The sequence below is a fragment of the Curtobacterium sp. VKM Ac-1376 genome, assembly GCF_015351025.1.
Taxonomy (GTDB): domain Bacteria; phylum Actinomycetota; class Actinomycetes; order Actinomycetales; family Microbacteriaceae; genus Curtobacterium.
The window spans coordinates 113,554-168,979 of the sequence record NZ_JADKRV010000001.1 but is presented as its reverse complement, the minus strand read 5'-3'; the positions used below and the strand labels follow the sequence as shown (position 1 = coordinate 168,979).

At 70.6% G+C, this 55,426-nt stretch carries 57 protein-coding genes, 1 tRNA gene and 5 pseudogenes (2 of these 63 running past the window's edge); 28 read left to right on the top strand and 35 right to left on the bottom strand.

The genetic code is table 11. The features are described 5' to 3' along the window. From ITJ56_RS00800 to ITJ56_RS00790, 3 genes are all read left to right on the top strand, one after another. On the top strand, positions 1-23 hold the end of the coding sequence (locus ITJ56_RS00800; RefSeq protein ID WP_194626501.1) for a response regulator. The gene continues 676 nt to the left of window position 1, outside the view; 23 of the gene's 699 nt are visible here — the last part of the coding sequence; its start codon lies off the left edge, out of view; it ends in the stop codon at positions 21-23. A gap of 334 nt (positions 24-357) precedes the next feature. Then, positions 358-1,239: an ABC transporter ATP-binding protein gene (locus ITJ56_RS00795; protein WP_194626499.1), complete on the top strand. Its 882-nt coding sequence runs from the start codon at positions 358-360 to the stop codon at positions 1,237-1,239. After that, positions 1,236-2,312 carry an ABC transporter permease gene (locus tag ITJ56_RS00790; protein ID WP_194626497.1) on the top strand — a complete coding sequence of 359 codons (1,077 nt, stop codon included), beginning with the start codon at positions 1,236-1,238 and terminating at the stop codon, positions 2,310-2,312. The genes ITJ56_RS00795 and ITJ56_RS00790 overlap by 4 nt, the downstream gene beginning before the upstream one ends. Before the next feature lie 79 nt (positions 2,313-2,391). Here the strand turns inward: ITJ56_RS00790 and ITJ56_RS00785 are convergent, their stop codons facing one another. The 3 genes from ITJ56_RS00785 to ITJ56_RS00775 form a co-directional block, all read right to left on the bottom strand. Beyond that, a complete protein-coding gene (locus ITJ56_RS00785) occupies positions 2,392-2,622 on the bottom strand; it encodes a helix-turn-helix domain-containing protein (RefSeq protein ID WP_194626495.1) in 231 nt (76 codons plus the stop codon). Beyond that, the gene (locus ITJ56_RS00780) at positions 2,622-3,233 is read right to left on the bottom strand and encodes a hypothetical protein (RefSeq protein WP_194626493.1); all 612 of its coding nucleotides are present in this window, start codon (positions 3,231-3,233) and stop codon (positions 2,622-2,624) included. The genes ITJ56_RS00785 and ITJ56_RS00780 overlap by 1 nt, the downstream gene beginning before the upstream one ends. A gap of 78 nt (positions 3,234-3,311) precedes the next feature. After that, on the bottom strand, positions 3,312-4,343 hold the full coding sequence (locus ITJ56_RS00775; protein ID WP_194626491.1) for a YeiH family protein: 1,032 nt from the start codon (positions 4,341-4,343) through the stop codon (positions 3,312-3,314). Here ITJ56_RS00775 and ITJ56_RS00770 point away from each other — a divergent pair. The 4 genes and pseudogenes from ITJ56_RS00770 to ITJ56_RS18180 all read left to right on the top strand — a co-directional run. Beyond that, entirely contained in the window at positions 4,338-4,616 is a 279-nt protein-coding gene (locus tag ITJ56_RS00770; RefSeq protein WP_228517002.1) for an alpha/beta hydrolase, read from the top strand. The two genes, ITJ56_RS00775 and ITJ56_RS00770, sit on opposite strands and share 6 nt — an antisense overlap. Before the next feature lie 111 nt (positions 4,617-4,727). After that, positions 4,728-5,108: a hypothetical protein gene (locus ITJ56_RS00765; protein ID WP_194626487.1), complete on the top strand. Its 381-nt coding sequence runs from the start codon at positions 4,728-4,730 to the stop codon at positions 5,106-5,108. Between the two features lie 53 nt (positions 5,109-5,161). After that, a pseudogene (locus ITJ56_RS18185) lies at positions 5,162-5,257 on the top strand (DivIVA domain-containing protein); the annotation flags it as partial. After that, positions 5,255-5,416 (top strand): annotated as a pseudogene (locus ITJ56_RS18180) (DivIVA domain-containing protein); the annotation flags it as partial. The pseudogenes ITJ56_RS18185 and ITJ56_RS18180, both read left to right, overlap by 3 nt. Before the next feature lie 106 nt (positions 5,417-5,522). Here ITJ56_RS18180 and ITJ56_RS00755 read toward each other — a convergent pair. Next, the gene (locus ITJ56_RS00755; protein ID WP_194626485.1) at positions 5,523-5,693 is read right to left on the bottom strand and encodes a hypothetical protein; all 171 of its coding nucleotides are present in this window, start codon (positions 5,691-5,693) and stop codon (positions 5,523-5,525) included. Positions 5,694-5,854: 161 nt separating this feature from the next. Between ITJ56_RS00755 and ITJ56_RS00750 the strand changes: the two genes are divergently transcribed. The 4 genes from ITJ56_RS00750 (at position 5,855) to ITJ56_RS00735 (ending at position 8,503) form a co-directional block, all read left to right on the top strand. Then, positions 5,855-6,625: a LamB/YcsF family protein gene (locus ITJ56_RS00750; protein ID WP_194626483.1), complete on the top strand. Its 771-nt coding sequence runs from the start codon at positions 5,855-5,857 to the stop codon at positions 6,623-6,625. Continuing rightward, a complete protein-coding gene (locus ITJ56_RS00745; RefSeq protein ID WP_194626481.1) occupies positions 6,622-7,254 on the top strand; it encodes a 5-oxoprolinase subunit B family protein in 633 nt (210 codons plus the stop codon). The genes ITJ56_RS00750 and ITJ56_RS00745 overlap by 4 nt, the downstream gene beginning before the upstream one ends. After that, positions 7,251-8,135 carry a biotin-dependent carboxyltransferase family protein gene (locus ITJ56_RS00740; RefSeq protein ID WP_194626479.1) on the top strand — a complete coding sequence of 295 codons (885 nt, stop codon included), beginning with the start codon at positions 7,251-7,253 and terminating at the stop codon, positions 8,133-8,135. Before ITJ56_RS00745 ends, ITJ56_RS00740 begins: the two co-directional genes overlap by 4 nt. A 65-nt stretch (positions 8,136-8,200) precedes the next feature. Then, the gene (locus tag ITJ56_RS00735) at positions 8,201-8,503 is read left to right on the top strand and encodes a putative quinol monooxygenase (RefSeq protein ID WP_194626477.1); all 303 of its coding nucleotides are present in this window, start codon (positions 8,201-8,203) and stop codon (positions 8,501-8,503) included. Between the two features lie 39 nt (positions 8,504-8,542). Here ITJ56_RS00735 and ITJ56_RS00730 read toward each other — a convergent pair whose 3' ends face one another. The 4 genes from ITJ56_RS00730 to ITJ56_RS00715 all read right to left on the bottom strand — a co-directional run bounded on the left by ITJ56_RS00730 (position 8,543) and on the right by ITJ56_RS00715 (position 11,615). Further along, positions 8,543-8,725: a hypothetical protein gene (locus ITJ56_RS00730; RefSeq protein ID WP_194626475.1), complete on the bottom strand. Its 183-nt coding sequence runs from the start codon at positions 8,723-8,725 to the stop codon at positions 8,543-8,545. 61 nt (positions 8,726-8,786) lie between these two features. Continuing rightward, positions 8,787-9,842, bottom strand: coding sequence for a DUF2891 family protein (locus ITJ56_RS00725; RefSeq protein WP_194626473.1), 1,056 nt, complete (start codon positions 9,840-9,842; stop codon positions 8,787-8,789). After that, positions 9,829-10,911 (bottom strand): DUF979 domain-containing protein, encoded by a 1,083-nt coding sequence (locus tag ITJ56_RS00720; protein WP_194626472.1) that lies wholly within the window; start codon positions 10,909-10,911, stop codon positions 9,829-9,831. Before ITJ56_RS00720 ends, ITJ56_RS00725 begins: the two co-directional genes overlap by 14 nt. Beyond that, positions 10,908-11,615 carry a DUF969 domain-containing protein gene (locus tag ITJ56_RS00715; RefSeq protein WP_194626471.1) on the bottom strand — a complete coding sequence of 236 codons (708 nt, stop codon included), beginning with the start codon at positions 11,613-11,615 and terminating at the stop codon, positions 10,908-10,910. Before ITJ56_RS00715 ends, ITJ56_RS00720 begins: the two co-directional genes overlap by 4 nt. Positions 11,616-11,712: 97 nt before the next feature. On the opposite strand from ITJ56_RS00715, the gene ITJ56_RS00710 reads away from it, so the two are divergent. Together ITJ56_RS00710 and ITJ56_RS00705 are read left to right on the top strand one after the other, a co-directional pair. Further along, the gene (locus ITJ56_RS00710) at positions 11,713-12,357 is read left to right on the top strand and encodes a GntR family transcriptional regulator (RefSeq protein WP_194626470.1); all 645 of its coding nucleotides are present in this window, start codon (positions 11,713-11,715) and stop codon (positions 12,355-12,357) included. A 182-nt stretch (positions 12,358-12,539) separates the two neighbouring features. Continuing rightward, on the top strand, positions 12,540-13,997 hold the full coding sequence (locus ITJ56_RS00705) for an MFS transporter (RefSeq protein WP_323749676.1): 1,458 nt from the start codon (positions 12,540-12,542) through the stop codon (positions 13,995-13,997). Between the two features lie 28 nt (positions 13,998-14,025). Here ITJ56_RS00705 and ITJ56_RS00700 read toward each other — a convergent pair whose 3' ends face one another. Then, positions 14,026-14,598, bottom strand: coding sequence for a TetR family transcriptional regulator (locus ITJ56_RS00700; RefSeq protein WP_194626469.1), 573 nt, complete (start codon positions 14,596-14,598; stop codon positions 14,026-14,028). 397 nt (positions 14,599-14,995) lie between these two features. On the opposite strand from ITJ56_RS00700, the gene ITJ56_RS00695 reads away from it, so the two are divergent. After that, positions 14,996-16,462, top strand: a complete 1,467-nt coding sequence (locus ITJ56_RS00695) for an SDR family NAD(P)-dependent oxidoreductase (RefSeq protein ID WP_194626468.1) — start codon at positions 14,996-14,998, stop codon at positions 16,460-16,462. A 429-nt stretch (positions 16,463-16,891) separates the two neighbouring features. Here the strand turns inward: ITJ56_RS00695 and ITJ56_RS19080 are convergent. The 5 genes and pseudogenes from ITJ56_RS19080 to ITJ56_RS00675 all read right to left on the bottom strand — a co-directional run. Then, a pseudogene (locus ITJ56_RS19080) lies at positions 16,892-17,074 on the bottom strand (cupin domain-containing protein); the annotation flags it as partial. 44 nt (positions 17,075-17,118) lie between these two features. Continuing rightward, positions 17,119-17,376 carry a hypothetical protein gene (locus tag ITJ56_RS18175; protein ID WP_228516886.1) on the bottom strand — a complete coding sequence of 86 codons (258 nt, stop codon included), beginning with the start codon at positions 17,374-17,376 and terminating at the stop codon, positions 17,119-17,121. Positions 17,377-17,568: 192 nt separating this feature from the next. Next, complete coding sequence (locus ITJ56_RS00685) at positions 17,569-18,405, bottom strand: alpha/beta fold hydrolase (protein WP_194626467.1); 837 nt, start codon at positions 18,403-18,405, stop codon at positions 17,569-17,571. Positions 18,406-18,548: 143 nt separating this feature from the next. Further along, positions 18,549-19,100, bottom strand: a complete 552-nt coding sequence (locus ITJ56_RS00680) for a GNAT family N-acetyltransferase (RefSeq protein WP_194626465.1) — start codon at positions 19,098-19,100, stop codon at positions 18,549-18,551. 340 nt (positions 19,101-19,440) lie between these two features. After that, entirely contained in the window at positions 19,441-20,382 is a 942-nt protein-coding gene (locus ITJ56_RS00675; RefSeq protein WP_194626463.1) for a LysR family transcriptional regulator, read from the bottom strand. 120 nt (positions 20,383-20,502) lie between these two features. Here ITJ56_RS00675 and ITJ56_RS00670 point away from each other — a divergent pair, with 120 nt between their 5' ends. Beyond that, complete coding sequence (locus ITJ56_RS00670) at positions 20,503-21,459, top strand: putative oxygenase MesX (RefSeq protein ID WP_194627410.1); 957 nt, start codon at positions 20,503-20,505, stop codon at positions 21,457-21,459. Positions 21,460-21,496: 37 nt separating this feature from the next. Next, positions 21,497-22,546 (top strand): methionine synthase, encoded by a 1,050-nt coding sequence (locus tag ITJ56_RS00665; protein WP_194626461.1) that lies wholly within the window; start codon positions 21,497-21,499, stop codon positions 22,544-22,546. A gap of 632 nt (positions 22,547-23,178) precedes the next feature. Here ITJ56_RS00665 and ITJ56_RS00660 read toward each other — a convergent pair. Continuing rightward, complete coding sequence (locus tag ITJ56_RS00660; protein WP_194626459.1) at positions 23,179-24,024, bottom strand: serine hydrolase domain-containing protein; 846 nt, start codon at positions 24,022-24,024, stop codon at positions 23,179-23,181. Positions 24,025-24,171: 147 nt separating this feature from the next. Continuing rightward, positions 24,172-24,411 carry a hypothetical protein gene (locus ITJ56_RS00655; RefSeq protein WP_194626457.1) on the bottom strand — a complete coding sequence of 80 codons (240 nt, stop codon included), beginning with the start codon at positions 24,409-24,411 and terminating at the stop codon, positions 24,172-24,174. Positions 24,412-24,578: 167 nt separating this feature from the next. On the opposite strand from ITJ56_RS00655, the gene ITJ56_RS00650 reads away from it, so the two are divergent. Both ITJ56_RS00650 and ITJ56_RS00645 read left to right on the top strand, forming a co-directional pair. Beyond that, on the top strand, positions 24,579-24,932 hold the full coding sequence (locus ITJ56_RS00650) for an SdpI family protein (protein ID WP_194626455.1): 354 nt from the start codon (positions 24,579-24,581) through the stop codon (positions 24,930-24,932). Next, positions 24,929-25,558, top strand: a pseudogene (locus tag ITJ56_RS00645) (methionine synthase); the annotation flags it as partial. The gene ITJ56_RS00650 and the pseudogene ITJ56_RS00645, both read left to right, overlap by 4 nt. Before the next feature lie 129 nt (positions 25,559-25,687). Here ITJ56_RS00645 and ITJ56_RS00640 read toward each other — a convergent pair. From ITJ56_RS00640 to ITJ56_RS18170, 3 genes are all read right to left on the bottom strand, one after another. Next, positions 25,688-26,086, bottom strand: a complete 399-nt coding sequence (locus ITJ56_RS00640) for a hypothetical protein (RefSeq protein ID WP_194626453.1) — start codon at positions 26,084-26,086, stop codon at positions 25,688-25,690. A gap of 145 nt (positions 26,087-26,231) precedes the next feature. Next, positions 26,232-26,924: an alpha/beta hydrolase gene (locus tag ITJ56_RS00635; RefSeq protein ID WP_323749704.1), complete on the bottom strand. Its 693-nt coding sequence runs from the start codon at positions 26,922-26,924 to the stop codon at positions 26,232-26,234. Beyond that, positions 26,891-28,117: a hypothetical protein gene (locus ITJ56_RS18170; RefSeq protein WP_228517104.1), complete on the bottom strand. Its 1,227-nt coding sequence runs from the start codon at positions 28,115-28,117 to the stop codon at positions 26,891-26,893. The genes ITJ56_RS00635 and ITJ56_RS18170 overlap by 34 nt, the downstream gene beginning before the upstream one ends. A gap of 504 nt (positions 28,118-28,621) precedes the next feature. Here ITJ56_RS18170 and ITJ56_RS00630 point away from each other — a divergent pair. From ITJ56_RS00630 to ITJ56_RS00620, 3 genes and pseudogenes are all read left to right on the top strand, one after another. Further along, positions 28,622-29,533 carry a CPBP family intramembrane glutamic endopeptidase gene (locus ITJ56_RS00630; RefSeq protein WP_194626449.1) on the top strand — a complete coding sequence of 304 codons (912 nt, stop codon included), beginning with the start codon at positions 28,622-28,624 and terminating at the stop codon, positions 29,531-29,533. Positions 29,534-29,658: 125 nt separating this feature from the next. Then, positions 29,659-30,084: a hypothetical protein gene (locus ITJ56_RS00625; RefSeq protein WP_194626447.1), complete on the top strand. Its 426-nt coding sequence runs from the start codon at positions 29,659-29,661 to the stop codon at positions 30,082-30,084. A 533-nt stretch (positions 30,085-30,617) separates the two neighbouring features. Further along, positions 30,618-31,854, top strand: a pseudogene (locus tag ITJ56_RS00620) (acyl-CoA dehydrogenase family protein). 127 nt (positions 31,855-31,981) lie between these two features. Here the strand turns inward: ITJ56_RS00620 and ITJ56_RS00615 are convergent. From ITJ56_RS00615 to ITJ56_RS00605, 3 genes are all read right to left on the bottom strand, one after another. Beyond that, positions 31,982-33,343: a PhoH family protein gene (locus tag ITJ56_RS00615; protein ID WP_194626445.1), complete on the bottom strand. Its 1,362-nt coding sequence runs from the start codon at positions 33,341-33,343 to the stop codon at positions 31,982-31,984. A gap of 365 nt (positions 33,344-33,708) precedes the next feature. Then, positions 33,709-34,818 (bottom strand): aminotransferase class V-fold PLP-dependent enzyme, encoded by a 1,110-nt coding sequence (locus ITJ56_RS00610; RefSeq protein ID WP_194626443.1) that lies wholly within the window; start codon positions 34,816-34,818, stop codon positions 33,709-33,711. Positions 34,819-34,928: 110 nt separating this feature from the next. After that, positions 34,929-35,714: an isoprenyl transferase gene (locus ITJ56_RS00605; protein ID WP_194626441.1), complete on the bottom strand. Its 786-nt coding sequence runs from the start codon at positions 35,712-35,714 to the stop codon at positions 34,929-34,931. A 95-nt stretch (positions 35,715-35,809) separates the two neighbouring features. On the opposite strand from ITJ56_RS00605, the gene trhA reads away from it, so the two are divergent. Further along, positions 35,810-36,517, top strand: a complete 708-nt coding sequence (gene trhA / locus ITJ56_RS00600) for a PAQR family membrane homeostasis protein TrhA (RefSeq protein ID WP_194626439.1) — start codon at positions 35,810-35,812, stop codon at positions 36,515-36,517. A gap of 178 nt (positions 36,518-36,695) precedes the next feature. On the opposite strand, the gene ITJ56_RS00595 is transcribed toward trhA, so the two are convergent. Together ITJ56_RS00595 and mca are read right to left on the bottom strand one after the other, a co-directional pair. Continuing rightward, positions 36,696-37,046, bottom strand: coding sequence for a hypothetical protein (locus tag ITJ56_RS00595; protein ID WP_194626432.1), 351 nt, complete (start codon positions 37,044-37,046; stop codon positions 36,696-36,698). Then, the gene (gene mca / locus ITJ56_RS00590; protein WP_194626430.1) at positions 37,043-37,933 is read right to left on the bottom strand and encodes a mycothiol conjugate amidase Mca; all 891 of its coding nucleotides are present in this window, start codon (positions 37,931-37,933) and stop codon (positions 37,043-37,045) included. Before mca ends, ITJ56_RS00595 begins: the two co-directional genes overlap by 4 nt. 19 nt (positions 37,934-37,952) lie before the next feature. Between mca and ITJ56_RS00585 the strand changes: the two genes are divergently transcribed. Further along, the gene (locus tag ITJ56_RS00585) at positions 37,953-38,459 is read left to right on the top strand and encodes a DUF4307 domain-containing protein (RefSeq protein WP_194626428.1); all 507 of its coding nucleotides are present in this window, start codon (positions 37,953-37,955) and stop codon (positions 38,457-38,459) included. A gap of 71 nt (positions 38,460-38,530) precedes the next feature. Continuing rightward, the gene (gene greA, locus ITJ56_RS00580; RefSeq protein WP_194626426.1) at positions 38,531-39,019 is read left to right on the top strand and encodes a transcription elongation factor GreA; all 489 of its coding nucleotides are present in this window, start codon (positions 38,531-38,533) and stop codon (positions 39,017-39,019) included. Between the two features lie 132 nt (positions 39,020-39,151). Here greA and ilvA read toward each other — a convergent pair whose 3' ends face one another. Both ilvA and ITJ56_RS00570 read right to left on the bottom strand, forming a co-directional pair. Beyond that, positions 39,152-40,411, bottom strand: coding sequence for a threonine ammonia-lyase (gene ilvA / locus ITJ56_RS00575; protein WP_194626424.1), 1,260 nt, complete (start codon positions 40,409-40,411; stop codon positions 39,152-39,154). Positions 40,412-40,473: 62 nt separating this feature from the next. Beyond that, positions 40,474-41,718, bottom strand: coding sequence for an AI-2E family transporter (locus ITJ56_RS00570; protein WP_194626423.1), 1,245 nt, complete (start codon positions 41,716-41,718; stop codon positions 40,474-40,476). A 92-nt stretch (positions 41,719-41,810) separates the two neighbouring features. On the opposite strand from ITJ56_RS00570, the gene ITJ56_RS00565 reads away from it, so the two are divergent. Continuing rightward, the gene (locus tag ITJ56_RS00565) at positions 41,811-43,091 is read left to right on the top strand and encodes a winged helix-turn-helix domain-containing protein (protein ID WP_194626421.1); all 1,281 of its coding nucleotides are present in this window, start codon (positions 41,811-41,813) and stop codon (positions 43,089-43,091) included. Between the two features lie 117 nt (positions 43,092-43,208). Here ITJ56_RS00565 and ITJ56_RS00560 read toward each other — a convergent pair whose 3' ends face one another. After that, complete coding sequence (locus ITJ56_RS00560; RefSeq protein ID WP_194626419.1) at positions 43,209-43,790, bottom strand: LemA family protein; 582 nt, start codon at positions 43,788-43,790, stop codon at positions 43,209-43,211. 217 nt (positions 43,791-44,007) lie between these two features. On the opposite strand from ITJ56_RS00560, the gene ITJ56_RS00555 reads away from it, so the two are divergent. Both ITJ56_RS00555 and ITJ56_RS00550 read left to right on the top strand, forming a co-directional pair. Next, positions 44,008-46,350 carry an Ig-like domain-containing protein gene (locus ITJ56_RS00555; RefSeq protein ID WP_194626417.1) on the top strand — a complete coding sequence of 781 codons (2,343 nt, stop codon included), beginning with the start codon at positions 44,008-44,010 and terminating at the stop codon, positions 46,348-46,350. A gap of 177 nt (positions 46,351-46,527) precedes the next feature. Next, positions 46,528-47,064, top strand: coding sequence for an AMP-binding enzyme (locus tag ITJ56_RS00550; RefSeq protein WP_228516883.1), 537 nt, complete (start codon positions 46,528-46,530; stop codon positions 47,062-47,064). 52 nt (positions 47,065-47,116) lie between these two features. On the opposite strand, the gene ITJ56_RS00545 is transcribed toward ITJ56_RS00550, so the two are convergent. From ITJ56_RS00545 to ITJ56_RS00510, 8 genes are all read right to left on the bottom strand, one after another. Further along, a complete protein-coding gene (locus ITJ56_RS00545; protein ID WP_194626415.1) occupies positions 47,117-48,457 on the bottom strand; it encodes a threonine/serine exporter family protein in 1,341 nt (446 codons plus the stop codon). Positions 48,458-48,528: 71 nt separating this feature from the next. After that, positions 48,529-48,602 (bottom strand) — tRNA-Leu (locus ITJ56_RS00540). A 71-nt stretch (positions 48,603-48,673) separates the two neighbouring features. Further along, on the bottom strand, positions 48,674-50,149 hold the full coding sequence (locus ITJ56_RS00535; protein ID WP_194626413.1) for an NAD(P)/FAD-dependent oxidoreductase: 1,476 nt from the start codon (positions 50,147-50,149) through the stop codon (positions 48,674-48,676). A gap of 40 nt (positions 50,150-50,189) precedes the next feature. Next, complete coding sequence (locus tag ITJ56_RS00530) at positions 50,190-50,738, bottom strand: DUF501 domain-containing protein (RefSeq protein WP_194626411.1); 549 nt, start codon at positions 50,736-50,738, stop codon at positions 50,190-50,192. Positions 50,739-50,808: 70 nt separating this feature from the next. Further along, the gene (locus tag ITJ56_RS00525) at positions 50,809-51,342 is read right to left on the bottom strand and encodes an FtsB family cell division protein (protein ID WP_194626409.1); all 534 of its coding nucleotides are present in this window, start codon (positions 51,340-51,342) and stop codon (positions 50,809-50,811) included. 292 nt (positions 51,343-51,634) lie between these two features. After that, entirely contained in the window at positions 51,635-52,918 is a 1,284-nt protein-coding gene (eno, locus tag ITJ56_RS00520; protein ID WP_194626407.1) for a phosphopyruvate hydratase, read from the bottom strand. A gap of 107 nt (positions 52,919-53,025) precedes the next feature. Continuing rightward, a complete protein-coding gene (gene hisS, locus ITJ56_RS00515) occupies positions 53,026-54,270 on the bottom strand; it encodes a histidine--tRNA ligase (RefSeq protein WP_194626405.1) in 1,245 nt (414 codons plus the stop codon). A 320-nt stretch (positions 54,271-54,590) separates the two neighbouring features. Then, entirely contained in the window at positions 54,591-55,292 is a 702-nt protein-coding gene (locus ITJ56_RS00510) for a MazG family protein (protein ID WP_194626403.1), read from the bottom strand. 90 nt (positions 55,293-55,382) lie between these two features. Here ITJ56_RS00510 and nhaA point away from each other — a divergent pair, with 90 nt between their 5' ends. After that, on the top strand, positions 55,383-55,426 hold the 5' end (the start) of the coding sequence (nhaA, locus tag ITJ56_RS00505; protein WP_194626401.1) for a Na+/H+ antiporter NhaA. It continues 1,135 nt past the right edge of the window; 44 of the gene's 1,179 nt are visible here — the first part of the coding sequence; it begins with the start codon at positions 55,383-55,385; its stop codon lies beyond the right edge, outside the window.

Genomic DNA, 55,426 nt, shown 5'->3' with positions numbered 1-55,426 from the left:
TCGAGCACGGCGTCGCCGGCTGACCGAGCCGAGCAGAACCCGCACGAGCCGAACAAGCGCGCACCGTGCCGACCCGCACCCACCCCGCACCCACCCCGCACCGTGCAGGGTCGCTCAACCCGTGCGGCGTTGATCGCACCGTGCGCCGCCAGAACGACGCACCGAGCAACCAAACCCGCACCAGCCCGACAAGGCCGCACCGTGCCGACCCGGCCCGCCGGGCCGACGCGCGTTCCTCCCCCACGCGGTGGAGCCGCCCACCCGCGCAAGTCCCGCCTGGCGGCGGAGGCGAGTCGGGCCTCCCGGCCAATAGCGTCGGGCGCAGCGACGACCAGCGTCGCGACGAAGGGGAACGACATGCTCACCATCGAAGGGGTGACCAAGCACTTCGGTGACCGCCGGGTGCTCGACGACGTGGGTTTCACGGTCGGCAGCGGCCGCCTGACCGGGTTCGTCGGCGGCAACGGTGCCGGCAAGACGACCACCATGCGGATCATGCTCGGCGTCCTGCAGGCCGACGCGGGAACCGTGTCGATCGACGGTGCCCAGGTCCGCCCCGCCGACCGCCGCCGCTTCGGCTACATGCCCGAGGAACGCGGCCTGTACCCGAAGATGCCGGTCGCCGAGCAGATCACCTACCTGGCCCGGCTGCACGGGGTCGACAAGCGCACGGCGACGACCCGCACGGGCGAACTGCTCGAGCGCCTCGAGCTCGGCCAGCACGCCGACGACGCCGTCGAGAAGCTCTCGCTCGGCAACCAGCAGCGCGTGCAGATCGCCGCGGCGCTCGCCCACGACCCCGAGGTCCTGGTGCTCGACGAGCCGTTCTCGGGCCTCGACCCGATGGCCGTCGACACGGTGCTCGGCGTCCTGCGCGAGACCGCGGGTCGCGGGGTCCCGGTCCTCTTCTCCAGCCACCAGCTCGACGTGGTCGAGCGGCTCTGCGACGACGTCGTGGTCATCGCCGGCGGCACGATCCGCGCCGCCGGGCCGCAGGAAGAGCTCCGCAAGCAGGCCGGCCCAGCCGCCTGGGAGCTGCTGGTCGACGGTGACGTCGCCTGGCTCCGCGACGAGCCGGGGGTCGCCGTCCGCGAGTTCGACGGCGGGTACGCGGTCTTCGAGGCCGACGCCGCCACCGCCCAGCGCGTGCTGCAGCGCGCCGTGCAGCACGGCACGGTCGGGTCGTTCGCGCCGCGGGTGCCGCGACTCAGCGAGGTCTTCCGCGAGGTCATCCGATGAACAGCTCCTTCGTGCAGGCCGTCCGGCTCGTCTCCGCACGCGAGATCCAGGCCCGCATCCGCAGCAAGGCCTTCGTGGTGTCGGCACTCATCCTGATCGGCATGGTCGTCGCCTCGATCGTCGTCGGCGGGATCGTGAGCAAGACCACGGCGGACGACACCACCCCGGTCGCGGTGGTCGACGGGGTCTCACTGCCGACCACGAGTGGGCTCGACGTCACGAAGTCGGCCTCGGTCGACGACGCCGAACGGCTCATGACGAAGGGCGACGTCGACGCCGCGATCGTGCCGTCGGACGACCCGCTCGGCTACAAGGTCGTCGGACTCGACGAGGCCCCGTCCGAGGTCGTCTCGGCGTTGAGCGTCACACCACGCATCGAGCTGCTCGACCCGGACGCACTCCCGGGTGGGCTGGTCTACCTCATCGCCATCGCGTTCGGCGTCGTGTACTTCGCGTCGGCGGTGACGTTCGGCCAGTCGATCGCCCAGAGCGTGGTCGAGGAGAAGTCGACACGGGTGGTGGAGATCCTGATGTCCGCGATCCCGGCCAGGGCCCTGCTCGCCGGCAAGGTGCTGGGCAACAGCATCATGGCGTTCGCGCAGATCGTCGCGGTGGCCGTCGCCGCCATCGTCACGTTGGCGGTGACCGGGCAGGACAACATGTTCGCGATGCTCGGCCCGAGCATCCTGTGGTTCATCGGTTTCTTCGCGATCGGGTTCGTGCTCCTGGCGTCGCTGTTCGCCGCGGCGGCCGTGCTCGTCTCCCGCCAGGAGGACGTCGGCAGCGTCACCACCCCGGTGATGATGCTCGTGATGATCCCGTACTTCCTGATCATCGTCGCGTACGACAACCCGACGATCCTCGGCATCATGTCGTACGTGCCGTTCAGCGCCCCGATCGGCATGCCCATGCGGATCTTCCTCGGTACGGCCGAGTGGTGGGAGCCGATCCTGTCGCTCGTCATCGTCGCCGCGTCGGTCGTCGCGGTCGTGCTCATCGGCGCTCGCGTGTACGAGAACGCCCTGCTCCGCACCGGCAGCCGCGTGAAGCTGTCGGAGGCGCTGCGCGGCTGACGCCGCAGACCCGGCAGACCCAGACGGGAGGCCCGTCCCGCGTGAGCAGACCCGCTCACGTCGGGCGGGCCTCCCGTCGTCAGTCCGCGCGCACCGAGAAGACGTCGCCCGGCTGGCAGCCGAGCACCTCGCAGAGTCGCGTGAGGGTCGAGAACCGGATGGCACGAGCCCGATGGTTCTTGAGCACCGACAGGTTGACGACGGTCACACCGACCCGGTCGGCGAGCTCCGTGAGGGTCATCCCCCGCGCAGCCAGCAGGTCGTCGAGGTGGCAGACGACCGCGTGGCCGTCCTCCTGCTCCGGCGGCATCAGACCAGCCCGGCCTGGTCGCGCACCATCCGCTGCGAGGCGGTGAGCGCGAACCGGAAGCAGACGACGACGAGCAGGCCGAGGTACACCGGCAGGAACTGGTGGTCCACCACCGGTGTGGGCAGGTACCCGTCCCAGCCGAGGCCCGACACCACCCAGTTCCACCCCATGCGGCGGACGAACGACGGCAGGAACCCGGCGACCAGTACCGCGCCGGCGAGCCAGTCGAGGATCCGCGTGGTCGACCGGTCGAAGAGTCCGCCGCGCGAGATCTTCCAGGCCACCGCCGCGACCAGGGCGATGAGGGCGCTGACGAGCACGACCTCCAGGGCGTCGCCGACGCGGATGTACCCGATCGCACCACCCGGCACGTCGGCGATCGGCGCCCGGAGCACGAGCTGGTCGGACGTCACCGTCGCACCACCCGGAGGCTGCGGGACGGCACTGGTCTCGCGGATCCGGATCGGCACCGCCACCGTGCCCGAGGTGATCGAGTGGACGAGCAGGTCGACGTACCGCCACACCACGATCGCGATGCCGATCGCGCACGCGACGACGTAGGCCAGGTAGGAGTTCCGCCCGCGGGGCGGTTCGTAGACGGGTGTGGTCATGGCTTCTTCCCCTGTCGAGCGTCGATACCATCGAAATTCGATGCAACGATAAACGATAGGCCGGGTGCCGGCAAGCCCCTACAGCAGGCCGATCGCCGCCTGCATGCCGAGGCTCGTCCCCGCCACCAGGACCCAGAGCGCGATGCCGAGCAGCATCGGCCGGAAGCCCGCACGGCGGAGCGCCGCGAAGTCCGTCGAGCAGCCGATCGCGGCGAGCGCCACCGTGATGAGGAACGAGGCAGCCGTCGCGAACCCCGGCGCCACGGACGCGGGCAGGACCCCGACCGTCCGGAGCAGCACCACCACGAGGAACCCGATCAGGAACCACGGCACCAACCGGAACACACGGAACCCGCGACCCGGCCCCGAGGCGGGGGCGAGCTGCTCGCGGGAGGCGCGGCGGGCCTCCAGTCCGGCCAGCCCGATGACGATCGGGATGATCATCAGGGTGCGCACGAGCTTCACGACGACCGCGGTGTCGGTCGCCTGGCGGCCGTAGACGGTCGCCGTGGCGACGACGGACGACGTGTCGTTCACGGCGGTGCCCGCGAAGACGCCGAAGGCGTGCTGACTGAGGCCGAGGGCGTGTCCGAGCAGCGGGAAGGCGAAGACCGCGGCGATGTTGCAGAGGAAGATCGTCGACATCGCGTAGGCGACATCGGCGCTGACCGCGCCGATGACGGGTGTCACGGCGGCGATCGCCGAGGCGCCGCAGATCCCGGTCCCGACGCCGATCAGGGTGCGGAGTGCTCCCGAGACCCGCAGCAGTCGGCCGATCCCCCACGCGGCCACCAGGCAGACGACGAGCGTCGCGAGCATCACCGGCAGGGTCTCACCGCCGATGCGCAGGACCTCGCCGATGGACAGCTGCGCCCCGAGCAGGACGACCGCGAACTGCAAGACCCGGCTGGACGAGAACTTCACGCCGGGTGCCAGGGCTGCGAGCGTGCCGCCGGTGCGACGCCGGATGAGCCAGCCCACCACGGCGCCGATCAGGACGGCCGGGACAGGGCCACCGACGACGGGGACGATCCGGCCGACGAGGGTGGCGACGATGCCGACCGCGACGGCGACGGCGACACCGGGGGCGGCGGCACGAGCGGACTGCATGGGACCAGCATCGCGTACCGGCGGTCAGCGCGGTGGACAGCGGCGATCGGCGAGCTCGACAGGTTCCCCCGCGCCCTGGTGGTCGACGCCGAGCGGGACGTGATGCGCGCCTCGGACGAACGCTTCGCGAACGAGCTCGAGGCTGCGGGCGTCGAGGTCGAACGACACGTCCTGCCGGACAGCCGCCACGCGTTCCTCAACCGACCGGGCAGCCCGGACTCCGACCGGGCGCTCGACCTGGTCACGGCATGGATCGGGCAGTCCATCCACTGAACGCTCACCCCCTGCGAAGGACGGACATTCCGGGGACGGCACACGGGGCCGGACGTACTCTGGAATCGGAAGCAACGGCGGTTCCGAATCCCCTCCGCCACGCTGCCTGTCGTGGCATTTCACCACCGCGACGAAGAGTCCCCCATCGTGACCGAACACCTCATCGAGTACGTCGCCCGTGACCGCACGGGCATCACAGCCGTCGTGACGACCACCAGCGTCGTCGACGTCGACACCGTCATCGAGCACATCCGCGCCGGGCACGCCGGCTACTACGTCGCCGCGGACTCGTGGAAACGGACGCCCGTCCGGAGCATGTCCTTCATCGGCGGGGCGTACCTGTTCGCGAACTGGGACGGCTCGAAGCGCAACATGCTGCACGACCTTGCGTACCGGCCGCCCACTCGCTCGATCGAGACGACCCACGAGCCGGAGTCGTGGTTCTCGCGGTTCCTCGACGCGCTGTTCGGCAAGCGGACGCCGCAGCACTGAGCCCCGGCAGCCTGCCCGTGGGAGCATGGCCCGGCCAGCAGAAGGGGGAGAACATGCTCGCACGAGAAGTGTCCGACGCGCGGTTCCGGCCGACCCGGTGGCGCGAGGGCTACGACCAGAACGAGGTCGACGCGTTCCTCGACCGGATCCGGGCGACGCTCGCCGGGTACGAGCATGGACACCCCGTCGATCCGCTCACACCGGACGACGTGGCGGCCGTGCGCTTCCAACCGACGAAGTTCCGCGAGGGCTACGCCCAGGACCAGGTGGACGACTTCCTCGACGAGGTCGTCGTCGCACTGCGGAAGCACGCGTCTCGCTGAACGCCCCGCAGACGCAGACGCAGAACGACACTCCCGTTGTCGTACGACGACGGGGGTGTCGTTCTGCGTCAGCCCGAGGGCGGCGAACCGTCTACTGCTCGCCGTCTTCTTCCGGGTTGAAGTGCGAGCCGTCGCCCGTGTGGCCGGCAGCCAGGCCGTCGGGGTTGTTGGGGATGGTGCTGTCGTCGCCGAGGCCGCCCGGCTTCTCGGTGCCCTCCGGGTCGTTCGCCGGGGTGCCGTGGGTGTTGTCGCTGTCGGTCATGATCTGCTCCAATGGAGTGGTCGATCCGGAGGCGGTGCCCCCGGTGGCGCTGAGGACTCGGACAGTACGTGCCGCCCCTCGGAACCAGCCGTCCAGCACAGGTGACATGAACCGGCACGCTCGGTAGATTGTTCAACAACCCGCGAGGACAGGGAGCACCCGTGACGACGATCGACCTGAACAGCGACCTCGGCGAGGGCTTCGGCGCCTGGGCCATGGGCGACGACGCCGCGATGCTCGACGTGGTCTCGAGCGCCAACATCGCCTGCGGCTTCCACGCCGGCGACCCGAGGATCATGCTCGCGACCGCCAGCGCCGCTGCCGAACGCGGCGTCGCGATCGGGGCCCACGTGGCCTACCGCGACCTCATCGGGTTCGGCCGCAGACCCGTACACGTGTCGCCCGACGAGCTGTACGCCGACGTCGTGCACCAGCTCGGTGCGATGGCCGCCACCGCCCGCGTGGCCGGGACCACCGTCACGTACGTCAAGCCGCACGGCGCCCTGTACAACACCGCCTGCGCCGACCCGGTGCAGGCGGAAGCGGTCGTCCGGGCAGTCGCTGACGTCGACCCGACGCTCGCGGTGCTCGCGCTGCCCGGGTCGGAACTGCTGCAGGCCGCCGACCGGCACGGCCTCCGCCCCGTCGCGGAATCGTTCGCCGACCGCGCCTACGAGCCCGACGGCTCCCTGGTGCCACGCAGCAAGCCCGGGTCGGTCCTGCACGATCCCGACGAGGTCGCGGCCCGCGTGCTCCGCATGGCCACCGACGGCGTCGCGACCGCGGTCGACGGCTCCGACATCGCGGTGCGCGCCGACTCGGTCTGCGTCCACGGCGACTCCCCCGACGCCGTCGCGATGGCGCGCGCGATCCGCGCCCTCCTGACCGAACATGGTGTCGCGATCGCGCCGTTCGCGCCGCTCGCGTCGTGACCGGTCCCGACGTCCGCCCGGCGGGCGGCAGAGCGCTCCTCGCCACGTTCGGCTCGCTCGCCGACGTCGTCGCCTTCCGCGCCGGGCTCGCGGACGCCGCACTGCCCGGCCTGACCGAGGTCGTCTCCGGCGCCCGGACCCTGCTGCTCCGCTACGACCGGGAGGTGACCGACTCGTCCCGGTTGCAGGCTGGGCTCGAACGGGTGCAGGCGGTGTCCAGCACCGCCGACACGAGCGACTCCGACCCGCTCGTCATCGCCGTCACCTACGACGGCGAGGACCTCGACACCGTCACCGGCCTGACCGGCATGACCTGCGACGAGCTGGTGGCCTGGCACACCGGGCAGCTCTGGACGAGCGCGTTCTGCGGCTTCGCCCCCGGCTTCAGCTACCTCACCGGCACCGAGCGCTCCCTCGACCTGCCCCGCCGCAGCACCGCCCGCACGGCCGTCCCGAGCGGCGCGGTCGCCCTGGCGGGCGAGTTCAGTGCCGTCTACCCGCGAACGTCTCCGGGCGGGTGGCAGCTCATCGGCCGGACCGAGGTGCCCATGTGGTCGCTCGAACGCACTCCCCCGGCGCTGGCACCGGCCGGCACCCTCGTGCGCTTCGTCGAGGCGGGTGCGGCGTGACCGCCCTGACCGTGCTGCAGGTCGGCTACGGCGCGACGACGCAGGACCTCGGGCGTCCGGGCTTCAGCGACATGGGCCTCGGCGCGGCGGGCGCCGCCGACCGCGGGTCCGCGGCGCTCGCGAACCGGCTGGTCGGCAACCGTCCCGATGCGGCCGTCCTGGAGGCCCTGCTCGGCTCCGTCACGCTCCGCGCGGACGCGTACGTGGTCGCGGCGACCGCGGGCGCGGCCTGCCCGGTCGAGATCGAGCGGGCGGACGGCCGGGTCCGCGGCGCAGCGTCGCACGAGGTCCTGCTCCTGGCCCCGGGAGACACCCTCCGCATCGGCACGGCGACCGTGGGGCTCCGCGCCTACGTCGCCGTGCTCGGCGGGTTCGCGGTGGAACCCGTGCTCGGCAGTCGCTCGTGGGACTCCCTCGCACGCCTCGGCCCGCCGCCGCTGTCGGCCGGTGACATCCTGCCCGTCGGGGATGCCCGGGTCTCGTGGCCGATCGTCGACGCGGTCCCCCAACCCGCGCCCCGGTGGCCGGACGAACCCGTGGTGCTCGACGTCGTGCCCGGCCCCCGCGACGACTGGTTCACTCCGGAGTGGCGTCCCACCCTGGCGGGCCAGGACTTCCGGGTCAGCGCGGACAGCGACCGTGTGGGGGTGCGCACCACCGCCCGGACGCCCCTCGCCCGTGCCGTCACGAAGGAACTGCCGAGCGAGGGCGTCGAGACCGGGTCACTGCAGGTCCCGCCGGAGGGCTTCCCGGTGCTGTTCCTCGCCGACCACCCGGTGACCGGCGGCTACCCGGTCGTCGCGGTCCTGACGCCGGAGTCCGTCGACCGCGCCGCGCAGCTCAGGCCGGGCGACCCGATCCGGTTCCGTGTCGTCGCTTGATCGGTCTCGGAACAACCCGGCACGGTCCAGGGTTGGCTTGGACACTGCCGACGAAAGGTGCACCCATGTCGATCACCGTCCTGCTCGAGGTCCAGTTCCAGAGCGACGCCCCCGCCGATGCCGTCGAGGCGGCGATCCGCGAGACGCTCGAACAGACCGCGTCGTTCCACGGCCTCGAGTCGCTCGAGGTCCTGGTGGACGACGACGACCCGACGCGGATGGTCGTGGTGGAGTCGTGGACGACCGCTGCTGACCACGACACCTACGTGGCGTGGCGCGCGACCCCGGAGGGCGCGGCAGCCATCGGCCCGCTCCTGGCAGCCTCGCCGATCACCCGCACCTTTGCGCGGACCGTCCCGCTCGACTGAGCCCACGCCGATCGAGCGGCACGACGACGGCGCGATCGCTCAGAGCGCGTCGTCGTCCGTGTCGAGCGGCACCGGTCGGTCGTCGTCCGGGAGCACTTCGTCGTCCCCGTCGTCGACCACCGGCAGGTCATCGGGGTCGAGCACGGTCGGCTCCGGTTCGTAGTCGGTCTCCTGCGCCTCGCGGAAGTCGTCGAGGCTCTCGTCGTCCTTCGGATCGCTCATGGCCCGACCGTACCTCCGGATCCTCGACGTGTCCGCAACAGGTGCGACGAACCGAGCAGGGTCAGCGGGCGGCGTGCTCCCGGGCCTCCATGGCATCCCAGGCGAAGCTGGCGAGCCAGTGCGTGGAGTAGTACTCCTCGCCGACGCTCGCCGCGAGCCCCGAGGAGAGCAGGCGGTCCGAGGCATCGTCCAGCAGGTCCGCGAGCACGGTGTCGTCCGGGCCTTCGGCACGCAGCGCGTCCGCGATGCGTCGAGCCGACCCCGCGCGTGACAGGTCGAGTCCGAACAGGTGCACCTGCTGCGGGTCGTTCTCGTCCCGCACGACCGTCGACGTCAGGATCGCGTCGCCCGCCCGGACCTCGGCGAAGAAGGCCCGGGCCCACACGGCGAACTCCGGAGCCGACAGCACGGCTCGCATCAGGTCGGCCTCGGCCAGGCCCGCGGACAGGAAGTCGTGCCCGCTGCGCTCCCACACGAACGGCCACCCCGCGTCGTCGCCGAACCAGTCCCTCGCCGCGCCCTCGATCGTCGCCGCGAGTTCCGCGCGTCCGAGCGAGCGTGCGGCCTCGAGCACGAGCAGCAGCCCGAACGCCGAGTTCGAGTGCACGCCGTGCCGCACCGGGTGCGCGGCACCCGCGACCCACCGCGTGACGAGGTCGTCCAGTACGTCGATGACGGGTGCGAACCCGGGCGCCAGTGCACGGACGGCCGGGGACTCGGACGCCGAGACCTCGGCGGCGAGCTTCGCGAGCCAGGCCCAACCGTAGGGGCGCTCGTAGTGCGGGGTGTCGCGCAGGTACGCCGCCTCGGTCGCCAGGTGATCCGTCGTGAGGTGCGCCTGCAGGATCGAGGTGAGCCGCGCCTCCAGGTCGGTGGGCAGACCGTGCGCGACCAGTCGGGCCGCCAACCAGTGCATGTGCACCGACGAGTGCCAGTCGTACGACGTGGCGAAGGCGGGGTGGAGCTCGACGGGCAGGGCCCGGTCGTCCGGCCCGGAGGTCGCGTGGTGCGCTGCGTAGGGGTACTCGCGGGTGGTGTTGTCCGCCGCGACGGCCGCGAAGCGGTCGGCCCAGGCAGCCCGGGTCAGGTCGAGCGGGGCAGCGTCAGAATGCGACAAGGTACATGACTCCCATGTTGACGACGAGCAGGATGGCGGCGGTCGGGATCTGCGCCTTGATGGGGCCGTACTTGTCCCGCATCTCGAGCAGGGCGGCCGGCACCAGGTTGAAGTTCGCGGCCATCGGCGTGACGAGCGTGCCGCAGAAGCCGGCGAGCATGCCGATGGCGAAGATCGCGGCCGGGTTGCCGTCGAAGCCCTGCACCAGGACGGGCCAGCCGATCGCAGCGGTCATGATCGGGAAGGCGGCGAAGGCGTTGCCCATGATGATCGTGAACAGCGCCATGCCGAGGCAGTAGATCACCACTGCGGCGAGCAGTGAGCCGTCGGGCAGGACCGACTTGATGATCGTGCCGACCGCGTCGCCGACACCGGCCTGGGTGAAGACGATGCCGAGCGTCGAGAGCATCTGCGGCAGCAGCGCCGCCCAGCCGATCGCCTGCAGGAGCCGGCCGCCCTCGCGGATCGGCGTCGCGACCTTCGGCGGGCGCAGGACGAACACGGCGACGACCACGGCGAGCACGGAACCGATGCCGAGGCCGGTCAGGGTCGCACTGCCCTCGGCGAGCAGGGGTTCGCCGCCGATCGAGACGAGCGGGCCGAGCGTGGCGACGAGCACGGCGACGACCGGCACCACCAGCGCGGGGATGAAGAGCCGGTTGCCGAACTTCGTGGCGAACGCGGCGCGCTCGTCGGGGCTCGTCGTGGCGAGCACGCTCGTGCTGCCACTGCCGGCGTTCGTGATCTTCTGCGTCACGCCGGTCGGCTCCGCGGGGCCGGTCTCGGCGCCGGTGCCGGCGCCCGGGATGCTCGCGACGCGGGTCCGACTCGTGGTCCCGGTGAACCCGAGTCCGGCGAGCGCGACCATCACGAGGACGGCGATGCCGAGGCTCCAGGCCGGAACGGTCCCCGCGGCGACGAAGGTGCCGGCGAAGAAGGACAGCCCGAGGATGCCCCAGAACGCCGCGTTGCCGAGGCGCTTCGCGTGTGCCGTGTCGGTGACGATCAGGACGGCCACGGCGATGAAGAACGCGCCGATGAGCCAGTAGAGCCATTCGCTGGTGATCACGCCGCTGCCCCCAGGGTCGGGGCGTCGGCACGGGCGTCCGCCGCCATCTTGTCGAGTCTGCGATCGAACAGCAGCAGCCGTCCGCCGTGCACGATCAGTGCCGCGATGCCGGTGGGGATCGCCCACAGTGCCAGGTCGATCGGTTCGAGCGAGAGCCCGTACGTCGCGTCGACGAACGTGGTGATGAGCAGGATCGAACCGACGGCGACGAACACGTCCTCGCCGAAGAACACCCCGACCGTGTCGGACGACGCCGAGTACCCCTTGATCTTCTCGCGCATCCGCTCGTCGATCCGCCCGTACTTCTTGATCGCCGCGCCCTCGGCCATCGGGTAGACCAACGGACGCACCGTCTGCGCCGGGCCGCCGATGCTGGTCAGCCCGACCGCCGCCGTGACCTGCCGGATGATCAGGTACCCGCCGAGCAGACGACCCGTCGTCAGCTTGTCGAGCTTCGCGATGAGGCGCTTGGCCTGGTCCTGCAGGCCGTAGCGCTCGATCAGACCGATGACCGGCAGGACGAGCGCGAAGGTCGTGACGGATCGGCTGGACGCGAACCCGTTGCCGAACGCGTCGAGGATGCCGACGGGACCGATCCCGCCGATGGCCGCGGTGACGATCCCCGCGACGGTGACGACGAGCAACGCGTTGATGCGCAGCGCGAAGCCGACGATGACGACGGCGACGCCGATGAGGACGAACATGCGGGACAGTCTGGACTGCATTGTTCAACAATCGCAAGGGGGTGTTCTGCTCTGTAACACGGCCTTCACAATCGGCTCCCGTGCCAGGATCGATGGCATGACCCGAACCGTCGGTGGTGCTGACTCCACGGCCGAACGGCTGCGCACCATGATCGCGTCGGGTGACTTCTCCCCCGGAGCCCAGCTGTCCGAGGAACGGTTGAGCGACCAGCTCGGGGTGTCGCGCAACACGCTGCGCGAGGCCTTCCGGTTGCTCGCACGCGACCGGCTCGTCGAGCACGTCTTCAACCGCGGGGTGTTCGTCCGACGGCTCTCCGCAGCCGACGTCGCCGATCTCTACGCGGCTCGGCGGGTGCTCGAGGAGGCAGCGGTGCGGGCATGCACCCCGGGGTCAGCGGCCCTCGCCGCCGCCGCCGCCGCGGTCGCTGGCGCCCGAGCCGCTGCGGCGGCGGGCGACTGGGGTGCCGTCGGCACGGCCGACATCCGCTTCCACGCCGAGCTCGTTCGCGCAGTGCCGAGCGAGCGGATCCACGTGCTGATGGACGGACTGCTCGCCGAGATGCGCCTCGCGTTCCTGACGGCCGACGATCCGGCGTCGTTCCACGCGGGGTTCGTCGAGCGGAACGACGCGATCGTGTCCGCGTTGCGCGACGGCGACCCCGACGCCGCATCGGCGCTGCTCGCGGACTACCTCGACGACGCCGAGCACACGCTGCGGCTCGCAGCCGGCGCCACCGACTGACGGGAGGCTCGGCGCCCGTCCGCCACGCCACGTCGTCGCCGACCCGCTCACGGCCCCCACTTGCAACCGCTCGCCCGACGGGCTTACGCTCGCCGCCAGAGGGAAAAACCCCGCGCCACGGCTGCGGGTGCGGACACGCGGTCTCGGACGAGTCGCCACTTCTTCATCGAAGGAGTGCGCCCGTGTCCACTGAACCCTCCCCGCAGCGGGTCTCCCCACCGCTCTCGCCGATCAGCCTCCGGCAGGCGTGGCCGGCACTCGCCGGCCTGTCGGCCGTGTTCCTGTTCGAGATGCTCGACAACTCGCTGCTCAACGTCGCGCTGCCGACGATCGGCCGCGACCTCCGTGCCTCGACGACGGGCCTGCAGTGGGTCACCGGTGCCTACTCGACGGCGTTCGGCGGACTGATGCTGCTGTTCGGCGCGGTCGCCGACCGGTTCGGCCGCCGTCGCGTCATGCTCGTCGGACTCGTCCTGCTCGCCGTGGCGAGCCTGTCGACCGGGCTCGTCTCCACGACCGAGCAGTTGATCGCCGTGCGGACCGCGATGGGGATCGCCGCCGCCATGACCACGCCGGGGACGATGGCCCTGGCCTTCCGGATGTTCGACACCGACGACCTGCGAGTCCGTGCGCTCACCGTCATCTCCACCGCCGGACTCGTCGGACTCGCGATCGGCCCGACCGTCGGCGGACTCGCGCTGGCCGTCGCGCCCTGGCAAGCGCTGCTGCTCGCGAACGCACCGATCGCTCTGATCGCGTTCGTCGGCATCCGCTCGGGCGTCGGGGCCGACGCCCGTCACGAGCTCCACCGCGAACCGATCGACGTCGCCGGGGCGGTGCTCGGAACCGCGGTCGTCAGCGGGGCGCTCGTGACACCGACCCTCGCCGTCGAGCTGGGCGCGGCATCCGGGGCGACCTGGGCCACGGCGGCAGCGACCGTGGCGGCAGCGGTCGCGTTCGTCCTGCGCGAGCGGACCGCCCGGTTCCCACTGCTCGACCTGGCCCTGATCGCCCGCCCCCTGGTCGCGAGCGGTCTCGCCTTCAAGGCCGCCTCTGGTCTCGCCGTTGCCGGCCTCTCCTATCTGTCCACCCTGCTGCTGCAGTTCGGCTGGGGCTGGCCGCCGGCGCTCGCAGCCGTCGGGATGCTGCCCCAGGTGGCGGTCCTGATCGCGAGCGGTCGACTCGTCGGCCCGTTCGTGCACAGGATCGGCCTCAGCCGTGCAGCAGCGGTCAGCGCCTCCGCCGTCGTCGGTGGGCTCGCGGTCTTCACCGCCTTCGGACGGTTCGGCTACGGCGGGGTCGCGCTCGCACTCGTCCTGGTCGCCGCGGGCATGCGCGTGATCGGTGTGGTCGCCGGCAACGACGTGCTCCGCGGCCTCCCCGAGGACCGGACGTCGATCGGCGCGGCCCTGGTCGACACGTCGAGTGAGCTCGCGACGGGCATCGGCATCGCGGCGACCGGCTCGATCCTGGCGGCACTGCTGACCGGCAGCATCGCGACGACGCCGTGGACGGGCACCCGGCTGGCGCAGTTCGAGTCCGGTGTCACCGTCGCTGGCGGCGCATTGACCGCAGTTTCGGCAGCGCTGGTGGTGTTCGCCATCATCCGGTCACGACGCGTCGTCGAGCAGGTCGGCTGACGGCCAGGAGGCCCGGTGCCGCTCCGCCTCAGCCGCCGAGCAGCGCCGTGACCGCGTCCACCACGACCTGGCGCCGCCGCGGCGGCGTCACGGCGTGCACGAGCGGCTCGTACTCCGCATCGGTCGCGGTCCAGAACGCGGCGGTGTGCAGCACGAGCCCGAGCAGCACGGCCGGTCGGAACGCCCGCGGCAGGACCCCGGCGCGTTGGGCGTGCTCGACCTCGGCGACGGCATCGGCGAAGCTCGTCGCGACGGACTCGAGCGGGACGTCGGCGCGCTCGAGCCGGTGCCAGGTCGCGAGCCGCTGCGCCCACGGGCGCCGCACGAACGAGTCGTGCAGCCGTCCGGCCCAGGCGGGCAGGTCGTCGGTGGCGAGCGGCACCTCGGCGAACGTCTCGGTCACCGAGTCGGCGACGAGCGCGTCGAACAGCCCCTCCTTGCTGCCGAAGTAGTGGAAGACCTGCGCCTTGTTGCTCGACGCAGCCACCCCGATCCGTTCGACCTTGCCGGCGGCGAGCCCGACCGCGGCGAACTCGTCCCGCGCGGCGAGCAGCAGTCGTGCGCGCATCGCGTCGGCGGCCGGGGGCGTGAAGCGTGCCATGGGGACAACCGTATCGACCGGGTGGTAACTCGTGGGACATCTGGAAGTTCTTCAACAACCCAACGGTCTCGAGGCACTCGTCTACTCGTCGCCTGAGCTCGCCGACGGTGAACGCAGTGAGCCTGAGCGTCTCGCGGACGGAACGTCCGTGGCACCGTGGACCCGAAGAGCAAGGCCGCCCCGGCCGCCTTCCTGATCTGCGTTGCAGCGATCGCCGCAAGGCCCGGCTCTGCCGGCTCCGTTCTCGACGTCGCTGTTGTGGCGCAGTTCTGGCAGATGCTCGCAACGTCCGCTCGCGCTCGGGTGGTTCCGGCAACTCCGCGCGGAACCTCGCTGATGCTTGTCCGGGCCGACGAGAAGGCAAGCAGGCGCCCCCGGCCCCAACGTAGAATCCCGTGTGATCTCCGAGCACCCCGAACCCAGCAGCATCCTCCCCGAGGACCTCGACGCCACGCTCCGGGTACTCGAGCAGATGAGCGAGATCGATGAGACGCACCCCGACTTCGTGCGTGTGCGCCAGGCGACGGCGAAGATGTTCAAGGCCGTCAAGCGGGCGCACCGGCTCGAGAAGCGAGCGGTCATCGCCGAGGCCGATCGCCGTGTGATCGCCGCCACTGCCACCGGGGCAGCCGACCGGATCGACGACGAGACCCGAGGCGTCCCGATCAGCACCTCGACGGCAGCTTCCACCGCCGGCACCCTGCTGAAGTCGCGCCCCTGTTACATGTGCAAGCAGCCGTACACGGTCGTCGACGCGTTCTACCACCAGCTGTGCCCCTCGTGTGCGGCGATGAGCCACGCCAAGCGCGATGCCCGGGCCGACCTGACCGGCAAGCGGGCACTGCTGACCGGTGGTCGCGCGAAGATCGGCATGTACATCGCGCTCCGGCTCCTGCGCGACGGCGCACACACCACCATCACCACCCGGTTCCCGCGCGACGCGGTGCGTCGGTTCGCGAGCCTGCCCGACTCCGCCGACTGGATGTCGCGCCTGAAGATCGTCGGCATCGACCTCCGCGACCCCGCCCAGGTCATCGGTCTCGCCGAGGACGTCGCCACGTCCGGCCCCCTCGACATCCTGATCAACAACGCCACGCAGACCGTGCGTCGATCGGCCGGCGCCTACCAACCGCTGGTCGACGCCGAACTCGCGCCGCTGCCGGACGGGCCACTGCCCGAGCTGGTGACGTTCGGGCACACGAACGACCAGCACCCGCATGCGCTCGCCCGCTCCGTCACGGCGCACCCCATCCTCGCGGCCGCCGCTGCTCGGGCTGAGGAGCTGACCGAGCAGGCGATGGCCCCGGGGTCCAGTTCGCTCGAACGCCTCGCCACCGGAACCGCGATCGACGCCGGTGGGCTCGTCCCCGACCTGCACGACGTGAACTCCTGGACGCAAGCGGTCGACGAGGTCGATCCCCTCGAGATGCTCGAGGTCCAGCTGGCCAACACCACGGCGCCGTTCATCCTGATCTCGAAGCTCCGATCCGCGATGGCGTCGAGCGAGGCGCACCGCACCTACGTGGTGAACGTCAGCGCGATGGAGGGCGTGTTCGGCCGCGCCTACAAGGGACCCGGCCACCCGCACACCAACATGGCGAAGGCCGCCGTGAACATGCTCACGCGAACGAGTGCGCAGGAGATGTTCGAGACCGACCGGATCTTGATGACGAGCGTCGACACGGGGTGGATCACCGACGAGCGGCCGCACCCGACGAAGGTCCGGCTGGCGGAGGAGGGCTTCCACGCCCCCCTGGACCTCGTTGACGGGGCTGCGCGCGTCTACGACCCCATCGTGCGAGGAGAAGCGGGCGAGGACCTGTTCGGTGTCTTCCTGAAGGACTACAAGCCCAGTTCCTGGTGACGCTCAGCGCGCCGACTCGGTGCTGCGCTCGCCTGTGCCGCGCTCCTCGTCGGTGGGGCCGCCTGGAGCGTGGTGGCCGCGGGACGCGCGACCAGGTGACGGATCGGAGGCGCGGGGCGGGGCCGCGCCGGGCCTCCAGTCCGTCAGGTGGTCACGTGACGATCCGCACCTGCTTCGGCACGTCCGTGACGGCGAAGGCCGTGGACGTGCCGAGCACGTCGACTCGGTAGTCCCCGCGGAAACCGCGCACCTGCACCTGGCCCCGGTCGTCGGTGCGCAGCGCCGTCGGACCGAGCCACCACTCCTCCTTGACCAGGCTGCGGAGTGCGTCGTGGGACGGCTTCGGCGTACCGTCAGCAGGAGCGTGTTGCTCTCGGACTGCTCACCGCTGTCGAACGCGAGGACGAACTCGGCGCCGTCCGGACCGAGTCCCTGCAACGAGTGCGGAAGCCCGGCAGGGAAGTACCAGAGATCACCCTCGAAGACGTCCTCCACGCTCGGCAGGCCTTCGCGGCTCAGGGTCGTGACACGGCAGCCGCCGCGTGTCATCAGCGCCCACTCGGCGGTCTGGTGCCAGTGCAGCTCCCGGATGCCTCCGGCCTCGAGGTACATGTTCACGCCCGCGATCTCGTCGGAGACCGCGAAGTCGGACTGGGTCAGCTCGCGCGCCAGCCCCCGCGTTGGACCCGCCGCGGCGAGATGTTGAAGGAGGACCAGAAGAAGGCCTGGGTGCTGATGTCGGTCGCCGGCGCGTCGAGTTGGCTCGGGAACTGCGCCGCGAGCGCCGGGTTCTGCGGCCCTGTCATCGTGTCGGCCGTGCGGTCGTCCGCGATGTTGAGGATGCCTTCCTGCGGCAGATCGGGGTTCCCGACGGTGGGCGTCTCGTGATGCGGTGCAGTGGATTGGTCCGTCATCGTCTGCTCCTTGGTGCTGGTCTGGCCGTCGACACCATCGGAACAGGTGCGGGGGCCGGGCCCAAGCGTCATTCGACTCGGTCAGCCCGCTCCGGCAAGGCGGCCTGCACGTCCGATTGCGTCCGGAACGGCGATCGGACCAGGACGGGGCGCGCACCGAGTCGGTGCACGCCTCGGCCTGGTCCTGGCTGCCTACTGCTTGAGGAAGGCGAGGATGTCCGGGTTGATGACGTCGGCGTGGACCGTCAGCATCCCGTGCGGGTACCCCTCGTAGATCTTGAGGGTGGCGTCGCTCAGGAGTTCGGCCTGCTTGATCGAAGCGGCCTTGTAGGGAACCACCTGGTCGTCATCGCCCTGCGTGACGAGGACCGGGACCGAGATGGCCCTGAGGTCATCGGTCTGGTCGGTCTCGGAGAACGCCTTGATCCCCTCGTAGTGGGCCTGGGCGCTTCCCATCATCCCCTGGCGCCACCAGTTCGCGATCACCGGTTCGGACACGTCCGCACCGGGCCGGTTGAAGCCGTAGAACGGTCCGGAGGCGACTGCCTGGTAGAACTCGGCCCGGTTCGCCGCAAGGGCGCTCCGGAACCCGTCGAGCACCGCGATGGGCGTGCCCTCCGGGTTGTCGTCGCTCTGCAGCATGATCGGGGGCACGGAGGACACCAGGACGGCCTTCGCGACCCGACCCTGCGGCTCGCCGTACTGGGCCACGTACCGGGCGACCTGGCCGCCACCAGTCGAGTGACCGATGTGGATCGCGTTCTGCAGGTCCAGGTGCTGGACCAGCGCGTCCGTGTCGCTCGCGTAGTGGTCCATGTCGTGACCGGTCGAGATCTGCGACGAGCGGCCGTGTCCGCGCCGGTCGTGCGCGATCACCCGGTAACCGTTGGCGAGGAAGAACAGCATCTGCGCGTCCCAGTCGTCCGCGGACAGCGGCCATCCGTGATGGAAGACGATCGGCTGCGCGTCACGCTGCCCCCAGTCCTTGTAGAAGATCTCCGCACCATCGCTCGTAGTGACGAACGCCATCTTGAACCTCCATGAGTCGTTGCTCCACCTGTTTCGCGGACCGGCCGCTGCCTTCCGTCCGGCGGAAGGTCGAAGCAACCTCACCGTAATTTCGTGGGCCGTCCGACCGCTTGCGTCATTCATCTCGATCAGAGTCGGGAGGATCAGGTGCGCGGTTGACCGTTCCGCAGGGCACGCGAGAGTTCGATGAGCCGCAGCGTCGGGGCATCGAGCCGGTCGCCGAGCACGTGGAAGTCGCGCGATCGGCCGGTCGGCCGGAAGCCGCGGCGGGCGTAGAAGCGCCCTGCGGGTACGGCCTGGTCGTACACCTCGAGGCGGAGAGCGTCACCGTGCCCTGCGGCCCAGGTGAGGACGTGGTCGAGCAGCGCATCCGCCACCCCGTGGTCATGGCCTCGGAACTCCGGCGTGACGTAGACACCGGTGAGCACCGGGTCCGCGCCGTGGGCATCGCCGACCTGGCCGCTCATCATCCCGATCCAGCGGCCGGTGCCGTCGTCGATCGCCACGACGCTCGTCGTGTCCGCCGCTTCGCCGCGCACGGCGCGGAGCCGCCAGTCATCCTCGGTCATCCGGCGGGTGTACTCGAGGGTGGCGCCGTAGGAAACGGGGTTGTCGGTCGCGTTCTCGATGCGGAGTGCGCGCACGCGTTCCCAGTCGCGCTCGGTCGTGGTCCTGAACGAGAAGTTCCCCGGCATGGCCGCAGCGTATCCGGGCGGCGGGCGACGGGCGACGTGCAGCGTGCCGCGCGACCCGGCCTGCAGCCTGCTGAGGGCGATGCTGCCGCCCGCGGCAGCGCCCCATCCGAGCAGGCCATGTCGGCTCAGTCCACGGACGGGAGGCGCGGACCCTGCGGGCGCAGAGCGTTGCCTTGGTGCTGCGTCACGTCGGTCCGCAGACATCGTCGTCGAGGTGGATCCGGAAGTGGCGTTGGGCGCGCACGCACGGGACGGTCTTCTGGGAGATGCCCGCCAGGGTCGCGACGTCGGGCCGGTCACCGCACAAGCCGTCGGCGCTGGTCCGGTGGTTGCCGCCCGCCTACCCGAGCGGTTCGACGCCGAACCTGGTGACCACCGCCCGCAGCTCGTCCAGGTACGTCTGCGCCTGCACGGTGAGGGGAACCGATGCGTGCGCGATCCAGCCGATCTCGATGCGTTCGTCGACGTCGAGGGGGATGGCGACGATCTCGGGGTCGAGGTCGTCGCTGATGAGCCCGGTCGAGATCGTGTAGCCACCCAGGCCGATCATGAGGTTGAAGATCGTCGCCCGGTCCGAGACGCGGATCTCCCGCTTGCTCGACATCGTCGACAGGATCTCCTCGGCCAGGTAGAAGGAGTTGTTCGCACCCTGGTCGAAGGTGAGCCGCGGGAGGTCGGCGAGGTCCTCGAGAGTCGCACGCTCCCGTGACGCGAGCGGGTTCCGCTTGGCCACGAAGATGTGCGGCTGCGCGACGAACAGCGGTGTGAACACGACGCCGGCGTCCCGCAGCAGCTTGCCGAGCACCTGCTTGTTGAAGTCGTTGCGGTAGAGGATGCCCACCTCGCTGCGCAGCGTGCGGACGTCCTCGATGATGTCCCAGGTGCGTGTCTCACGGAGTGAGAACTCGTACTCGTCCGCAGCCGCTGCTTCGACCATGCGCACGAAGGCCTCCACGGCGAACGAGTAGTGCTGGGCGGACACCCCGAGCAGCCGGCGCGACCGCTGTCCACCGACGTAGCGCTGCTCGAGCAGGGAGACCTGCTCGACGACCTGTCGGGCGTACCCGAGGAACTCGACGCCGTCGACGGTGAGCACGACGCCCCTGGCCGATCGGGTGAAGAGCGGGCGTCCGATCCGCGTCTCGAGGTCCTTCATCGCCGCGGACATCGTCGGCTGCGACACGTAGAGCAGGTCGGCCGCTGCGCTGATCGAGCCCTCCGTCGCGACCTCGATGAAGTACCGGAGCTGCTGCAGGGTGATGTCGTTCGAGACCCGGGCCATAGGCCGAGGCTATACCGGTGCATAGCGTCTCGGTATTACCTGATAGCCCCTGAATCCCGCGATGATCGAGTCACCCTTCCCACCGTGCCCACGGGCCGCTCGACGTACGGACTGCCGACCATGGCGAACGACCTCACCTTCAGCATCACCCGGACCCGGTTCGACGAGGACTACTCCCCCGCCGACAGCTCCCGGCTGACCACGAACTTCGCCAACCTGGCGCGCGGCGAGCACCGTCAGCAGAACCTCCGCGCTGCGCTGACGATGATCGACGTGCGCGCGAACGACCTCGCCGGGGCGCATGACCGCTACCGCCTGCAGCTCGACATCGTCTCGGCCGCACTGGCGTTCTCCGACGGTGGATCGGACGCGGAGTTCCCGCTGCTCGAGATGCTCGACGTCACGATCGTCGACCAGCGCACCGGCGAGCACCACCACGGCATCCTCGGCAACAACTTCTCGTCGTACCTGCGCGACTACGACTTCTCGGTGCTGCTGCCGTCATCGCCGGGCTTGCCGTCTGACTTCGGGGCGCTGCACGGGGCCCTCTTCCAGCGCTTCCTGGAGTCGTCCGCGTTCCGCTCGGACTTCAGTGCCGAGCCCGTCGTGTGCATCAGCGTCTCGACGAGCCAGACCTACCGCCGGAACGGGTACGTCCACCCGGTGCTCGGGGCCGAGTACGAGCACGAGCACTCCTCGCTCACCGACGACTACTTCGGCCGGATGGGCATGCGGGTCCGGTACTTCCAGCCCGCCGGATCGTCGGCCCCGCTCGCGTTTTACACGCGCGGCGACCTGACCGGCGACTACACGGACCTCCAGCTCATCGGCACGATCGCCACCATGGAGACGTTCCAGAAGATCTACCGCCCGGAGGTCTACGCCGCGAACACCGCGGCCGGCAGCACCTACCGCCCCACCCTCGACCACACCGACTTCACACCCACCCCGGTGACCTACGACCGCGAGGAGCGCAGCCGCCTCGGGATCACGCAGGGCCGGTGGACCGAGGAGCACCTGGTGCGGCCGCACCACGCACTCCTCGCCCGGTGGGCTGACCCCGCCCTCGCGCGCTGACTTCCTCTGCCCTTCGACTGACTGGACCGTCACACCCATGCGTTCTCTCCTCCCCACCTCGATCGTCGGCAGCCTGCCGAAACCCTCCTGGCTCGCCGAGCCCGAGCGGCTCTGGTCCCCCTGGCTGCTCGAGGGTGCCGCCCTGACCGAGGGCAAGCAGGACGCCCTCCGGTCCGCCGTGCACGAGCAGGAGCGCCGCGGCATCGACATCGTCAGCGACGGCGAGCAGACCCGCCAGCACTTCGTCACGACGTTCATCGAACACCTGGACGGCGTCGACCTGGAGCGCAAGGAGACCGTCCGGATCCGTGACCGGTACGACGCGGCCGTCCCGACCGTCGTCGGCGCTGTGAGCCGCCGGGCGCCCGTGTTCGTGGATGACGCTCGCTTCCTGCGCGCGCAGACCGACCGGCCGATCAAGTGGGCGCTCCCCGGCCCGATGACGATGATCGACACGCTCTCCGACCAGCACTACAAGAGCCGCGAGAAGCTGGCGTGGGAGTTCGCCACGATCCTCAACCAAGAGGCCCGGGAGCTCCAGGACGCCGGCGTCGACATCATCCAGTTCGACGAGCCCGCCTTCACCGTCTTCCACGACGAGGTGCAGGACTGGGGCGTGGCCGCGCTCGAGCGTGCAGCCGAGGGCCTGCGCGCCGAGACCGCCGTGCACATCTGTTACGGCTACGGCATCGAGGCGAACAACAACTGGAAGGCGACGCTCGGGCCGGAGTGGCGGCAGTACGAGCAGTCGTTCCCGCTCCTGCAGCAGTCCTCGATCGACATCGTCTCGCTCGAGTGCATCCACTCCCACGTCCCCCTCGAGCTCGTCGAGCTGATCCGCGGCAAGAAGGTCATGCTCGGGGCGATCGACGTCGCGACCGAGACCGTGGAGACCCCGCAGGAGGTCGCGGAGGTCCTTCGTCGGGCGCTCGAGTTCGTCGATGCCGACAAGCTCATCCCGAGCTCCAACTGCGGGATGGCTCCCCTGGCGCGAGGTGCGGCGCTGGACAAGCTCGGCGCGCTGTCCGCTGGTGCGGACATCGTGCGAGCCGAGCTCGTCGGCACGGCGGTCCCGTCAGCGCACTGACCACTGCGAAACACTACGGCGGCTCCCTTCCGAAAGGAGGAGAGCGCCGTTCGTGTTGCGTCCGCCGCGTGCGCGGCTCTCGATCCGGCCTGGAGGCGCGGCTGCGGTCCGGCTGGCAGGTCGCGCCGGTACTGGCGTCACCTTTCACCGCGCCCTCGAGTCTGGTCACGGACTGAGCGAGCCGTTTCGTTCACTCCGCCGTGGGGAAAGGAGCCAGTACGGAACGCAGGCCCACGCGGGCGCCGCAGCGAGGAGCCACCACGCCGCAGAGCTCAACGACGATGACGCCAAGCCAACGATGATCAACCAGCTGCTCGCGAGGACCGCGACGAATCCTGCGGTGACCGCACACGAGATGCGACCTCTGCGCCGATCTCGAGCAAAGGCGGAGCCAACCGCTGCCATGAGGAACGGCGCCTGTACCGCCGCGAGCAGGATCGCTGTCCCCAACGGCGTCTCGTACCCGCTCGGGCTCCCGTCCGGACCGAACGTCGTGGCGATCCGGTCGGGTAACCGATCCCACGAGTCGCTGGTGACCACGACCTCGACGACGACGGGGAACGCAGCACCGATGGCTGCGGAAAACCCCTCGCGCCTGCATCGGCCACGGGCGCTGGACTTCCGTGCAACCATCAGCCGCTGCATGTCTGCCGAATCTCCCGCTCGATGAGCGCCGTGGCGACCGCGTCGGCCGCACGTGGGGCCTTCGCGAGCGTGTGCACCACCGCGGCGAGCCCTGCCGCGTTGGCGATGGCCGCTCCTGCCGCTCGCGCCTCTCCGTTGATCCAGGTCGATGCCCCTTCCCGCTGCCAGCTCACCGCGCGGGAGTGCCCAGCTCCGGGTTCGAGCGCCCAATCGGCGTAGCGACAGAGATCGTCGAACGTGGACCAGACGCCGCCTGCCGACGCGAACGACGACTCGCCGAGCGCCCACGGCCGAATCGCACGACCGAAGAGCTTCGGCACCACGCGGTCTGCCCGAGCCGGCACGAGGGCCGCCGAGCTGATCCCCGCCGGCTCGAGGACGTGCTGGCGAACAGCGGCGAACCAGTCGCCGTGCACCTCGTCGAGCACTGCGCCGAGGAGCGCGTATCCCAGGTTCGAGTACACGAACCGGCCGCGGGGCGTGACCGGCACAGCGACTGCGTGTTCCAGGGGAACACCAACGGCCTCTCGGTACGGGTCGCCGAACAGGCGGTCGCGCATCGTGGCCGGAAGCCGTGGCAGACCCGAGGTGTGGTGGATGAGGTCGGCAACGGTCATCTCGGCGTCGGGCACATCGGGCAGGTAGTGCGCGACCGGCCGCTCGACCTCGAGTGTGAGCCAGGCCGTCGTGCCCACGAGTCCCTTTGTGATGCTCCCCCACTCGAGCATCGAAGCGCTGGCGTACGGCCCACGGGGCTCGCGGACGGTTCGCCAGCCGTCGGCCGCGCGAACACTCGCGCGCCAGTGTCCGTAGCTCTCAAGCGGGTTCCGCACGTCCCTCCTTCTGCAGGCGGGCACAAAGGCGGGCGGCAGCACCGGCGTAAAGCGACCGGGCGTGTCGGTGGAGGCTCACGACGCCGGCGTTCAAGAACACGCCGCTGCAACGTGGTCGTGCACGATTACTGACGACCAACGTGACGGTCACGCGTCATCGCTGACCTGCTGGAACGCAAGCAGGCGTGCGCGGCGCCGGGCTACGAACCACGTTGCCGGCCCGACGAACGGGACGAAGAGGACAACGAAAGCCCAGGCGAGCAGACGCCATCCGTTGAGCGACGCGGAGCGGGCCAGCGAGCCGAAGGCCGCGAGAGCCAGGATCAGCGCGACCAGACATACGATCAACACCGCGGCATCGAGCACGGTCGGGACGAGTGGGTTCATACTCCCCTCCTTGGTCAAGTCGTCATCCCGCTCGCTCAGCGGTTGTGAGCGACAGGGCAGTCCGCCTTCGCACTCAGGCGCTGGGGCTCGACTGCTAATGACGTGACCACACAGCGTCAGCGCCCTGTACATTGCCGTTTGTATTCCAGGACTGTAGCGTCGACCTCATGGGTGAAGCAATGGTGTTCGCGTTGGCACTCGAGATCGGCGCTGCCCTCCTCGTGATCTGGCTGACCTGGAGGGCCGGCAACGGGTCTCTGCCTCGAAACGGCCTCGCCGGCATCCGGACGCCGACCACGATGTCCAGTGATGCAGCCTGGAGAATCGCCCACCGCGCAGCGCTGCGTCCGACGATCATCGCTGGAGCCGCGACCGTGTTGTGGTGCTCAGTGAGCATCGGTCTCGCACCGCTCCGCAATCCGGTCTCGGTGCTCGTGTCCGCGGTAGTGCTCGTCGGCGGCGCGCTCCTGTCCGTCGCGGTGGCGCACCGCGCCGTGCGCCGGGCCTCGCCCGAGGGATGACAACGCTCGGCACGCTCTCACGCGAGAAGCTGGCGTGGGAGTTCGCCACGATCCTCAACCAGGAAACGCGGGAACTCGAAGCCGCCGGTGTCGACATCATCCAGTTCGACGAGCCCGCCTTCACCGTCTTCCACGACGAGGTGCAGGACTGGGGCGTGGCCGCGCTCGAGCGTGCAGCCGAGGGCCTGCGCGCCGAGACCGCCGTGCACATCTGTTACGGCTACGGCATCGAGGCGAACAACAACTGGAAGGCGACGCTCGGGGCCGAGTGGCGGCAGTACGAGCAGTCCTTCCCGCTGCTGCAGCAGTCGTCGATCGACATCATCTCGCTGGAATGCATCCACTCGCACGTCCCCCTCGAGCTCGTCGAGTTCATCCGCGGCAAGAAGGTGATGCTCGGGGCCATCGACGTCGCGACCCAGACGGTGGAGACCCCGGAGGAGGTCGCCGAGGTGTTCCGTCGGGCGCTCGACTTCGTCGATGCCGACAAGCTGATCCCCAGCTCCAACTGCGAGATGGCTCCCCTTGCACGTGGTGCCGCGCTCGACAAGCTCGGCGCGCTGTCCGCTGGTGCGGACATCGTGCGAGCCGAGCTCGCCAGCGTCGCCGTGCCGGTATCGCGCTAGCGGCCCGGCTGCACAGGACGGCTCGCCTCGACAACGGGGCAGGCCGTCCCTCGTGTCGCGTCCGGCAGGCGCCCTGGTCCCGGGCCGGACTGGAGGCGCGGCTCGGTTCCGGTGGTCAGGTCGCGGTCGTCACTCCTGACTGTCGAGGCTCATCTTCTCGAGGTCCCCCGCAACGCACTGCGAGCTGCCGTCGATCGTGTACCCGCGGGGATCCGCGCGGAAGTCGGAGGAGCTCACCGGACCGCCCCTGCCCCGGACGCCGAGGATCGGGTCCTCGCCGCCGGTCTGGTACCGCTCGGTCGTGACCCCGAGCTCCTTCCAGTGCTGTTCCACCGCCTTGACGTCGGCCTTCGGGTCAGCGCTCGCGGAGCGGACCATGGCGTAGACGTACTGGACGCCCCCTTGCCCAAGACCCCGGCCGCACTTCCCGAGCCCCGGACCGTCGCTTACTTCCCAGCCGTCACCGACCACGTCGGTCGAACCCTCGACGAACGTGACGATGGACTGCTTCGCTTCTTTCGTGTTCATGCCAGACCCTTCGCTGCAACCAGTGAGAACGGCGACAGCGAGCAGCACGGCTCCTGTCGCCCGGAGGACGGAGACGGCTTTCGCCCGTCGTGGTTTCATCTGGGAGTTCCTTCCAGATCACTTTGTTTCGGCGAAATCGGCATGATCAGTTCGTCAATCGTTCGGGCTGGCCGGTCGTGGCATACGCCACGTTCTGCAACGACTGCGTGTCTTCATCGAGGTAACCGCCGCCGTACCAGGTGTGCACGCCGTGGTCGCGGACGGGCTTGAGGCCGGGCGCCCCGTCAGCGCCAAAGCTCGTCGCGCCGAACTCCGGAGCAGTCGGATCCTGATGATGGTCCGAGCTGAAGTCACGCCCGACCGCCGCCCATTCGTCGCCACTCCAATGTTCGATGATCGGCTTCACCACTTCTGCTTGTCCGGCGTACACCGCATCGGCGTGGATTTCGTCTGCTTCGTGGATGCTGTCCGGGATCCCAGCCGAAGCGATGGTGGTGAACGAATCCACGTGCACGCCCTCGGTCGTGAGCGCGTAGGACGCGGTCGTGGTGCCGTAGGAGTGTCCGAGGACGTTGACCGCCGGCATGGTACCGGCTCTCGTCGCGTCGAGGCCCTTGATCGACGCGGCCAGCTTCTCGCCGCCGGCCTTCGCGTAGTCGCTGCCGAACACGGCGGTGCTCGCCGGCGGGACGGGCGGTGCTTCGTACCCCATCCACGCGACGACGGCATTCGTGGTGCCGCGTCCTGCGGGAGCGGCCTTTGCCTGCTCGCTGTAGACGTTCTGAACGGCATCCGCCCAATCGGTCATGCTGCCCGTGCTCGATCCCATCCCCGGCACCGCCCAGGTGACGTTCGTGGCTTCGTCGAGATCTCCGATGGACACCGCAGCCAGGGGCGGATGGTCTGCGCTGAGTACCGTGAGGCTTCGCTGGCCCTTGCGGCCGTTGGGGTTGAGTGATGCCTTGATCGATTCGAGTGCGGAAAGGTCTTCGGCGTTCTTGCGCGCCTCCGCGCTGTAGATGCGGTCCGGGCGGCCAAGGTCGTCCAGGAACTTCTTCGCGGAGGCGATCCGGCGGTCGAGTACAGCGACGTCGCAGCTCCGCGCGCCCAGTACGGCGCCCCTTCGAGATTCCCCAGAGCGGTCAGCACCGAGGTCGGGAGGAGTGCGAGGTCCGCAGCGTCCGCCCTCGTCAGACCGAGATCCGCCCACATCGCCGCGACCTGGGTCGGGGTCAAGTCGTCGGCGAAGAGCCGCTGAACATCGCGGACGAGCTCGTCGTCGGTCGCCTTGTCGATCCTGGCGTTCGCCAGCGATCCGCTGCTCCCGGCTTGCTCGAACGCGTCCGCGATGCGGTCGATCCATGCGGCATCGGCTCTGTTCTCCTCGAGGAAGCGATCGAACCCAGTCACGAAGGTGCACCCCTCGATCAGCACCCAGGAACACGAAGCGGTGAACGCAGTCCATGCACTGGCGAGCGTTGAGGCCTTTGACTCGGCAGCCGCGTCGTTCGCCCGGCTGACGATACTGAAGTCGCGCAGTCGTGCCGGGTCCGCCGAGCTTCGACCGTGTCCCGTACCACCTCCGGACCGCCTGCGTTCCCGAGGCGCGAACGCCGCATGGATCGACGGTGGTCGGACCGCAACCTCCGACGGTTTCGGCGCACGGATCGCGACTGGGGGCAGAGTGGTGGTGGCGAGCAGGGAGGTCGCTGCGGCGTGCTGGCGTTCGCGTTCGGCTTCGTTCCAAGCATCGAGTGCGTTCAGCCGTTCCTCCTCAGCCTGCGCGGAGGACTTGGCGTCGCGCACCTGACCGACGAGGTCATCCAGGACGGACGCCAACTTGCCCCGGTCGGTCGACTCAGTCGAGGCGGACTCGGTAAACCGGTCCGCGTAGGCTCCGGAAAAGTCAGCCGCTGCTTCCTCGACGGCGGACCGACGAGCCCCCGACTGAGCGCGGAGCTCGTCCTTCCCCGACGTGGCCGCTCTGACGACGGCGTCTGCCGCCGCCGCGTCGAACTCGATCTTCCCCATGACGTCCCCCTCAGGCCCACCCCGGCCCGAACGCTGACCCTACCCGAAGCAGCGCCGAAGCGTGTATTTCACACAACAGTGGGGCTTCGAGGGCATCGGTGCAATGCCAGGTGCACCCGCGCCATCCGCGGAAGCAGACACCGTGCGAGCTGAACTCGTCGACACGGCGCTCCCGTCGGCCCACTGATCACCGCGGTACACCACGGCGGCTCTCTTCCGAATGAAGGAGAGCCCCCGGTCATGTGCGTCCTCCGCGTGCACGACCCTCGACCCCACCGTTGACGCCAGAGGACGGATCACGACACCGCGTCTCGCACCATCCCCAGGGGCGTCCGATGCTTGATATGTTGTCTTCCAGGTGATTGCTTCAGTAAGTTGATCCGCAGGCGCTCAGGCTCCTCCGCCGAGGCAAGGGAGCCGATTGCAGTGATGCGCGGCGCACTCAAGCGAACGGGGGAGAACATGTTGGGAAGCCCGCGGGGTGTCCGCTGGAGCGCGGTTGGCATGTTCGTCCTGATGGCGTACGGTGCGGCGTGGGCGCTGCTCTGGCCAGCCATCCAGGTGAATGCGGACCTCTCAGACCCAGCTGAGAACCCCGGTGCGTACATCGCAACCGTGGCGATGATGTTCACACCAGGCCTGGCCGCGTTGCTGGTCACGGTCACGCTCGAACGTCGCCGCGGGAAGGCGATCCTGGTTGCGCTCGGCCTGACGAGATTCTTCACGCGTCAAGGCTGGCACTTCGCTCTCGCCGGCATCGCCGGAGCTGCTGTGCTGATCTCCGGCAACTGGGGCCTCGGGATGCTGTTCGGGTGGGTGCAGCTCGACCCCGAACACTCCGTGGCGAAAGAACTCATCGTTCGAGTCACGGGCGAGCAACCGCCGATGCCGATGGCGCTCCTGGCGCTGCTGCAACTGCTGAACCTCCCGATCGGGATTGCCATCACCGCGATCGCTGCGACCGGCGAAGAAGTCGGTTGGCGCGGCTGGCTCCTCCCGAAACTGCTGCCACTCGGCACCGGATGGGCGCTGAGCGTCAGCGGCGCGATCTGGGGTCTCTGGCACGCTCCCGCGATCCTGCTCGGCCTGAACTACGAGCAACGCAATCCGCTTGGGATCATCATGATGATGATCGGCTGTGTCGGCGCGGGCGTGCTGATCGGCTGGCTCCGGCTTGCGAGTGGATCGCTTCTGCCCTGCGTGCTCGCCCATGCGGCACTCAACACCTTCGCCTCGTACCAGTCCGTGCTCTTCCCCCCATTCGACCAACGCCTTGTCGGGCCACTCGCCATCACCGGATGGATCGTCATGGCGCTCTTGATCGTGGCGTGCGTGTTGCGGGCAACTCGACTTCGCCAGCGACACGGGTCGCAACTGGGCAGCTCCGAGGTCCGCAACACCGAGCTGTCCCAGTAGCCGGCCGAATGCCCAAGGGAACTGACCGGACCATCGCAGCCTCGGACCCCGAGGATCGGGTCCTGACCGCCGGCCTGGAGGACGGCGTCTGCGAAGCGTCAAACTCGAGGGCGTTGACTACGTTCATGATCACCAAGGGCGTCATCCACCAGGTCGAGAGTGCGACTGTCCGGGATCGCAACGGCGTGTCAGTCGGCAAGGTCGTGCAGGTGTTCCCCTTCGACGAGGACGGCAGTGCGGCCTACGTCTGTGTCGCAACCGGACTGCTCGGGCGTCACCGGGCGCTCGTCCCCGCCGACGACGCCACGTTCGACGGCACGGACGTGCACCTCGGGTACACGAAGGACGCGATCAAGGGCGCGCCGTCCCTCGCAGCCGGAAGCACCTTGTCCCCCGCCGAGGCGAACGCCGTCCGCAAACACTTCGGGCTGTCCCGCACCGGCGCTGCGACCGGCGACATGGGCGACCCACACGAGAACCTCGACCAGGCCGGGACAGGTCTTGCGGGCGCAGACGACACCGAGGGCGCAGGGACGACCCCGCCGGCCTGAACGTCACCGGAGTGAACGGCGCCGAGACCACGGCTTTCGCCCACACCAAGCCAGGCAGTGGCCAGTCCTCTGGCGGGTGCGCGCTCCCTCGATGATGCGCGCACCTGTGAGCGTGGCCTACGCGGGTTTCTCGGAGGAGCATGCCCGTCTTCGTCCGACCGGCTCCGCGGCCATCGCTCACGCGCAGCAACGCGAAACGGCTGCTGCGAACGCCCACGGGGTCGCAGCGCGGTCACGGGTCATCGGAAGTCACCCTCCGACACACATCGACACAACCCTTCTCGCGGGCGTTCGCCGATGTCACAGTCTCACCATGGCGCACATCTGGTCGGGCGGTCCGGAGCCGCACTGCTGAGCAGGGCTGCCGGCCGGACGGCTCGCACGGCACCGGCCCGCGGGCGCCCCCGCGGGTCGAGACAGCCGAGCGACCGCCGCGGCCGGCTGCCCTCGCGCCGCGCCCACAGCAGACGAATCGACACCAGACGACGCCACACAACGCGACAGGTAGCAGCCCAGACCCCGAAGGAGTCCTCGTGACCATCAGCAACCGGACCGCCGACAGCACGATCGACGAAGGCGCCGACGACGAGCTCCTCGCCCGCGTCCGTCCGATCTTCGACCGCATCGCTGCCGGCGCCTCTGAGCGCGAACGCGACCACCGCCTCCCGTTCGAGGAGATCCGCGAACTCGCCGCGGCAGGATTCGGCGCCGTCCGCGTCCCCGTCGCCCACGGCGGAGCAGGGGCGACCCTGCCCCAGCTGTTCCGTCTGCTGACCGAACTCGCCGCCGCTGACAGCAACATCCCCCAGGGCGCTCCGCGGCCACTTCGCGTTGGTGGAGGATCGGCTGGTCGCACGGACCGGGGAACGCGAGGGGTGGTTGGACCGCTTCGGCCGCGGTGAGATCGCCGGCAACTCGTGGACCGAGGTCGGGTCGGTGCAGGTCGGCGACGTGATCACGAAGGTGACCCCGCAGCAGGACGGGACGTTCCGGATCACCGGACAGAAGTACTACTCGACCGGCAGCATCTTCGCCGACTGGATCGACACCTACGCCGAGCGGACGGACACCGGCGAGCGGGTCATCGCGATCGTCGACGCGCACCAGCCCGGGGTCACCCACACCGACGACTGGGACGGGTTCGGGCAGCGCACCACCGGCTCCGGCACCAGCACCTTCGACGATGCCGTCGTGCAGGCCGACGCGGTGATCCCCTTCGACGAGCGGTTCAAGTACCAGACGGCGTTCTACCAGGGCGTGCTGTTGAGCGTCCTCGCCGGGTCCGTCCTCGCAGCCGAACGGGAGATCGCGCGCGAGGTCCGCAACCGCACCCGCGTCTTCTCGCACGGCAACGCCGACACGTTCGCGTCCGACCCGCAGATCCTCCAGGTCGTTGGTGAGGTGTCGGCGGCCGGGTTCGCCGCCACCGCCATCGTCGACCGGGCCGCCGCAGCCCTGCAGGGTGCGTACGAGGGAGCCGCGCTCGACACAGCCGAAGACGAGCGCCGCAACGACCGCGCCGAACTCGCGACCGCACAGGCGCAGGTGGCGCTGACCACCCTGGCGACGACGGCGACCTCGCACCTGTTCGACGCGCTCGCGGCGTCCGGGGTGAGCACGACGAAGAACCTCGACCGGCACTGGCGGAACGCTCGCACCGCCGGCAGCCACAACCCGTGGGTGTTCAAGGCGCGGATCATCGGTGACCACGCGGTCAACGGTGCAGAACCGCCCCGCGTCTGGGCGATCGGTGCGACCCGCACCTCGTGACGCCTGCACCGGAAGCTGGCTGCGTGACTGCACGCGATCCCGTGACACATGACGGACGGGAGGCGCGGTGCCAGCTGGCACCGCGCCTCCTGGCCGTCACGCCGCCGGTCGCGAGTCTCGCGGTGGGCTACACCAGGTCGGGCGAGTCCAGCAGGTCCGTCACCAACGCGGCGATCGCGGAGCGCTCGGAACGCGTCAGCGTGACGTGTGCGAACAGCGGGTGGCCCTTCAGCCGCTCGATGACCGACGCGATGCCGTCGTGCCGGCCGACCCGCAGGTTGTCGCGCTGGGCGACGTCGTGGGTGAGCACGACCCGCGAGTTCTGCCCGATCCGGGAGAGCATCGTGAGCAGCACGTTCCGCTCGAGCGACTGGGCCTCGTCGACGATCACGAAGGCGTCGTGCAGTGAGCGTCCGCGGATGTGGGTGAGCGGCAGCACCTCGATCAGTCCGCGTTCGACGACCTCGTCGAGCACGTTGTCGGACACCACCGAACCGAGGGTGTCGTAGACCGCCTGCGCCCAGGGGTTCATCTTCTCGCCGGCGTCACCCGGCAGGAAGCCGAGGTCCTGCCCGCCGACGGCGTACAGCGGCCGGAACACCATGATCTTCTTGTGCTGCTGCCGCTCGAGCACCGCTTCGAGCCCGGCGCAGAGGGCGAGCGCCGACTTGCCGGTCCCCGCGCTGCCGCCGAGCGAGACGATGCCGATCTCGGGGTCGAGCAAGGCGTCGATCGCGAGCCGCTGCTCGGCCGAGCGGCCTCGGAGGCCGAACACCTCGCGGTCGCCGCGCACCAGGGCGACGGCGCCGGGGACGTGCACCCGGCCGAGTGCCGAGCCGCGCTCGGAGTGGATGACGACGCCGGTGTTCACCGGGACGCCGTCGAGCTGGACGGACCTGATCTCTTCCTTCTCGTACAGGTCGGCCATCTGTTCGCCGGAGACCTGCAGGTCGGCGATGCCCGTGTAGCCGGAGTCGACCGCCAGCTCGGCGCGGTACTCCTGAGCTGCCATGCCGATCGATGACGCCTTCACGCGCAGTGGCAGGTCCTTCGACACGACGACGACGTCGAGCCCGTCGTTCTGCAGGTTCGACGCGACGGCGAGGATGCGGGAGTCGTTGTCGCCGAGCTGCAGGCCCGACGGCAGGACGGACTGGTTGGAGTGGTTCAGCTCGACGCGGAACGAGCCGCCGTCCCCGATCGGGATCGGGAAGTCGAGTCGCTCGTGCTCGATGCGCATCTCGTCGAGCAACCGGAGCGCCTGTCGCGCGAAGTACCCGATCTCCGGATCGTTGCGCTTGGACTCGAGTTCGCTGACGACGACCACGGGCAGGACCACGGCGTGCTCAGCGAAGCGGAACAAGGCCCGCGGATCGCTGAGGAGCACCGATGTGTCGAGCACGTACGTGCGCTGGGCGACCGACGTGGACGAGTCCGCGGTGTGCTGGTGCTGGGTTCCGCGAGAGACGTTCTGAGAGGTCACGACCACTCCATCCCCGGGCCGCGACCGGCCCGGTCCTGTCCTCGAACGCGGCCACGGAGCGGGTCCCGAAGCACCGACTGTGGCCGCTTCGACCGGGCGCGTTGCCCGATGGGGACAACGTACGTCCGGCCTCCGACAGGCCGCCAGCGACACGCGGTTTCCGGAGTTACGGTCGCGTGAACAACGAGAGCGCGGCGCGTGCCGTGCCGTCGGCCGGTCACGAACTGTCGGCTGCGGTCGCGCCGACCGACAGGTGGTGACCACTCGGCGGACGTGAGCGGGGTGTCGTGACCGCTCGCGGCGCGACCAGGTGTGCGCCCGGAGGCCCGTGGCGGCCCGGCACCGCGCCTCCCGTCCGGTCGCCGGCGCTGCTACTGCATGGTGGCGTACGAGACGCAGGCGTCGCGGAACATGTCGAGCGTCTCGTCGGTGGTCGACGCGAAGACGGACACACGGGCGACCCCGAGCCGGGTCGTCACCGTGACACCGTGGTTGTGCAGCGCCGCCGACAGCGCCGTCAGGCGCCCCTGCATCGGTCGGAGCACGACGATGCCGGCGCGCTCGCGCGGGTCGCGGCTCGACTCGACCTCGAGCCCGAACTCGTCGGCGATCGCGAAGACGCGCTCGACCCGCTCGGACACGCGCTCCGCCACCGTGGCGACTCCGACCGCGGTCAAGCGTTCGAGCGACACGGCCAGCCGAGCCTGGGCGACGGGGTCGATGCGGCTCATCTGGAAGCCGGCGGCGCCGGGGCGGACCGCCGGCACCTCGACGGGCCAGCCGCTGGTGCCGTGCGGGCCGGAGAGTGCCGGACGGAGCCGGTTCAGGGCGCGGTCGCTGAACGCGGCGAACCCGGTGCCCCAGCCCGCGTGCAGCCACTTCTGTCCGCCCGTGGCGACGACGTCGGCGGTCTCGTAGGGGGCGTCGACGACACCGAAGCCCTGGATCGCGTCGACGATGAGCAGGCGGTCGCCGATGACCTCGCGGATGGCGGCCAGGTCGGTCGAGTACCCGGTGCGCCAGTCGACCAGGGACACCGCGACCGCGGTCACCTCGTCGGTCAGGCGCTCACGGACGAGCTCCGGTGTCACCCATCCCGCGCCGGACTCGATGACGACGGGCTGCACCCGGCCGCCGGTGGCCGAGGCGGCGCTGGCCAACGCGAGCGGCAGCGACGGGTACTCGTCGGCGGAGACCAGCACGCCGCCGGTCAGCCCGAAGGCGGTGTGCAGCAGCCCCGGCGTCGTCGCGGCCTGCGAGACGACCTGGTCCTCACGGCGACCGACCAGCCGTGCGGCGACGCTGCGGACGCGCGCGTCCTGCTCGTCGAGGGTCTCCATCGATCCGAAGCGCATGTGCTCCTGGATCGTACCGAGCACACGCTGCTCCTCGAGCACGGCGGTCTGCACGGGGCCGAACGCAGCGTGGTCGAGGTAACCGGGGTCTTCGGAGAAGCCGGCGGCGTACTCGTCGATGTTCACAGGGGGCACCTTTCACAGGGTCGAACCCTGAGAGCCTACTGGGACGCGGCTTCGCCGACGAACCCGTGCGCGACCTGGCTGCTCGGGGTCGAGCCGGGGGGGTGCCGGCGTCAGCCGCCGAACCGGCGGGAGCGCAGCCCGAAGTCACGGACCGCCCGGAGGAAGTCCACCTCGCGCAGGTCCGGGTAGAACGCCTCGACGAAGTAGAACTCACTGTGCGCGCTCTGCCACAGCATGAAGTCGGACAGGCGCTGCTCGCCCGAGGTCCGGATCACCAGGTCGGGGTCGGGCTGGCCCTGCGTGTACAGGTGGTCGCCGATGAGCTCCGGCGTCAGGACCTCGGCCAGGGTGTCGATGGTGCCGCCACCCGCACCGTGCGCCTGGACGATGCTCCGCATGGCGTCCGCGATCTCGCGTCGGCCGCCGTAGCCCACGGCCAGGTTGATGTGGAGGCCGGTCCGGCCGGCGGTCCGCTCCTCCGCGCGCTCGAGCGCGGTGACGAGGTTCTCGGGCAGCCCCTCGTTCGACCCGACGTGCTGCACGCGCCAGTCCCGCTTGTCGGCGAGGACCCCGGCGAGGTCGGCGATGATGCCGACGAGCTCCGAGAGTTCCTCGCCGGCTCGGCCGGTCAGGTTGTCGGCGGAGAGCAGGTACAGCGTCACGACCTCGATGCCGAGGTCGTCGCACCAGGTCAGGAACTCGGGGATCTTCGCGGCGCCCGCGCGATGGCCGTGTGCGGCGGACTCGAGGCCGAGCTGCTTCGCCCAGCGACGGTTGCCGTCCACGATCATGGCGACGTGCTTGGGCTTCGCAGCGCCCTCGATCTGGCGGCGGATACGGCGCTGGTAGGCGCGGTAGAGGATCCCTCGCCCTGTCCATCCCGCCGTGCCGGTCACGCACCGAGCGTAGTGCACCCCGGACACGAGGGAGCCGATCGCCCCGCTCCGCGGACACGTGGCTTCCGTCCGGGCAGAGGCCATAGTGTCGGAGCATGCAGGACGAGCACGAGACCGGCACCCTCCCCCACGTCCCGTTCACGGAGGAGGGCGCGTCGACCGCCGCTGAACCGCGACCGGCATGGCGGGGTTGGATCCACCTCGGTGCCTTCCCGTTCGCGATCGCCATGGGGGTCGTCCTCATCGGCCTCGCCGACAGCACCGCGGCGAAGGTCGGCAGCGCCGTGTTCATGGCGACGTCGCTCGCGATGTTCGGTGTCTCCGCGACCTACCACCGGTTCCCCTGGGGCCCGAGGGTCAAGGCCGTACTGAAGCGCATCGACCACACGAACATCCTGCTGCTCATCGCCGGTACCTACACGCCCGTCGCGATCTGCGCCCTGCCGCACTCGCTCATGGTCGTGGTGCTCTGGGTGATGTGGTCCGGTGCGGCGCTCGGCATCGCGTTCCGCGTGCTCTGGATCAACGCGCCGCGGTGGTCGTACGTGCCGATCTACCTGGTGCTCGGCTGCGCCGCCCTCGGGCTGCTGCCGCAGTTCTTCGCCGCGAGCGTACCGATGACGGTGCTCATCCTGTCGGGAGGCGTCGCCTACGTCATCGGCGCACTCGTGTACGGCTTCAAGCGGCCGAACCCCGTCCCGACGCAGTTCGGGTTCCACGAGGTCTTCCACGCTCTGACGGTCGTGGCCTTCGGCGCGCAGTGGGCCGGGGTGCTCATCGTCGCGATCGACCCGGTGCGCTGACGGTCGCACGTTCCTTCCCAGAACGCGCGCGATGCCAGGTGCTTCCGGGCGTACCGAGCAGGAAGTTCCGACCCGGTACGCCCGGTTCCGCTCGATACGCCCGGTTCCGCCCGGTGTGCTGACGGACTGGAGGCCCGTGGGGGTCGCGCCACGGGCCTCCCGTCCGGATCGGGTCGCGTCAGCCGCGCTCGGTGTCGTCGCCGACGTCGGCCCGGCCGTCCTCGGCCGCGCGCCGGTCCGGCTCGTCCGTGGCAGCACCGTCACGAGCAGCGCCGTCACGAGCAGCGCCGTCACGAGCAGCGCCGTCGCCGGCGGTGCCGTTCACCTCGGCCTCGAGCCGCTCACGCACCTCGGCGCGGTAGCGGGTCCGGCGGATGCGTCGGGTCATGTCCACGACGAGCAGGATCGTCACGATGGCGACGAGCGCGATCGCGATGAACCCGACGACGCCCGGGGTGACGTCGACGTCCGGGACGACCGAGGGGCTGGGACTGGGGGTGGCGGCGAGTGCCGCCGCGATGGTGCTCACGAGGTCGGTTCCTTGTCGGCTGGGATCCCGGCGAACAGGTCGGTCTCCGGGAGCTCGGTCGGCACGCGGGCCTCCACGAGCTGGTAGTCCTCGGTCGGCCACACCGTCGCGAGGAGGTCGTTCGGCCAGTAGAAGAACGCGCTGTCCGGCGCGACCTGGCTGGCGTGGGCGCGGAGCGCGGCATCGCGGTGGTCGAAGTACTCGTGCACGTCGACGTGGCTCGTGGCGAGGTCCGGCCGGTCGGCGAACCGCTCGACCCATTCACGCAGCTGCTCGATCGCGGGGCTGTCCGGGTCGCGGTCCTGCAGCGCCTCGAAGATCGTGCGGAACCGGCGGGGGTTCATCGTCCGTTCGTAGTAGAGCTTCGCGATCGACCACGGCGCCCCCGCGGACGGGTACGCGGACGGGTCGGCGGCCGCGGACCATGCGGCCATCGACACCTCGTGCGTGCGGATGTGGTCGGGGTGCGGGTAGCCGCCGTTCTCGTCGTAGGTGACGAGCACGTGCGGGCGGAACCGGCGGATCACGCGGACGAGCGCCTCTGTGCTGTACTCGAGCGGCACCGTGGAGAACGTGCCGGGCCGGACGGTCTCGCCCTTCTCGGCGTCGGGCAGCCCGGAGTCGTGGTAGCCCAGCCAGACGTGGTCGATGCCGAGCGCGGCCTGCGCCGCGGCCATCTCGGTGCGGCGGTACCCGGCCATGTCGCGGTTCGCACGGCTCGTCGCGGGTTCGCCGAGCTGGTCGTTCAGGACGTCGCCGGCCTCACCCCCGGTGCAGGACACGACGAGCACCTGGTGCCCCTCGGCAACGTACTTCGCGGCGGTCGCGGCGCCCTTGCTCGACTCGTCGTCGGGGTGGGCGTGGACTGCCAGCAGGCGGTACGGCACGTGGGGTTCCTCACTGCAGGTGAGCGGCGTCGGACGCGGGCAGCGCACAGCATCGCGTGAACTACCCTGGGATCAGGATAATCACTCCGGGAGCCCCGAACTGTCCGAACAGCAGCACACCGCGACCGCGCGCACCGCGACCCTCGACGAGCGCTACGGCCGCACCCCGGCCCGCGCGCACCGCAGTCGCCTCATCGCCATCCTCGCCGCCGTCGCGGTCGCCGTGGTCTTCGGCGCCTGGGTGATCTGGGCCGGGCTCGACCAGTCCGACCGGGGGCTCGACCAGGACGACGTCGGGTACGAGGTCCTGTCGGAGCACAGCACCGTCGTCCACTCGCAGGTCTCCGTCGACCCGGGCGTCGAGGCGAAGTGTGCCGTGCAGGTCCTCGACAAGAGCTACTCGATCGTCGGCTGGAAGGAGATCACCCTGCCAGCCTCGGAACAGCGCACCCGCAGCATCACCACCAGGGTCACCACGACGACTCGCGGCGTGACCGGCTTGATCCACGACTGCTGGATTCCTTAGACTGCTGTGATTCGCCTTTCGAGACCGACCACTCGGCCGGTCTCGTTTTTTCTTGGTCGAAGGGACAGAACATGAGCAACGACACGCAGGTCGCCTGGCTGACCCAGGAAGCGCACGACCGCCTCAAGGCCGAGCTCGACGAGCTGAGCGGCGAGGGCCGTGCCGAGATCGCACGCCGCATCGAGGCCGCGCGCGAAGAGGGCGACCTCAAGGAGAACGGCGGCTACCACGCCGCCAAGGACGAGCAGGGCAAGATCGAGGCGCGCATCCGTGTGCTCACCGAGCTCCTCAAGCACGCCACCGTCAGCGAAGCCGCCTTCGACGGGACCGTCGAGCCCGGCACCGTCGTCACGGCGGTGATCGCCGGTGACGAGTCGACGTTCCTCGTCGGCAGCCGCGAGATCGTGGCCGAGGGTTCCGACCTGACGGTCTACAGCCCGGTCAGCCCCGTGGGCGCCGCGATCGTCGGCCTCAAGGCTGGCGACAAGGCCACGTACACCGCGCCGAACGGCAAGGAGATCGCCGTCGAGGTCGTCAAGATCGAGCGGTACGAGCCGTAGGCCCGCAGCGCTGCAGACGGGAGGCCCGTGGCGACACCGCCACGGGCCTCCCGTCTGTCCGCTGGTCGCGCCCAGGGCACGCACCGCGTTTCCGACGATCCACGCGTCGAACGACGCGTGGATGGTCGAGGACTAGTGCTCGAGGAGTTCCGGGCGGAAGCCGACCTCGTGCAGCCGCTGGATGACCTCCTGCGCGTGCTCCGGCCCGCGCGCCTCGATCGACAGGTCCAGTGCGACCTCGTTGATGACCAGACCCTGGCCGTGCCGGGTGTGGAGCACCTCGACGACGTTCGCACCGGCGTCCGAGATGACCTGCGCGACGCGGGAGAGCTGGCCGGGACGGTCCGGCAGCATGATGCGGATACCGATGTAGCGGGACGCGGCGACGAGGCCTCGGGTGATCACGCGCTCCATCATGAGCGGATCGATGTTGCCACCGCTCAGCAGCACCACGGTGCGCCCCGTGTCGCGGACGGCCCCGGACATGATCGCCGCCACGCCGACGGCGCCGGCGGCCTCGACCACGAGCTTGGCTCGCTCGAGCAGGACGAGCAGGGCACGGGCGGTGTCGTCATCCGAGACGGTGACGATGTCGTCGACCAGGTCGCGGATGATCGGGAAGTTCAGGTCACCGGGGCGAGCGACGGCGATCCCGTCCGAGATCGTCGGCTTCGTGGTGATGGTCACAGGCTCGCCGGCACGGATCGACGACGGGTAGGCGGCGGCGTTCTCCGCCTGCACCCCGATGACGCGGATCGGGCGACCGAGGCGTTCGGCCATGCCCTTCACGGCGAGGGCGATGCCGGCGATGACACCACCGCCGCCGATCGGCACCACGACGGTGTCGACCTCCGGGACCTGGTCGATGATCTCGAGGCCGAGGGTGCCCTGCCCGGCGATGACGGCCGGGTGGTCGAACGGCGGGATGAACACGGCGCCGGTGTGGGCGGCGAAGTCCTTCGCAGCACTCAGCGCCTCTTCCACTGAGTGCCCACGCAACACGACGTCGGCGCCGTAGTGCCGGGTGGCCTGGAGCTTCGGCAGCGCGACCCCGACCGGGGTGAAGATCGTCGCGGGGATGCCGAGCTCGCGGGCCGCGAGCGCGACCCCCTGCGCGTGGTTGCCGGCGCTCGCGGCGACGACGCCCTTGGCGCGCTGCTCCTCGGACAGGGTGGAGAGCCGGTTGTAGGCGCCCCGCACCTTGTAGGCGCCGGTGCGCTGCAGGTTCTCGCACTTCAGGTGCACCGGGGACCCGAGGAGCTCGGCGAGGAACTGCGAGGTCTCCATCGGGGTGACCCGTGCGACGCCCTTGATCGTCTCGCGCGCCGCCTCGATGTCCGCCAGGGTCGGGATCGCGGTGAGCGTGTGCGGGGAGGCGCTGGTGTCGGTCACTCCCCCATCATCGTCGTTCGGGGCCGCTGCGGCGAACCCGTGACGCGCGGGATCGTCCGGGCTCAGCCTGCCGTCCCCTTGACGGCGGTGGCCTGCTGGTCGGCCCCGGGCGGCGGCACGTCCCCCTGACGACGACGGAGCTTCATGACCTTGCGCCGACGCTTCGAGGCGACGTTGGCCTCGTGCGCGTCCTGCTTGGCCTCGCGCACGTGGTCCGAGTCCATCGTCTTCCACCGGCCGCTGGAGATCGTCGTGACCATCGAGTTGACCGTCGCGATGAGCGGCACGGCGAAGAACGCCCCGGCGATGCCTGCCAGCCCGGAAGCCGCGGTGACGCCGAGGACGACCGCGAGCGGGTGCACCTTCACCGCGCTCCCCATCACGAGCGGCTGCAGGATGTGTCCCTCGACCTGCTGGACGATGAGGATCACGAGGAGCATCCACACGGCGGCGACCCAGCCGTTGAACACGAGCGCGACGAAGACCGCGAGGAATCCGGTGACGATCGCACCGACGACGGGGATGAACGAGCCGAGGAACACGAACACGGCGATGGGGACCACCAGGGGCAGCTGCAGGATCGCCGCGCCGATGCCGATGCCGACCGCGTCGACGAACGCCACGAAGATCTGCACCCGGATGAAGCTCGTCAGGGTCGTCCAACCGGCGACACCAGCCCCGTCGATGGCACTGCGCGCGTTCGTCGGGAACAGTCGTACGACCCAGCGCCAGACGTTCTTGCCGTCGATGAGCAGGAAGATCACCGTGAAGATCACGACGAACAGGCCGGTGAGGATGTGGGTGAGCGACGACCCCGCGCTGGCGACCCCCGACAGGATCGAGCCGGAGTTGTTCTGCAGCCAGTCGGTCGCCTGGTCGAGGTAGGAGTTCAGGTCCTTCTGGCTGATTCCGAGACCGGAGCTCAGGACGAAGTCGCGGATGTTGTCGTACTGCGACAGCGTGCGGTCACGCAGCGACGGGTAGGCAGCGGCGATCTGGTCGACGACGAGCCAGACGAGGGCACCGACCGCAGCGAGCCCGCCGACCAGGCTCACGATGACCGCGACCCACTTCGGCACGTGGTGGCGCTGCATCCAGTTCGACAGCGGGACCAGCAACGCGGCGACCACGATGCCGATCAGGAACGGGATGAGGATCTCGCTGAACAGCGTGACCAGGTAGATGACCACCGCGACGACGCCGACCACCACGAGGATCCGCCACGACCACGCGCCCGCGATCCGCATCCCCGCGGGCACCGAGTCGTCGACGACGGGTTCCGGATGTGTCTTCTTGCCCCAGGCCATGGGCCGAGTGTACCGACGTGTCCCGCGTCAGGTGCCAGATGCGGCATACGTTCGTGCACCCTCATGTCGGCGGGTCCCGGTAGCGTCGCGGCATGGTCAGGACGACGCTCTCCGCTGCCGAGTCACGCCGGGTCGCGCTCGCCGCGCAGGGGTTCGGGCGGCCTGCGACCGGGGCTGTCCCGACGCGGGCGTTGAACGCGGCGTTCGGCCGGCTCGGGTTGCTGCAGATCGACTCCGTGAACGTGTTCGAACGCAGCCACTACCTGCCACTGTTCGCCCGGCTCGGCGCCTACGACCGGACCACGCTGGACCGTCTGACGCTCGGACGCTCCGGCCCGTACACCGAGTACTGGGCGCACGAGGCAGCGCTCATCCCGCGGGACGACCTGCGCCTGTTCCGCTGGCGGATGGACGCCCTGCGGGAGCGAGACGCCGGCCCGACCCGGGTCGACGGGGTCACCCGGACCGTCGCCGTCCGTCGCGAGCTGCACGCCCTGCTGCGTGCCGAGGGTCCGATGCCCGCGAGTGCCGTCGAGCACGAGTCGAACGTCCGGCGCGGCCCGTGGTGGGGGTGGAGCGACGTCAAGCTGGGGCTCGAGCAGATGTTCCGCTGGGGCGAGGCCGTGAGCGCTGGTCGCTCGGGGTTCGAGCGGGTGTACGCCCTGCCCGAGCAGGTGCTGCCCGCGGGGTTCCTCGATACCGCCCCGCCCCGCGCCGACGCCGTGCTCGAGCTGGTGCGCCACGCGAGCCGCGCGCTCGGAGTCGGCACGCGTGCTGACATCGCCGACTACTACCGGCTGCGCTCCGACGACACCGCGGTGGCGATCGCCGAACTGACCGCCGCCGGCGATCTCCTGCCGGTGCGGGTCGAGGGGTGGGGCGAGCGGGCATGGTTGCACGCCGAGGCCCGGGTGCCACGGCAGGTCACCGCCGACGCCGTGCTCAGCCCGTTCGACCCCGTCGTGTGGTTCCGCCGCCGTGCGGAGCGCATGTACGGCTTCCACTACCGGATCGAGATCTACACGCCGGCGCCGAAACGGGTGTTCGGGTACTACGTGCTCCCGGTGCTGCAGGACGACCGGCTCGTCGGCCGCGTCGACCTGAAGAGCGACCGGCAGCGCGGGGTGCTGCGGGTCCGGACCGCGTGGCAGGAGCCCGGCGAGCACCTCGACGCCGAGCGGCTGGCCGAGACCCTGCGACGTACTGCGGCGTGGCAGGGCCTGGGTGCGATCGAGGTCACCGACCGCGGCACGGCGTCGGCGGCCCTCGCCGGGGCGCTCGGCCTCCCACTGGTGCCGCACGAGTCCGCTGACGACGCGGACGCAGCCGGACCGGAGCAGACGGCGACTCTCGGAGCGACCGACACCGACTGACGGCCGGTGGTCAGAACCGGTCGGCGGTCACCCGCAGGCGCGCGGTGCCGTCGGGCAGCGGCCGGTGCATGGAGAACAGCCGAGCCGTCGTCCCTGCACGTCAGCTGGGACGCTGGATCAGAACTGCACGCGCGGCGGCTCAGCGATCGCAGCGGGCTCGGCGGTCTCGAAGAACGAGGCCTCGGCGAACCCGCGGTTCTTCGCGAACGCGGAGTTGGGGAACACCCGGATCTTCGTGTTCAGTTCGCGTACGCCGCCGTTGTAGAAGCGTCGGGCCGCCTGGATCTTGTCCTCGGTGTCGACGAGGTCGGTCTGCAGCTGCAGGAAGCTCTGGCTCGACTGCAGCTGCGGGTAGCCCTCGGCGACCGCGAACACGCTCTTGAGCGCCTTCTGCATGTGCCCTTCGGCGGCGGAGGCCGAGCTGGCGTCGCCCGCGGTCAGGGTTTCCGACCTGGCCTTCGTGACGTCGTCGAACACGGCCTTCTCGTGGGTGGCGTACCCCTTGACGGTGTCGACGATGGTGGGGATGAGGTCGGCGCGGCGCTTCAGCTGCACCGAGATGTCGCTCCAGGCTTCGTCCACCCGGACCTTGAGCGTGACGAGCGAGTTGTACGTCACCCAGAGGTAGATCCCGATGATCACCAGGACGACCACCACCACTCCGACGACGATGAGCGTCGTGACGAGTCCGGTGTCCATGCGGGCGTACTCCTTTGCGCGTCGGGATCCGCGGTGCTGCGATGGCCTGAACGGCCATCGGAAAGTCTATCGATGCGCTGACCGTGCTCCGTTCCGGCGGCCGGGTTCACGGGCGATTCCCGAGTCACGCACACCGGGCGTTCGGACTGCGGCCCGGTACGCACATCATCCGCGAGGTGTATTGACCACACGCCGGCGATCCCGTGGGATGGAGCCGGTGAGCGCACGCGGGGAACACGTGGACGACCGGGCAGTCGGGGGTGACGGCCCCCGTCGTCGTGTCCGCTCCGTCGCCGTCTCCGCGGCCGTGGCGGTCCTCGCCGCCGTGTTGCTCACCGCAGCCGGCGTCCCGGCACTCGCGGCACCGAGCACGCGCACGAGCACCGAAACCGGCACCGGCATCGCGGCGAGCACCCGGACCGCCCCCACCGCCACCCCGGCGCCGAGCGAACTGGCCCCGCCGAGCACCGGCCGGCCGGGCTCCCCCTCGCCCGCCCCGGCGCTCCGGCCGCCCGTGGGTCCCGCCATTGCCGACCCGGGTGACGTGACGACCAGCACCGCTCGCTTCCACGGCACCGGCACCCCCGGCAACACCGTCCGGGTCGTCGGCCCGCCGTCGACGGGCTCGTCCGGATGCACGACCGAGGTCCGCCCGAACGGGTCGTGGGCCTGCCTGGGCACCGTCCGGTCCGGCCCACAGCAGGTCTTCACGGTGCGGGACGTGGTGGCCGCGAGCCTGCCGCCCGCAAGCGCGCCGGCGTCGGACGTCATCGTCCCGCCGACCGTGAGCGGTGGCGGTCCGACCGGCGGCACGGTGTCCGGCACCGGGTTCCCCGGGTCGACCGTCACGCTCGCGGTCTCCGGCTCGCCGACACAGCAGACCGCTCGGGTGGGTCCCGACGGCCGGTGGGTGGCGCGGCTCGCGTCGGTCGCCGACGGACGCGTCACGGTCACGGCATCCCAGACCGCCAGCACCGCGCGCGGCTACCGCTCGGACCTGCGCAGCGCCGCCTCCGCCCCGACGACGATCGCCGTCGACCGGACCGCTCCGGCCGCCCCGCGCATCACGTCACCCGACGACGGGCAGCGGCTCGGAACACGCGGCACGACCGTGCGCGGGACCGGCGAGCCCGGAGCCGGCGTGACGGTCTACGTCGACCGCGCACCCGTCTGCGGTGCCGAGGTCACCGCCGACGGTTCGTGGTCGTGCTCCACCGCCGGGTCGGTGCTGCGCGCCGGCGGGCACCGGATCACCGCGACGCAGCACGACGCAGCACGGAACTACTCGAAGTCGTCCACGCCCGTCCGCGTCACGGTCGGGGCAGCCGCTCCCGGGACTCCCGGTGTCGACAGCTCCGGGTCCGCGGCGCCCGCGGACCCACCCGGTGCCGGGGAACCGGGGAACGCCGGAACCCGCGGCGCCCTCGGCGGCGGGAACGACGGCGGCGCCACGGCCGGCGGCACGGGCTCGGGGAGCGGTGCGAACGGTACCGGCACCGGCGGCACCGGCGATGCGAACGGGACCGGCACCGGCGCCGAGCGCGGCAGCGGGGCCGGCAGTCACCTCGACTGGTCCGGCCCCGCGGGGGACTGGACCGCCGCCACCACCTACGACCGCACGGTCCCGACGATCCAGGCCGCGTTCTCGTGGCGCACCGTCCTGGTCGCCACCGCCGTCGCCGCCGGGTTCCTCCTGCTCATCGCCGCGCCGCTCGCCCTCGTCGCCGCGGTTGCCCGCGGTCGCCTCCGTGTGCCCTTCGCCGGGCTGCTCGGCCGGAACCGATCGCGGTCCGACAGCACCCGGGGCGACGACGTCCTGCCGACCTGGGCATCCGTCACGATCGCGGTGTCCGTCGCGGCACTCTGCACCCTGCTCGGTGTGGGAGTCGAGCTCGAGGCGCGCTACGTCCGCCTCGCCATCGCGGTCCTGCTCGGGACCGCCGCGCTCACCGCCGCCGTCGTGTTCGCGACCCGCCGGGCCGCTGGCGCCGACCACCGCGCGGTCGGTTTCCGGATGTCGCCCTGGCTCGTGCTCGCAGCACTCGCGGCCTGTGGCATCACCCGTGCGGCCGACCTCTCCCCCGCCCTCATCGTCGGCGTCGTGCTCGTGCCGTCCGGTCGCCCCGACCTGGACACGGGCGCGCTCCGCCTCGGCTCGGGCATCGCCGTGAGCGCCCGCAGTGCGACCTGGCGGGTCGTGGCACTCCTCGGGCTCGCCACGACCGGTTGGGTGCTGCACAGCCTGAGCGGCGGGGGCGGCTTCTGGGCGGCGCTCACCTCCGAGTTCGCGATCACCCTGTGTGTCGGCGGGGTCGGTGCCGTGGTCGCGACGCTGCTGCCCGTCGCGCCGTCCGCCGGCAGCGCGCTCCTCGCGGCCTCCCGAGGGCGCTACGCCGCCCTCGCGGTGGTCGCCGTGGCCCTGACGGCCGCCGTCTACTCGGGCTCGTCCGGCACGCACGTCTCCCCGGCCCTGCTGGGCGCTGCCGCCGCGGCCTGCGTGGCGGCAGCGATCGCGGCCGTGGTGTGGGCGCGCACCACGCAGGGCACCGCGCGCGCGTGAGCCGAACCGGGCCTCCCGTCCGTCGATCCCCGCGCCCCTGACGGACTGGAGGCACTGTGCCGGTCCGCACTGTCGCAAGCCGGATCTCGGTGCCGGCCCACGGCACCGGCCCGCGGATACAGTGACGAGCGGTGCGCGGCGCACCGCAGGACCGCAGGACCGCCACAGGGAGCGACGATGACCGAGACCCGATCCGACCACGACGCCACGCGGTTCCGCGAGGTGTTCGAGGGAAGCTTCACGTACGTGAACGGGTTCGTCCGCAACACCGGCTGGTTCCACCCGGGCGACCTCGCCACGTGGGACGAGCACGAGCGGGTGACGATCGTCGGACGCAGGGACGACATGATCATCTCCGGCGGTGAGAACGTCCACCCGGTGCAGGTCGAGGCCGTGCTGCAGGAGCACCCGGGCGTCGCCGACTCCATCGTGGTCGGCGTCCCGGATCCGCGGTGGGGCAGGTCGTCGCGGCGTTCGTCGTCCGCGAGACCGGCCGGCTGCCGCCGACGACGTCGCGGCCGCCGCGGTCCTGGAGGAGTGGACCGGCTCGCACCCCGGGCCCGCCCGGTACAAGCGGCCGCGGTGGTACCGGTTCGTCGACGCGGTCCCCTCCAACGCCACGGGCAAGAAGGTGCACTACCTGGCGAAGGCGTCTGCAGCGTCCGGCCAGGCGGCTGGCCTCCTGATCGAGCCGTAGGGGCGCCCGCCGGGTGAGCGGCTGACGGCCTGGAGGCCCGTGGCGGCGCCGCCACGGGCCTCCGGGCCGTCAGCCGGTGGCGTCCACCGCGCGCCGCGGCGCGTTCCGGGCGAACAGACCGGGCAGGAGCCCGCCGATCTTCGTCCCGATGCACAGGCTGACGAAGGTCGACAGCGGCGTCGCGAGCGCCACCGGGTCGAAGGTCGCGACCGCCACGAGCCCGACCGTCCCCGGCACGAGCAGCAGGAACGCCGGGAAGAACGACACCGTCGCCGGGATCGCGGGCACGAGCCGCTCGAGCAACCGCGTCGCCACGAACAGCAGTGCGGCCGTGGCACCGGTCGCGACGACGCTGCCCCACAGCGGCGTCGTCCCGCTCACCAGGGCGTACGCGGTGACCATGACCGCCACCGAGACGAGCGTCAGCCGCCACCCGGACCGGAACACCAGACCGAGCCCCACGGCCAGCACGACCACGGCGACCCACGACACCCAGTACGACGGCACGCTCTCCCACCCGGCCAGGTCCGTGCCGACGCCCGCGACCTCGCCGACGAGCGCAGCCGAGGACGGGTCGACGTGCAGGCCCGTCAGGGCGCTGCCCGACGCGATGCCCGCGGCCATGAAGCCGAGCATGATGAGGCCCTGCACCAACCGCGAGGACCCGGTCACGATGTCGGCGGCGGTGAGCTCGAGCAGCGCGTTCGTGATGAGCGCTCCCGGCACGAAGACCGCCACCGGTGCGCACACCGCGAAGAGCGGCACCTGTTCGAAGCCGGTGCCGGCGGCGACCAGGCCGACGATGGCCGTCGACACGAACGCGGCCAGGAACGGGATGATCGCCACGGCCTCGCGGAAGCGCCGGAGCAGCAGGCCGATCACCCCGACCAGCGCTCCGACGACGAGTGCGACCACGATCGCCCACCACGGGCAACGGAACACGACCGCGAGTCCGGCGGAGGTCAGGGCGTTGCCGAGGATCCAGGGCAATGCGGGAGGCGGGACGGTGCCGGCGCGGATGGCACGGACGCGCGCGGGGATCTCGGCGAGGGCGATGGACCCGCTCTCGAGTCCGAGCACGACGCGGTTGGCCCGGGCCGCCTGGCGGGAGGACAGTTCGACGCCCTCGGCGTTGACGATCGTGGCCGCACCGGTCGAGACCTCGCTCACCATCACCAGGGCGGGCAGCACCCCGATCGCGAGCGTCGGTCCGACCCCGGCGGCGTCACGGGCCTTCTCGAGGGCCGAGCGGACGTCGGTGACGGAGCTGCCGGCGTCGAGGAGCAGGGCCCCGAGCGTGCCGAGGAGCATGCCGACGGGGACGGTCTCGCCGTCGACGACCTCGACGTGGGCCTCGGGGCGGCGGAGGGCGTTCTGCAGGTTGGCGAGTGCGCTTCCGAGTCCGACCACGATCGTCGATGCTACTGGGCGAGAAGGGGCCGTGCGGTGTGCGGTCGGGCCGTTCGCGCAGCGGTCCTCGGTACCCCCGGTGGGACTCGAACCCACAACTCGGCGATTTTAAGTCGCATGCCTCTACCGATTGGGCCACGGGGGCGGGCCGCAACAGCCTACCGATGCACGAAGGCGGCCACCCCGTCGGGGTGACCGCCTGCGTGACGAGCGTTGCTACTTGGCGTCGGCCGGGGCCGTCACCGGCTCGGCGGCGTTGGAGACGTCCTTCGCGGGCTCGCCGTACACGGGGCCGGCGGCCCCGGCGACCTTGCCCTCTTCCGGAGCCTGGGCAGCGGCGGGCGCGGCCGGGGCCTCGGCAGCGGGCTTCGGGCGGGACGCGAACGCCTCGAAGGCGGCACGAGGGGTCTCGCGGTCGTCGAGCGACACGATGTCACGGCCGAGGAAGAAGCCGCCGACCCAGTCGCCGACGACGCGCCACTTGCGCTCCCACGACGGCATGGCCAGGCCGTGGTAGCCGCGGTGCGCACCCCAGGCGAGGAAGCCCTTCATGGCGAACTTTCCGGACTGGAAGACACCGATGCCGAGACCGAGGCCAGCGACGGCGCCGAGGTTCTCGTGCTTGTAGTCGGTCGTCGCCTCGCCACGGATGATCGCGACGACGTTCTTCGCGAGCTGCTTCGCCTGACGGACCGCGTGCTGAGCGTTCGGCACGCAGAACCCGCCGACACCGCCGCCAGTCAGGTCCGGGACGGCTGCGACGTCGCCGCAGGCCCAGGCATCGGCGACCACGCCGTTGTCGTCCACGACCCGCAGGTCGGGCTGCACGCGGATGCGGCCGCGCTGCTCGAGCGGGAAGTCGGTGCCCTTGACCATCGGGTTCGCCATGACGCCGGCGGTCCAGATGATGAGGTCGGAGGGGATCGTCTCGATCGCGCCGTCGCTCGTCTTGAGCTCGCAGACACCGCCGACGGCCGAGGCCAGCTGGGTCTCGAGGTGCACGGTCGCGCCGCGCTGCGCCAGGTTCTTGAGCACCCAGTGCGAGGTCTCGAGCGACACCTCGGGCATGATGCGGCCCATCGCCTCGACCAGGTGGAAGTGCGTGTCGTCGAAGGACAGCTGCGGGTAGCTCTTCAGCAGGTCGGTGACGAACGAGCGGAGCTCGGCGAACACCTCGATGCCCGCGAAGCCACCACCGACGACGACGACGGTCAGCAGGCGGTCGCGCTCGGGACCGGCCGGCAGGTTCGCCGCCTTGTGGAAGTTCGTGAGGATGCGGTCGCGGATCGCGGCGGCCTCCTCGATGGTCTTGAGGCCGATGGCCTCGTCCGCGACGCCCGGGATCGGGAACGTGCGGGACACCGCGCCAGCGGTCATGACGATCTGGTCGTAGGACTCCTCCCACGCCGCACCCTCGGCTGGGGTGATCGTCGCCGTCTTCGTGGCGTGGTCGACCTTGGTGACCTTCGCGGTGACGACACGCGTCTTCTTGAGGTGGCGGCGGTGCGCGACGACCGCGTGACGCGGTTCGATCGAACCGGCGGCGACCTCGGGCAGGAACGGCTGGTACGTCATGTACGGCAGCGGGTCCACCATGACGACCTCGGCTTCGCCCTGGCGAAGGTGCTTCTCGAGCTTCCATGCGGTGTAGAAACCGGCGTAACCGCCGCCGACGACGAGGATCTTGGGCACGGGGGATGATCTCCTTGGATGGGGGTGTGCGGGAGTCGAGTCAGACTTCGCCGCCACCCGCCCCGACTCCAGCGTCTGCACCGTCATCATACGCCCGGCATTCACACCGGGAGGGCGACCAGTCCGCGCGCTCGAGCGCGAGGTCACCGATGGGGTTGACGCCGGGTCCGGCGGCGAGGGCGTGTCCGACGAGGGCGTGCAGGCACTTCACACGGGTGGGCATTCCACCGGCGCTGATGCCGTCGATCTCGTCGACGTGTTCGATCGACTCGCGATCGGCCAGGTAGGACTCGTGGGCCGCGAGGTACGCGGCCGCGATGGTGTCGTCCTCGAGCAGCGCTGCCAGCTCGGGCATCACCTGGTTCGCCTCGAGGGTGCTGACCGCGGCGGTGGCCGCCGGGTGGCACAGGTAGTAGAACGTCGGGAACGGGGTGCCGTTCGACAGTCGGGGCTTCGTGGAGACGACGGTGGGGTTGCCACAGACGCAGCGTGCCGCGATCCCGATGACGTCGCGCGCCGGTCGGCCGAGCTGCGCCGACACGACCTGGACGTCGCGGTCGGAGGGCGGGTCGAAGGGAGGGGTCGTCACGGGAACGTGAGCCTACCGGAGTCGCGGCGCCCCTCGCACCGTCGCCCCGGACGGGTGCCGGTGCTCGGCGTTACTTGCTCTCGCCGGTCCCCGCGACGTCGGGCGCCACGAGGTCGGCGGCCGTCTCGTCGCTCAGACCGGACTGCAGCACCGAGGAGAGCATCGCCTGCACCCAGTCGACCTTGGGCGTCTGCACCTTGGCGCTCACGGGTGTGCCCGATTCGGTGGTCGGGGTCGTCTCGCGCTGGTCGTCCTCGGCGCCCATGACCAGGTAGCTCTCCTCGCCCGGGTAGACGTAGAGCAGCCGGTCGCGGGCCTGCGCCTCGATGTAGGCGGGGTCGTCCCAGCGCGCGACGTCCTTCTTCTTCTGCGTGACGTCGGCCTTCTGGCTCGCGACCTCGCGCTGCTGCTGGGCGATCTGCTCCTGCTGCTGGATGAGCGTGCGCAGCGACGGGGCGAGGACCACGACGAAGAGCACGATGATCGCGAGCATGAGCAGGCTGAACCCGGAGAAGTGGATCGAGCGGTACCAGGGCTGCACCGGCGTGCTGCCGTCGGGCATCACCACGGGCACGCGGCGGACGCGGGGCTTCTGGCTGGGCACGATCCGACGATAACCCGGCGGGACCGGTCGGACCGCCCGGCACGCGGCCGTTGGGCGCCCTCTCAGCGTCTTGCGGTCGGGGGTCGGTCGCACAACTCGCCGCATGCGTGCTGCCGCGGTCGCACGAAGTGTCGCCCTCGGCCCGTCGAGGCGACGGTTCGTGCAACCTCGGCGAGCGACAGCGGCATGTCGAGCGATCTCGTGGGACACCTCGGGGGCCGCACACGACGAGACGCCGCCCTCCCGGAGGAGGACGGCGTCTCGGTGGTGCCGGCGCTGCTGGCTGGGTCGGCTACAGGGAAGCGGCGCGCGGGAAGGCCGAGCGACCGGCGTACACGGCGGCGTCACCGAGCTCTTCCTCGATGCGGAGCAGCTGGTTGTACTTGGCGACGCGGTCCGAACGGGCCGGGGCGCCGGTCTTGATCTGGCCGCCGTCGACCGCGACCGCGATGTCCGCGATCGTGGTGTCCTCGGTCTCGCCGGAGCGGTGCGACAGGATCGAGGTCAGGCCGTGACGGTGCGCGAGCGAGACCGCGTCGAGGGTCTCGGTGAGCGTCCCGATCTGGTTGACCTTGACGAGGATCGAGTTCGCGGCCTTCTCGTCGATGCCCCGCTGCAGGCGCTTCGGGTTGGTGACGAACAGGTCGTCGCCGACGATCTGCACCTTGTCGCCGAGCTCGGCGGTCAGGTGCGACCAGCCCTGCCAGTCATCCTCGGCCAGCGGGTCCTCGATGGTGACGAGCGGGTAGTTCGCGACGAGCTCGGCGAAGTAGGAGGTGAACTCCTGGCTCGAGAGCTGCTTGCCCTCGAAGTGGTACTTGCCGTCCGAGAAGAACTCGGTCGAGGCGACGTCGAGGCCGACGGCGATGTCCTTGCCCGGGGTGTACCCGGCCTTCTCGATCGCGGTCAGCAGGAAGTCGAGCGCCGCGCGGTTCGACGCGAGCTCCGGCGCGAAGCCGCCCTCGTCGCCGAGACCGGTCGCGAGGCCCTGCTTCTTCAGCTCGCCCTTGAGGGCGTGGTAGGTCTCGACGCCCCAGCGGAGTGCCTCCGAGAAGGACTCGGCGCCGTAGGGCACCAGGAAGAACTCCTGGATGTCGACGTTGGTGTCCGCGTGGGCACCACCGTTGACGACGTTCATCAGCGGGACGGGGAGCGTGTGCGCGTTCGGGCCGCCGAGGTAGCGGAAGAGCGGCAGGTCGACCGAGTCGGCGGCGGCACGGGCCACGGCGAGCGAGGCACCGAGGATCGCGTTGGCGCCGAGGCGGGACTTGTTCTCGGTTCCGTCGAGCTCGATGAGCGCGGCGTCGACGAGGCGCTGATCGGTGGCGTCGAAGCCCTCGAGCGCCGGACCGATCTCGTCGAGGACGGCATCGACGGCCTTGAGCACGCCCTTGCCGCCGTAGCGCGAGGCGTCGCCGTCGCGGAGCTCGTACGCCTCGAAGGCGCCGGTGGATGCACCGGACGGGACGAGCGCGCGGGACACGACGCCGTCGTCGAGGAGGACCTCGACCTCGACCGTCGGGTTGCCTCGGGAATCGAGGACTTCGCGTGCGCCTACGGCATCGATCAGGGCCACGGGGTACTCCCTACACATTGGTTGTGGTGATTGCGTGTCGATCCTAGCGAGCCGAGGTGAACACGGCCTCGGCCGTGACGCCACCTGTGGAGAACTCGGCGGACGACTCAGTCGAGCGGACGGAACTCGACGCCCTCGAGCGACGTCGTGTCTGCGCCGACGGTCGCGAAGGCCGTGAACCCCTGCGCGGCGAGGCCGGCGAGCAGGTTCTTCGTGTTCTTCGTCCGCCGTTCGAGCCGGACGCGTCGGTGCGATCCGAGCGCCTCGGTCTTGAGCGCGGCGAGCCGGACCGGGTCGGTGTCCTTGTCGTAGACGAGCACGACGGCGTCGGCCTCGGCTGACTCCGGAAGGGTCACGAGGTCGACGAGCCGCTCGAACCCGAGCGAGAACCCGACCGCCGGCACGTCCTGCGCGAGGAACCGGCCGATCATGCCGTCGTACCGCCCGCCACCACCGAGGCTGTAGCCGAAGTCGGGGTGCGCGACCTCGAAGATCGTGCCCGTGTAGTAGCCCATGCCGCGCACGAGCGTCGGGTCGAAGTGCAGGTCGACCCCGGGCAGCGCCTCGCGCAGGCGGAGCAGGTCGGCGAAGGCTTCGTCGTCGAGCCATGGAGCCCCCTCGACCGATGACCAGTCCGCGGCCTCGAGTGCGCGGATGGTGTCCTCGAGCGCGGGCAGCTCGGTGCCCACGGTGCTTCGCAGCTCCGCCGCGACACCGTCCGCACCGATCTTGTCGAGCTTGTCGATCGTGATGAGGGCACGGTCGGCCGCCGCCGACTCGGTGATGCCCCACGACGCGAGGAGCGCCAGCAGGATCCGGCGGTCGTTGATGCGGATCGTCGTGCCGCTGACCCCGAGGGCGTCGAGCGCGGCGGTGGTCGCGCGGATGAGCTCGATCTCGGCGAGCTGCCCGGGCTCGCCCAGGATGTCGATGTCGCACTGCACGAACTGGCGGTAGCGGCCCTTCTGCGGGCGTTCCGCACGCCAGACCGGCGCGATCTGCACGGAGCGGAAGACTGATGGCAGCTCTGCGCGGTGCGAGGCGTAGAAGCGCGCGAGCGGGACGGTCAGGTCGAACCGGAGGCCGAGGTCGGCGAGGTCGAGCGGTGCCTGTGCCGCCTGCAGGTCATCGGTGGTCAGCCCACGCTTCATCACCGCGAACGCCAGCTTCTCGTTGTCACCACCGAGGCCCGAGTGCAGCCGGGCGGCGTCCTCGACCACCGGGGTCTCGATCTCGTCGAAGCCGTGCCGCGAGTAGACGTCCCGCACGACCCCGAGCACGTGCTCGCGCCGGGCCTTTTCCGCCGGGAGGAAGTCACGCATGCCACGGGGTGCCGTCACGGTCGTCGCCATGCGGTCAAGTCTGGCAGACGCGGCTCCCGCGTTTGCGCCGCTCGCGATCGACTGGCATACTGGATGCAGAACCTCGGTTCGGAGAGCGCCTGATCCGCTCCCCGGACCGTTCGCGGGGCGACGTGCTGCAGTGCGTCCCGCGGTTCGAGCGGGTTTCCCTGTCGGCCCCTCTCCCTGGTGGAGCCGACGCCCGCTCACGGGCGCCCTCCTTTTTTCGGGTTGGGAGGGCGCCCGTTCTCTCCCCTTGGGCGCACGTCCTCTCCCGGGGCGCCAGCTCCCCTCCCCCGTGCGCGACGTCCTCTCCGCGGGCCACGTCGGCGTCATCCCACTCTGCGACCGGCCGCTTCGAGCGCCGAGACCGCCGCGCGCAGACTCGCGACCGGGTCGATCCCCTGCTGCGCCGCAGCCGCGACCTCGCCGAGCACCGCGATCCCCCACGCCGCGTCGACCCCGCCCGCCTCGCCCGCCCCGCCCGTCCCGCCCGCCGCAGCCGGTGCTGACGACGCACCACGGGCCTCCCGGCCAGCACCGACGACGGACGCGACGACCGCGTCGGCGTCCCCACGCTCGTCCAGGCGTTCGAGCAGCTTCACCGCGCGCTCCAGGGGCGGCATCGCCCGCGGGACCCCGTCGAACACGCTCCGCCTGGTCGACTTCTCGGCCGCCTTCGCCGCACGCCAGACGCGCACGACGTCCTCGACGGTGTCCGCGGTCTCGTCCCCGAACACGTGCGGGTGGCGTCGCGTCATCTTGTCGCGCACGCCGGCGGCGACGTCCTCGAGGGTGAACTCGCCCGCTCGTGCAGCGATGCCGGCGTGCAGGACGACCTGGTAGAGCAGGTCGCCGAGTTCCTCGCGCACGTCGTCCGGGTCGCCGTCGTCGATCGCGTCGACGAGTTCGTACGACTCCTCGACGGCGTAGCGGGCGAGGGACGCGTGGGTCTGCGCCCGGTTCCAGACGCACCCTCCGTCCTCGGCGAGCAGGCGGTCGACGACGGTCACCAGGTCGGGTAGGGCGGTCATCGCGCCATCGTCTCATTCCCGTATGCTGGTGGAGGCGTGTCGGGAAGTCTGGTCGACGGACCACTACCCGACCCCTCGAGACGGAGATCCATGTCATCCCTCGTCCGCTCCCCCCGCTTCAGTGCCGTCGCACT

Coding starts and splice junctions, on each gene's coding strand:
- ITJ56_RS00790 (WP_194626497.1), top strand. CDS start 1,236: ATGAACAGCTCCTTCGTGCAGGCCGTCCGGCTCGTCTCCGCACGCGAG.
- trhA (WP_194626439.1), top strand. CDS start 35,810: ATGCAGGACGAGCACGAGACCGGCACCCTCCCCCACGTCCCGTTCACG.
- hisS (WP_194626405.1), bottom strand. CDS start 54,270: ATGGCGACGACCGTGACGGCACCCCGTGGCATGCGTGACTTCCTCCCG.
- ITJ56_RS00785 (WP_194626495.1), bottom strand. CDS start 2,622: ATGCCGCCGGAGCAGGAGGACGGCCACGCGGTCGTCTGCCACCTCGAC.
- ITJ56_RS00795 (WP_194626499.1), top strand. CDS start 358: ATGCTCACCATCGAAGGGGTGACCAAGCACTTCGGTGACCGCCGGGTG.
- ITJ56_RS00755 (WP_194626485.1), bottom strand. CDS start 5,693: ATGACCGACAGCGACAACACCCACGGCACCCCGGCGAACGACCCGGAG.
- ITJ56_RS00640 (WP_194626453.1), bottom strand. CDS start 26,086: ATGAACACGAAAGAAGCGAAGCAGTCCATCGTCACGTTCGTCGAGGGT.
- ITJ56_RS00565 (WP_194626421.1), top strand. CDS start 41,811: ATGGTCAGGACGACGCTCTCCGCTGCCGAGTCACGCCGGGTCGCGCTC.
- ITJ56_RS00710 (WP_194626470.1), top strand. CDS start 11,713: ATGACCCGAACCGTCGGTGGTGCTGACTCCACGGCCGAACGGCTGCGC.
- ITJ56_RS00670 (WP_194627410.1), top strand. CDS start 20,503: ATGGCGAACGACCTCACCTTCAGCATCACCCGGACCCGGTTCGACGAG.
- ITJ56_RS00655 (WP_194626457.1), bottom strand. CDS start 24,411: ATGAACCCACTCGTCCCGACCGTGCTCGATGCCGCGGTGTTGATCGTA.
- ITJ56_RS00560 (WP_194626419.1), bottom strand. CDS start 43,790: ATGGACACCGGACTCGTCACGACGCTCATCGTCGTCGGAGTGGTGGTG.
- ITJ56_RS00780 (WP_194626493.1), bottom strand. CDS start 3,233: ATGACCACACCCGTCTACGAACCGCCCCGCGGGCGGAACTCCTACCTG.
- ITJ56_RS00570 (WP_194626423.1), bottom strand. CDS start 41,718: ATGGCCTGGGGCAAGAAGACACATCCGGAACCCGTCGTCGACGACTCG.
- ITJ56_RS00675 (WP_194626463.1), bottom strand. CDS start 20,382: ATGGCCCGGGTCTCGAACGACATCACCCTGCAGCAGCTCCGGTACTTC.
- ITJ56_RS00715 (WP_194626471.1), bottom strand. CDS start 11,615: ATGTTCGTCCTCATCGGCGTCGCCGTCGTCATCGTCGGCTTCGCGCTG.
- greA (WP_194626426.1), top strand. CDS start 38,531: ATGAGCAACGACACGCAGGTCGCCTGGCTGACCCAGGAAGCGCACGAC.
- ITJ56_RS00630 (WP_194626449.1), top strand. CDS start 28,622: ATGTTCGTCCTGATGGCGTACGGTGCGGCGTGGGCGCTGCTCTGGCCA.
- ITJ56_RS00775 (WP_194626491.1), bottom strand. CDS start 4,343: ATGCAGTCCGCTCGTGCCGCCGCCCCCGGTGTCGCCGTCGCCGTCGCG.
- ITJ56_RS00665 (WP_194626461.1), top strand. CDS start 21,497: ATGCGTTCTCTCCTCCCCACCTCGATCGTCGGCAGCCTGCCGAAACCC.
- ITJ56_RS18175 (WP_228516886.1), bottom strand. CDS start 17,376: ATGACGGACCAATCCACTGCACCGCATCACGAGACGCCCACCGTCGGG.
- ITJ56_RS00735 (WP_194626477.1), top strand. CDS start 8,201: ATGTCGATCACCGTCCTGCTCGAGGTCCAGTTCCAGAGCGACGCCCCC.
- ITJ56_RS00650 (WP_194626455.1), top strand. CDS start 24,579: ATGGGTGAAGCAATGGTGTTCGCGTTGGCACTCGAGATCGGCGCTGCC.
- ITJ56_RS00730 (WP_194626475.1), bottom strand. CDS start 8,725: ATGAGCGATCCGAAGGACGACGAGAGCCTCGACGACTTCCGCGAGGCG.
- ITJ56_RS00700 (WP_194626469.1), bottom strand. CDS start 14,598: ATGGCACGCTTCACGCCCCCGGCCGCCGACGCGATGCGCGCACGACTG.
- ITJ56_RS00685 (WP_194626467.1), bottom strand. CDS start 18,405: ATGGCGTTCGTCACTACGAGCGATGGTGCGGAGATCTTCTACAAGGAC.
- ITJ56_RS18170 (WP_228517104.1), bottom strand. CDS start 28,117: ATGGGGAAGATCGAGTTCGACGCGGCGGCGGCAGACGCCGTCGTCAGA.
- ITJ56_RS00550 (WP_228516883.1), top strand. CDS start 46,528: ATGACCGAGACCCGATCCGACCACGACGCCACGCGGTTCCGCGAGGTG.
- ITJ56_RS00625 (WP_194626447.1), top strand. CDS start 29,659: ATGATCACCAAGGGCGTCATCCACCAGGTCGAGAGTGCGACTGTCCGG.
- ITJ56_RS00680 (WP_194626465.1), bottom strand. CDS start 19,100: ATGCCGGGGAACTTCTCGTTCAGGACCACGACCGAGCGCGACTGGGAA.
- ITJ56_RS00510 (WP_194626403.1), bottom strand. CDS start 55,292: ATGACCGCCCTACCCGACCTGGTGACCGTCGTCGACCGCCTGCTCGCC.